57 protein-coding genes and 1 other annotated feature (1 of these 58 running past the window's edge) are annotated in these 55,961 nt (G+C 58.0%); of the genes, 36 read left to right on the top strand and 21 right to left on the bottom strand.

Going from position 1 to position 55,961, the window contains the following annotated elements; all coding sequences use genetic code 11:
• From dnaA to gyrB, 4 genes are read left to right on the top strand one after another with little or no spacing between them, the layout of a single operon-like run.
• Window positions 1-1,395: a chromosomal replication initiator protein DnaA gene (gene dnaA, locus KGP24_RS00005; RefSeq protein ID WP_010426558.1), complete on the top strand. Its 1,395-nt coding sequence runs from the start codon at window positions 1-3 to the stop codon at window positions 1,393-1,395.
• 4 nt (window positions 1,396-1,399) lie between these two features.
• Window positions 1,400-2,500, top strand: coding sequence for a DNA polymerase III subunit beta (dnaN, locus tag KGP24_RS00010; protein ID WP_008500170.1), 1,101 nt, complete (start codon window positions 1,400-1,402; stop codon window positions 2,498-2,500).
• Window positions 2,500-3,573, top strand: a complete 1,074-nt coding sequence (recF, locus tag KGP24_RS00015; protein ID WP_223561933.1) for a DNA replication/repair protein RecF — start codon at window positions 2,500-2,502, stop codon at window positions 3,571-3,573. Before dnaN ends, recF begins: the two co-directional genes overlap by 1 nt.
• Window positions 3,574-3,601: 28 nt before the next feature.
• The gene (gyrB, locus tag KGP24_RS00020; RefSeq protein WP_223561934.1) at window positions 3,602-6,013 is read left to right on the top strand and encodes a DNA topoisomerase (ATP-hydrolyzing) subunit B; all 2,412 of its coding nucleotides are present in this window, start codon (window positions 3,602-3,604) and stop codon (window positions 6,011-6,013) included.
• A 34-nt stretch (window positions 6,014-6,047) separates the two neighbouring features.
• On the opposite strand, the gene KGP24_RS00025 is transcribed toward gyrB, so the two are convergent.
• A complete protein-coding gene (locus KGP24_RS00025; RefSeq protein ID WP_223561935.1) occupies window positions 6,048-6,983 on the bottom strand; it encodes a LysR family transcriptional regulator in 936 nt (311 codons plus the stop codon).
• Between the two features lie 110 nt (window positions 6,984-7,093).
• On the opposite strand from KGP24_RS00025, the gene KGP24_RS00030 reads away from it, so the two are divergent.
• From KGP24_RS00030 to KGP24_RS00065, 8 genes are all read left to right on the top strand, one after another.
• Window positions 7,094-8,119 (top strand): NAD(P)-dependent alcohol dehydrogenase, encoded by a 1,026-nt coding sequence (locus KGP24_RS00030; protein ID WP_223561936.1) that lies wholly within the window; start codon window positions 7,094-7,096, stop codon window positions 8,117-8,119.
• A 115-nt stretch (window positions 8,120-8,234) separates the two neighbouring features.
• On the top strand, window positions 8,235-9,047 hold the full coding sequence (yidA, locus tag KGP24_RS00035; RefSeq protein WP_223561937.1) for a sugar-phosphatase: 813 nt from the start codon (window positions 8,235-8,237) through the stop codon (window positions 9,045-9,047).
• Window positions 9,048-9,273: 226 nt separating this feature from the next.
• Window positions 9,274-9,963 carry a D-galactonate utilization transcriptional regulator DgoR gene (gene dgoR / locus KGP24_RS00040; protein WP_003861109.1) on the top strand — a complete coding sequence of 230 codons (690 nt, stop codon included), beginning with the start codon at window positions 9,274-9,276 and terminating at the stop codon, window positions 9,961-9,963.
• Window positions 9,960-10,838: a 2-dehydro-3-deoxygalactonokinase gene (locus tag KGP24_RS00045; protein ID WP_223561938.1), complete on the top strand. Its 879-nt coding sequence runs from the start codon at window positions 9,960-9,962 to the stop codon at window positions 10,836-10,838. Before dgoR ends, KGP24_RS00045 begins: the two co-directional genes overlap by 4 nt.
• On the top strand, window positions 10,822-11,439 hold the full coding sequence (locus tag KGP24_RS00050; protein WP_223561939.1) for a 2-dehydro-3-deoxy-6-phosphogalactonate aldolase: 618 nt from the start codon (window positions 10,822-10,824) through the stop codon (window positions 11,437-11,439). Before KGP24_RS00045 ends, KGP24_RS00050 begins: the two co-directional genes overlap by 17 nt.
• On the top strand, window positions 11,436-12,584 hold the full coding sequence (dgoD, locus tag KGP24_RS00055) for a galactonate dehydratase (RefSeq protein WP_047957400.1): 1,149 nt from the start codon (window positions 11,436-11,438) through the stop codon (window positions 12,582-12,584). The genes KGP24_RS00050 and dgoD overlap by 4 nt, the downstream gene beginning before the upstream one ends.
• A gap of 180 nt (window positions 12,585-12,764) precedes the next feature.
• On the top strand, window positions 12,765-14,102 hold the full coding sequence (locus KGP24_RS00060; protein WP_223561940.1) for an MFS transporter: 1,338 nt from the start codon (window positions 12,765-12,767) through the stop codon (window positions 14,100-14,102).
• Window positions 14,103-14,153: 51 nt separating this feature from the next.
• Window positions 14,154-15,383, top strand: coding sequence for a DUF3748 domain-containing protein (locus tag KGP24_RS00065; protein ID WP_223561941.1), 1,230 nt, complete (start codon window positions 14,154-14,156; stop codon window positions 15,381-15,383).
• On the opposite strand, the gene KGP24_RS00070 is transcribed toward KGP24_RS00065, so the two are convergent.
• Window positions 15,380-15,712, bottom strand: a complete 333-nt coding sequence (locus KGP24_RS00070) for a YceK/YidQ family lipoprotein (RefSeq protein ID WP_223561942.1) — start codon at window positions 15,710-15,712, stop codon at window positions 15,380-15,382. The genes KGP24_RS00065 and KGP24_RS00070 overlap by 4 nt on opposite strands.
• 248 nt (window positions 15,713-15,960) lie before the next feature.
• Window positions 15,961-16,032: a sequence feature (ROSE (Repression Of Heat Shock gene Expression) occurs in the 5'-region of heat shock genes and acts as an RNA thermometer to modulate expression.), on the top strand.
• Between KGP24_RS00070 and ibpA the strand changes: the two genes are divergently transcribed.
• The 3 genes from ibpA to KGP24_RS00085 all read left to right on the top strand — a co-directional run bounded on the left by ibpA (window position 16,026) and on the right by KGP24_RS00085 (window position 18,852).
• Window positions 16,026-16,436, top strand: coding sequence for a small heat shock chaperone IbpA (ibpA, locus tag KGP24_RS00075; RefSeq protein ID WP_223561943.1), 411 nt, complete (start codon window positions 16,026-16,028; stop codon window positions 16,434-16,436). It overlaps the preceding feature by 7 nt.
• A 136-nt stretch (window positions 16,437-16,572) precedes the next feature.
• A complete protein-coding gene (gene ibpB, locus KGP24_RS00080; RefSeq protein ID WP_032662053.1) occupies window positions 16,573-17,001 on the top strand; it encodes a small heat shock chaperone IbpB in 429 nt (142 codons plus the stop codon).
• A 189-nt stretch (window positions 17,002-17,190) separates the two neighbouring features.
• Window positions 17,191-18,852 (top strand): putative transporter, encoded by a 1,662-nt coding sequence (locus tag KGP24_RS00085; RefSeq protein ID WP_032662051.1) that lies wholly within the window; start codon window positions 17,191-17,193, stop codon window positions 18,850-18,852.
• On the opposite strand, the gene KGP24_RS00090 is transcribed toward KGP24_RS00085, so the two are convergent.
• The gene (locus KGP24_RS00090) at window positions 18,820-19,566 is read right to left on the bottom strand and encodes a GntR family transcriptional regulator (protein WP_223561944.1); all 747 of its coding nucleotides are present in this window, start codon (window positions 19,564-19,566) and stop codon (window positions 18,820-18,822) included. The two genes, KGP24_RS00085 and KGP24_RS00090, sit on opposite strands and share 33 nt — an antisense overlap.
• Window positions 19,567-19,787: 221 nt before the next feature.
• On the opposite strand from KGP24_RS00090, the gene KGP24_RS00095 reads away from it, so the two are divergent.
• From KGP24_RS00095 to KGP24_RS00110, 4 genes are all read left to right on the top strand, one after another.
• Window positions 19,788-21,410, top strand: coding sequence for an alpha-glucoside-specific PTS transporter subunit IIBC (locus tag KGP24_RS00095; RefSeq protein WP_223561945.1), 1,623 nt, complete (start codon window positions 19,788-19,790; stop codon window positions 21,408-21,410).
• Window positions 21,407-22,729, top strand: a complete 1,323-nt coding sequence (locus KGP24_RS00100; protein WP_223561946.1) for a 6-phospho-alpha-glucosidase — start codon at window positions 21,407-21,409, stop codon at window positions 22,727-22,729. Before KGP24_RS00095 ends, KGP24_RS00100 begins: the two co-directional genes overlap by 4 nt.
• Window positions 22,730-22,821: 92 nt before the next feature.
• Window positions 22,822-23,169, top strand: a complete 348-nt coding sequence (locus tag KGP24_RS00105) for a YidH family protein (RefSeq protein WP_014068263.1) — start codon at window positions 22,822-22,824, stop codon at window positions 23,167-23,169.
• Window positions 23,159-23,506 carry a DUF202 domain-containing protein gene (locus KGP24_RS00110; protein WP_223561947.1) on the top strand — a complete coding sequence of 116 codons (348 nt, stop codon included), beginning with the start codon at window positions 23,159-23,161 and terminating at the stop codon, window positions 23,504-23,506. Before KGP24_RS00105 ends, KGP24_RS00110 begins: the two co-directional genes overlap by 11 nt.
• Here the strand turns inward: KGP24_RS00110 and dsdA are convergent.
• Both dsdA and dsdX read right to left on the bottom strand, forming a co-directional pair.
• Window positions 23,490-24,779: a D-serine ammonia-lyase gene (gene dsdA, locus KGP24_RS00115; RefSeq protein ID WP_223561948.1), complete on the bottom strand. Its 1,290-nt coding sequence runs from the start codon at window positions 24,777-24,779 to the stop codon at window positions 23,490-23,492. The genes KGP24_RS00110 and dsdA overlap by 17 nt on opposite strands.
• A gap of 17 nt (window positions 24,780-24,796) precedes the next feature.
• The gene (dsdX, locus tag KGP24_RS00120) at window positions 24,797-26,134 is read right to left on the bottom strand and encodes a D-serine transporter DsdX (RefSeq protein WP_223561949.1); all 1,338 of its coding nucleotides are present in this window, start codon (window positions 26,132-26,134) and stop codon (window positions 24,797-24,799) included.
• 204 nt (window positions 26,135-26,338) lie between these two features.
• Between dsdX and dsdC the strand changes: the two genes are divergently transcribed.
• Together dsdC and KGP24_RS00130 are read left to right on the top strand one after the other, a co-directional pair.
• The gene (gene dsdC / locus KGP24_RS00125; RefSeq protein ID WP_223561950.1) at window positions 26,339-27,265 is read left to right on the top strand and encodes a DNA-binding transcriptional regulator DsdC; all 927 of its coding nucleotides are present in this window, start codon (window positions 26,339-26,341) and stop codon (window positions 27,263-27,265) included.
• Window positions 27,266-27,349: 84 nt separating this feature from the next.
• Window positions 27,350-28,438 carry a cellulase family glycosylhydrolase gene (locus KGP24_RS00130; RefSeq protein ID WP_223561951.1) on the top strand — a complete coding sequence of 363 codons (1,089 nt, stop codon included), beginning with the start codon at window positions 27,350-27,352 and terminating at the stop codon, window positions 28,436-28,438.
• Here KGP24_RS00130 and emrD read toward each other — a convergent pair.
• The 4 genes from emrD to tisB all read right to left on the bottom strand — a co-directional run bounded on the left by emrD (window position 28,341) and on the right by tisB (window position 31,197).
• On the bottom strand, window positions 28,341-29,525 hold the full coding sequence (gene emrD / locus KGP24_RS00135; RefSeq protein WP_223561952.1) for a multidrug efflux MFS transporter EmrD: 1,185 nt from the start codon (window positions 29,523-29,525) through the stop codon (window positions 28,341-28,343). The two genes, KGP24_RS00130 and emrD, sit on opposite strands and share 98 nt — an antisense overlap.
• Before the next feature lie 175 nt (window positions 29,526-29,700).
• Window positions 29,701-30,534: an EamA family transporter gene (locus tag KGP24_RS00140; RefSeq protein ID WP_223561953.1), complete on the bottom strand. Its 834-nt coding sequence runs from the start codon at window positions 30,532-30,534 to the stop codon at window positions 29,701-29,703.
• 62 nt (window positions 30,535-30,596) lie between these two features.
• Window positions 30,597-31,043, bottom strand: a complete 447-nt coding sequence (locus KGP24_RS00145) for a GNAT family N-acetyltransferase (protein ID WP_223561954.1) — start codon at window positions 31,041-31,043, stop codon at window positions 30,597-30,599.
• Window positions 31,044-31,107: 64 nt separating this feature from the next.
• On the bottom strand, window positions 31,108-31,197 hold the full coding sequence (gene tisB, locus KGP24_RS00150; protein WP_223535377.1) for a type I toxin-antitoxin system toxin TisB: 90 nt from the start codon (window positions 31,195-31,197) through the stop codon (window positions 31,108-31,110).
• Window positions 31,198-31,718: 521 nt separating this feature from the next.
• Here tisB and ivbL point away from each other — a divergent pair.
• The 9 genes from ivbL to nepI all read left to right on the top strand — a co-directional run bounded on the left by ivbL (window position 31,719) and on the right by nepI (window position 40,803).
• On the top strand, window positions 31,719-31,817 hold the full coding sequence (ivbL, locus tag KGP24_RS00155) for an ilvB operon leader peptide IvbL (protein WP_057979964.1): 99 nt from the start codon (window positions 31,719-31,721) through the stop codon (window positions 31,815-31,817).
• 106 nt (window positions 31,818-31,923) lie between these two features.
• Window positions 31,924-33,612 (top strand): acetolactate synthase large subunit, encoded by a 1,689-nt coding sequence (ilvB, locus tag KGP24_RS00160; protein WP_223561955.1) that lies wholly within the window; start codon window positions 31,924-31,926, stop codon window positions 33,610-33,612.
• Window positions 33,613-33,615: 3 nt separating this feature from the next.
• The gene (gene ilvN / locus KGP24_RS00165; RefSeq protein ID WP_010426528.1) at window positions 33,616-33,903 is read left to right on the top strand and encodes an acetolactate synthase small subunit; all 288 of its coding nucleotides are present in this window, start codon (window positions 33,616-33,618) and stop codon (window positions 33,901-33,903) included.
• 98 nt (window positions 33,904-34,001) lie between these two features.
• The gene (gene uhpA / locus KGP24_RS00170; protein ID WP_119936437.1) at window positions 34,002-34,595 is read left to right on the top strand and encodes a transcriptional regulator UhpA; all 594 of its coding nucleotides are present in this window, start codon (window positions 34,002-34,004) and stop codon (window positions 34,593-34,595) included.
• Window positions 34,592-36,097, top strand: a complete 1,506-nt coding sequence (gene uhpB, locus KGP24_RS00175; RefSeq protein WP_223561956.1) for a signal transduction histidine-protein kinase/phosphatase UhpB — start codon at window positions 34,592-34,594, stop codon at window positions 36,095-36,097. Before uhpA ends, uhpB begins: the two co-directional genes overlap by 4 nt.
• Complete coding sequence (locus tag KGP24_RS00180) at window positions 36,090-37,409, top strand: MFS transporter (protein WP_223561957.1); 1,320 nt, start codon at window positions 36,090-36,092, stop codon at window positions 37,407-37,409. The genes uhpB and KGP24_RS00180 overlap by 8 nt, the downstream gene beginning before the upstream one ends.
• A 140-nt stretch (window positions 37,410-37,549) precedes the next feature.
• A complete protein-coding gene (uhpT, locus tag KGP24_RS00185) occupies window positions 37,550-38,947 on the top strand; it encodes a hexose-6-phosphate:phosphate antiporter (protein WP_069303449.1) in 1,398 nt (465 codons plus the stop codon).
• A 110-nt stretch (window positions 38,948-39,057) separates the two neighbouring features.
• On the top strand, window positions 39,058-39,510 hold the full coding sequence (locus KGP24_RS00190; RefSeq protein WP_223561958.1) for a DUF1198 domain-containing protein: 453 nt from the start codon (window positions 39,058-39,060) through the stop codon (window positions 39,508-39,510).
• A 102-nt stretch (window positions 39,511-39,612) separates the two neighbouring features.
• Entirely contained in the window at window positions 39,613-40,803 is a 1,191-nt protein-coding gene (gene nepI, locus KGP24_RS00195) for a purine ribonucleoside efflux pump NepI (protein WP_223561959.1), read from the top strand.
• Window positions 40,804-40,850: 47 nt separating this feature from the next.
• Here the strand turns inward: nepI and KGP24_RS00200 are convergent, their stop codons facing one another.
• From KGP24_RS00200 to KGP24_RS00225, 6 genes are all read right to left on the bottom strand, one after another.
• Window positions 40,851-41,756, bottom strand: a complete 906-nt coding sequence (locus KGP24_RS00200; RefSeq protein WP_223561960.1) for a DMT family transporter — start codon at window positions 41,754-41,756, stop codon at window positions 40,851-40,853.
• A 144-nt stretch (window positions 41,757-41,900) separates the two neighbouring features.
• A complete protein-coding gene (locus KGP24_RS00205) occupies window positions 41,901-43,280 on the bottom strand; it encodes a carbohydrate porin (RefSeq protein WP_194401499.1) in 1,380 nt (459 codons plus the stop codon).
• A gap of 136 nt (window positions 43,281-43,416) precedes the next feature.
• On the bottom strand, window positions 43,417-43,719 hold the full coding sequence (locus KGP24_RS00210) for a PTS lactose/cellobiose transporter subunit IIA (protein ID WP_029741865.1): 303 nt from the start codon (window positions 43,717-43,719) through the stop codon (window positions 43,417-43,419).
• 5 nt (window positions 43,720-43,724) lie between these two features.
• Window positions 43,725-45,101 carry a glycoside hydrolase family 1 protein gene (locus KGP24_RS00215; RefSeq protein WP_223561961.1) on the bottom strand — a complete coding sequence of 459 codons (1,377 nt, stop codon included), beginning with the start codon at window positions 45,099-45,101 and terminating at the stop codon, window positions 43,725-43,727.
• 17 nt (window positions 45,102-45,118) lie between these two features.
• Window positions 45,119-46,444, bottom strand: coding sequence for a PTS sugar transporter subunit IIC (locus KGP24_RS00220; protein WP_223561962.1), 1,326 nt, complete (start codon window positions 46,442-46,444; stop codon window positions 45,119-45,121).
• An 11-nt stretch (window positions 46,445-46,455) separates the two neighbouring features.
• A complete protein-coding gene (locus KGP24_RS00225; protein WP_010426508.1) occupies window positions 46,456-46,770 on the bottom strand; it encodes a PTS sugar transporter subunit IIB in 315 nt (104 codons plus the stop codon).
• Window positions 46,771-47,063: 293 nt separating this feature from the next.
• Here KGP24_RS00225 and KGP24_RS00230 point away from each other — a divergent pair, with 293 nt between their 5' ends.
• Window positions 47,064-48,014 (top strand): LacI family DNA-binding transcriptional regulator, encoded by a 951-nt coding sequence (locus KGP24_RS00230; protein WP_223561963.1) that lies wholly within the window; start codon window positions 47,064-47,066, stop codon window positions 48,012-48,014.
• Window positions 48,015-48,059: 45 nt separating this feature from the next.
• Here the strand turns inward: KGP24_RS00230 and KGP24_RS00235 are convergent, their stop codons facing one another.
• The gene (locus tag KGP24_RS00235) at window positions 48,060-48,356 is read right to left on the bottom strand and encodes a YicS family protein (protein ID WP_223561964.1); all 297 of its coding nucleotides are present in this window, start codon (window positions 48,354-48,356) and stop codon (window positions 48,060-48,062) included.
• A 140-nt stretch (window positions 48,357-48,496) separates the two neighbouring features.
• On the opposite strand from KGP24_RS00235, the gene KGP24_RS00240 reads away from it, so the two are divergent.
• From KGP24_RS00240 to KGP24_RS00255, 4 genes are all read left to right on the top strand, one after another.
• Window positions 48,497-48,916 (top strand): GNAT family N-acetyltransferase, encoded by a 420-nt coding sequence (locus KGP24_RS00240; protein ID WP_223561965.1) that lies wholly within the window; start codon window positions 48,497-48,499, stop codon window positions 48,914-48,916.
• 147 nt (window positions 48,917-49,063) lie between these two features.
• Window positions 49,064-49,864: a lipoprotein NlpA gene (nlpA, locus tag KGP24_RS00245; RefSeq protein WP_023309849.1), complete on the top strand. Its 801-nt coding sequence runs from the start codon at window positions 49,064-49,066 to the stop codon at window positions 49,862-49,864.
• A 123-nt stretch (window positions 49,865-49,987) separates the two neighbouring features.
• Entirely contained in the window at window positions 49,988-50,767 is a 780-nt protein-coding gene (locus tag KGP24_RS00250; protein ID WP_223561966.1) for an MBL fold metallo-hydrolase, read from the top strand.
• A gap of 26 nt (window positions 50,768-50,793) precedes the next feature.
• Window positions 50,794-51,747: a helix-turn-helix domain-containing protein gene (locus tag KGP24_RS00255; RefSeq protein WP_223561967.1), complete on the top strand. Its 954-nt coding sequence runs from the start codon at window positions 50,794-50,796 to the stop codon at window positions 51,745-51,747.
• Between the two features lie 28 nt (window positions 51,748-51,775).
• Here the strand turns inward: KGP24_RS00255 and KGP24_RS00260 are convergent, their stop codons facing one another.
• The 4 genes from KGP24_RS00260 to KGP24_RS00275 form a co-directional block, all read right to left on the bottom strand.
• Complete coding sequence (locus tag KGP24_RS00260) at window positions 51,776-52,864, bottom strand: AAA family ATPase (RefSeq protein ID WP_223561968.1); 1,089 nt, start codon at window positions 52,862-52,864, stop codon at window positions 51,776-51,778.
• A 145-nt stretch (window positions 52,865-53,009) separates the two neighbouring features.
• Window positions 53,010-53,969 (bottom strand): DUF523 and DUF1722 domain-containing protein, encoded by a 960-nt coding sequence (locus tag KGP24_RS00265; RefSeq protein ID WP_223561969.1) that lies wholly within the window; start codon window positions 53,967-53,969, stop codon window positions 53,010-53,012.
• A gap of 102 nt (window positions 53,970-54,071) precedes the next feature.
• The gene (gene uraH / locus KGP24_RS00270) at window positions 54,072-54,485 is read right to left on the bottom strand and encodes a hydroxyisourate hydrolase (RefSeq protein WP_223561970.1); all 414 of its coding nucleotides are present in this window, start codon (window positions 54,483-54,485) and stop codon (window positions 54,072-54,074) included.
• A gap of 99 nt (window positions 54,486-54,584) precedes the next feature.
• Window positions 54,585-55,310, bottom strand: coding sequence for a MerR family transcriptional regulator (locus KGP24_RS00275; RefSeq protein ID WP_223561971.1), 726 nt, complete (start codon window positions 55,308-55,310; stop codon window positions 54,585-54,587).
• A 117-nt stretch (window positions 55,311-55,427) separates the two neighbouring features.
• Here KGP24_RS00275 and KGP24_RS00280 point away from each other — a divergent pair, with 117 nt between their 5' ends.
• The gene (locus tag KGP24_RS00280; protein WP_223561972.1) at window positions 55,428-55,952 is read left to right on the top strand and encodes a lipocalin family protein; all 525 of its coding nucleotides are present in this window, start codon (window positions 55,428-55,430) and stop codon (window positions 55,950-55,952) included.
• A 3-nt stretch (window positions 55,953-55,955) separates the two neighbouring features.
• Here KGP24_RS00280 and KGP24_RS00285 read toward each other — a convergent pair whose 3' ends face one another.
• Window positions 55,956-55,961, bottom strand: partial view of a fimbrial protein gene (locus KGP24_RS00285; protein WP_223563562.1) — the 3' end only. The gene runs 1,005 nt beyond the window's last position; 6 of the gene's 1,011 nt are visible here — the last part of the coding sequence; its start codon lies off the right edge, out of view — the gene reads right to left on this strand; it ends in the stop codon at window positions 55,956-55,958.

A 55,961-nucleotide genomic window follows, 5' to 3' on the forward strand; every position in this document is an offset into this window, starting at 1 on the left:
GTGTCACTTTCGCTTTGGCAGCAGTGTCTTGCCCGATTGCAGGATGAGTTACCAGCCACAGAATTCAGTATGTGGATCCGCCCGTTGCAGGCGGAGCTGAGCGATAACACGCTGGCTTTGTATGCGCCAAACCGTTTTGTGCTCGATTGGGTAAGGGATAAGTACCTTAATAACATCAATGGACTGCTGAACGATTTCTGCGGGTCAGATGCCCCGCAGCTGCGCTTTGAAGTGGGCACAAAGCCGGTCACCCAAACCGTTCGTGAAACCGTGAACGTAGCAGCGCCTGCTCAGGCCGCTCCTGCTCCGGCCCCTCGCGTCGCACCCGCTCGTCAGGGCTGGGATAATGTCCCTGCACCGGCTGAGCCAACCTACCGCTCTAATGTTAACGTGAAACACACGTTCGATAACTTCGTTGAAGGTAAGTCGAACCAGCTGGCGCGCGCGGCTGCTCGTCAGGTTGCTGATAATCCCGGTGGGGCCTACAACCCGCTGTTCCTTTATGGCGGCACGGGCCTGGGTAAAACGCACCTGCTGCATGCGGTGGGCAACGGCATTATGGCGCGCAAGCCTAATGCCAAAGTGGTGTATATGCACTCCGAACGCTTCGTTCAGGACATGGTAAAAGCCCTGCAAAACAATGCGATCGAAGAGTTTAAACGCTACTATCGTTCTGTTGACGCGCTGCTCATCGATGACATCCAGTTCTTTGCCAATAAAGAACGATCGCAGGAAGAGTTTTTCCACACCTTTAATGCCCTGCTGGAAGGCAATCAGCAGATCATTTTGACCTCGGATCGTTACCCAAAAGAGATCAACGGCGTTGAAGATCGTCTGAAATCCCGCTTCGGCTGGGGCCTGACCGTGGCGATCGAGCCACCGGAGCTGGAAACCCGCGTCGCGATCCTGATGAAGAAAGCCGATGAAAACGACATTCGCCTGCCGGGCGAAGTGGCGTTCTTCATTGCCAAGCGTCTGCGCTCCAACGTGCGTGAGCTGGAAGGGGCACTGAACCGCGTTATCGCCAATGCCAACTTCACCGGTCGTGCGATCACCATCGATTTTGTGCGTGAAGCGCTGCGTGATTTGCTGGCATTGCAGGAAAAACTGGTCACTATCGACAATATTCAAAAGACGGTGGCTGAGTACTACAAGATCAAAGTGGCAGATTTACTGTCTAAACGTCGTTCCCGCTCGGTGGCGCGTCCGCGTCAGATGGCGATGGCGCTGGCAAAGGAGTTAACCAACCACAGTCTGCCGGAAATCGGGGATGCGTTTGGTGGCCGTGACCATACGACCGTGCTGCACGCCTGTCGCAAGATTGAGCAGTTACGCGAAGAAAGCCACGACATAAAAGAAGATTTTTCCAATCTAATCAGAACATTATCATCGTGACGCTATGAAATTTACCGTTGAACGTGAACATTTATTAAAACCGCTGCAACAGGTGAGTGGCCCATTAGGTGGCCGCCCAACGCTGCCTATTCTCGGAAACCTGCTGCTTCAGGTCGCGGACGGTACGCTGTCGCTGACCGGTACAGATCTGGAAATGGAAATGATCGCGCGCGTTACGCTGACGCAGCCGCATGACGCGGGCGCGACCACGGTTCCGGCACGTAAATTCTTTGATATCTGCCGTGGGCTGCCGGAAGGCGCTGAAATCGCCGTGCAGCTGGAAGGCGATCGTATGCTGGTGCGATCTGGCCGCAGCCGTTTCTCGCTCTCCACGCTGCCTGCTGCGGACTTCCCTAACCTGGACGACTGGCAGAGCGAAGTTGAATTTACTTTGCCGCAGGCGACGATGAAGCGTCTGATAGAAGCCACGCAGTTCTCCATGGCGCATCAGGACGTTCGTTACTACTTAAACGGCATGCTGTTCGAAACCGAAGGTGAAGAGCTGCGTACCGTAGCCACCGACGGCCACCGTCTGGCGGTCTGTTCTATGCCGATTGGCGATTCACTGCCAAACCACTCGGTGATCGTGCCGCGTAAAGGTGTGATTGAGCTGATGCGTATGCTCGACGGTGGCGACACGCCGCTGCGCGTGCAGATCGGCAGCAACAACATCCGCGCACACGTGGGCGATTTTGTCTTCACGTCTAAGCTGGTTGACGGTCGTTTCCCGGATTATCGCCGCGTATTGCCGAAGAACCCGGATAAAACGCTGGAAGCAGGCTGCGATAGCCTCAAGCAGGCGTTTGCTCGTGCGGCCATTCTCTCTAACGAGAAATTCCGCGGCGTGCGCCTGTACGTGAGTGAAAACCAGATCAAAATCACCGCTAACAACCCGGAGCAGGAAGAGGCAGAAGAGATTCTGGACGTCACCTACGCCGGGGCTGAGATGGAAATCGGCTTCAACGTCAGCTACGTGCTGGATGTGCTCAATGCGCTGAAATGCGAGAACGTGCGCATCCTGCTGACCGACTCCGTTTCGAGCGTACAGATTGAAGATGCCGCATCACAGTCGGCTGCCTATGTTGTCATGCCAATGAGACTGTAATGTCGCTCACCCGTCTGTTGATCCGCGACTTTCGCAACATCGAGAGCGCGGATCTCGCTTTATCCCCTGGCTTTAATTTCCTGGTTGGCGCCAACGGCAGCGGCAAAACCAGCGTGCTGGAAGCCATCTATACGCTCGGCCACGGTCGGGCGTTTCGCAGTTTGCAGATTGGTCGCGTCATTCGCCACGAGCAGGAATCCTTTGTCCTGCACGGGCGTTTGCAGGGGGCTGAGCGGGAAACCGCCATCGGCCTGACAAAAGACAAGCAGGGCGACAGCAAGGTGCGCATCGACGGCACCGACGGCCATAAAGTGGCGGAGCTGGCGCTGCTGATGCCGATGCAGCTGATTACGCCGGAGGGGTTTACTTTACTCAACGGCGGCCCCAAATACAGAAGAGCGTTCCTCGACTGGGGATGCTTTCACAATGAAGCCGGTTTCTTTAACGCCTGGAGCAACCTGAAGCGTCTGCTCAAGCAGCGTAACGCCGCGTTGCGCCAGGTTACCCGTTACGCCCAGCTGCGTCCGTGGGACATGGAGTTAATCCCTCTTGCGGAACAAATCAGCCGCTGGCGTGCCGAATACAGCGTAGGTATCGCCGAAGACATGGCCGACACCTGCAAACAGTTTTTACCTGAATTCTCTCTGACCTTCTCCTTCCAGCGCGGCTGGGAGAAAGAGACGGACTATGCCGAGGTGTTAGAGAGAAGCTTCGAGCGCGACCGCATGTTGACCTACACCGCGCACGGCCCGCACAAGGCGGATTTCCGCATTCGTGCCGACGGTGCTCCGGTGGAAGACACGCTGTCGCGCGGGCAGCTCAAGCTCCTGATGTGTGCGCTGCGCCTGGCGCAGGGAGAGTTCCTCACCCGCGAGAGCGGAAGACGCTGCCTGTACCTGATAGATGATTTTGCCTCGGAACTTGACGACGCGCGGCGCGGGCTGCTTGCCAGCCGCTTAAAAGCCACGCAGTCGCAGGTTTTCGTCAGCGCTATTAGCGCTGAACACGTTATAGACATGTCGGACGAAAATTCGAAGATGTTTACCGTGGAAAAGGGTAAAATAACGGATTAACCCAAGTTGAAATGAGCGAGAAACGTTGATGTCGAATTCTTATGACTCCTCCAGTATCAAAGTCCTGAAAGGGCTGGATGCGGTGCGTAAGCGCCCGGGTATGTATATCGGCGACACGGATGACGGCACCGGTCTGCACCACATGGTATTCGAGGTGGTAGATAACGCTATCGACGAAGCGCTCGCGGGTCACTGTAAAGACATCGTGGTCACCATCCATGCGGACAACTCCGTCTCCGTCACCGATGATGGTCGTGGCATCCCAACCGGTATTCACCCGGAAGAGGGCGTCTCTGCCGCGGAAGTGATCATGACCGTGCTGCACGCAGGCGGTAAGTTTGACGATAACTCCTATAAAGTTTCCGGCGGCCTGCACGGCGTAGGCGTTTCCGTAGTTAACGCCCTGTCGCAGAAGCTGGAGCTGGTTATCCAGCGTGAAGGCAAAATTCACCGTCAGCTCTATACGCACGGCGTGCCGCAGGCACCGCTGGCCGTTACCGGCGACACCGACAAAACCGGTACCATGGTGCGTTTCTGGCCAAGCCATGAAACCTTCACCAACGTCACCGAATTCGAGTACGACATCCTGGCGAAACGCCTGCGTGAACTGTCGTTCCTGAACTCCGGCGTCTCTATTCGCCTGAAAGACAAGCGTGACGGTAAAGAAGACCACTTCCACTACGAAGGCGGTATCAAGGCGTTCGTTGAATATCTGAACAAGAACAAAACGCCAATTCACCCGAATATCTTCTATTTCTCCACCGAAAAAGACGGTATCGGCGTGGAAGTGGCGCTGCAGTGGAACGACGGTTTCCAGGAAAACATCTATTGCTTTACCAACAACATTCCACAGCGTGACGGCGGTACGCACCTTGCAGGCTTCCGTGCGGCGATGACCCGTACCCTGAACGCCTACATGGACAAAGAAGGCTACAGCAAGAAAGCAAAAGTCAGCGCCACCGGTGATGACGCCCGTGAAGGCCTGATTGCCGTTGTCTCCGTGAAGGTGCCGGATCCGAAGTTCTCCTCGCAGACCAAAGACAAGCTGGTCTCTTCCGAGGTGAAATCGGCGGTTGAACAGCAGATGAACGAACTGCTGAGCGAATACCTGCTGGAAAACCCGTCCGACGCGAAAATCGTTGTGGGCAAAATTATTGATGCGGCGCGTGCCCGTGAAGCGGCGCGTAAAGCCCGTGAAATGACCCGTCGTAAAGGCGCGCTGGACTTAGCTGGCCTGCCGGGCAAACTGGCTGACTGCCAGGAACGCGACCCGGCGCTGTCCGAACTGTACCTTGTGGAAGGGGACTCCGCGGGCGGTTCTGCGAAGCAAGGCCGTAACCGTAAGAACCAGGCTATCCTGCCGCTGAAGGGTAAAATCCTCAACGTTGAGAAGGCGCGCTTCGACAAGATGCTCTCTTCTCAGGAAGTGGCGACGCTCATCACCGCGCTGGGCTGCGGCATCGGCCGCGATGAGTACAACCCGGACAAACTGCGCTACCACAGCATCATTATCATGACCGATGCTGACGTCGACGGCTCGCACATCCGTACGCTGCTGTTGACCTTCTTCTATCGTCAGATGCCTGAAATCGTTGAGCGTGGGCACGTCTACATTGCCCAGCCGCCGCTGTACAAAGTGAAGAAAGGCAAGCAGGAACAGTACATTAAAGACGACGAAGCGATGGATCAGTACCAAATCGCGATCGCCCTTGATGGCGCGACCCTGCACGCGAACTCGCACGCCCCTGCACTGGCCGGTGAGCCGCTGGAGCGTCTGGTGTCCGAGTTCAACGCCACGCAGAAAATGATTACGCGTATGGAACGCCGTTATCCAAAAACGCTGCTGAAGGAGCTGGTTTATCAGCCAACCCTGACCGAAGCCGATCTGAGCGACGAGCAGACCGTAACCCGCTGGGTGAACGCCCTGGTGACCGATCTGAACGAGAAAGAGCAGCACGGCAGCATGTGGAAATGCGATATCCAGCAGAACGCCGATAAGCAGTTCGAGCCTATTATTCGCGTGCGTACCCACGGCGTTGACACCGACTACCCGCTGGAGCACGAGTTTGTGACCGGTCCGGAATACCGTCGTATCTGCACGCTCGGCGAGAAGCTGCGCGGTCTGATCGAAGACGATGCGTTCATCGAACGTGGCGAACGTCGTCAGCCGGTAGCCAGCTTCGAGCAGGCGCTGGACTGGCTGGTGAAAGAGTCCCGTCGTGGACTCGCGATCCAGCGCTATAAAGGTCTGGGCGAAATGAACCCGGAGCAGCTGTGGGAAACCACCATGGATCCGGAAAGCCGCCGCATGCTGCGCGTCACCGTTAAGGACGCGATTGCTGCGGACCAGCTGTTCACGACCCTGATGGGCGATGCGGTTGAACCACGTCGTGCCTTCATCGAAGAGAACGCCCTGAAAGCGGCAAATATCGATATTTAATCGTCGTTATACCGCACGATAACTGGCCGCGCTTTTAGCGCGGCTTTTTTATGGGCGCAGGCATATCCAGCGACATCACGGACGGCAAACGGCTCGCCAGCGTATCTATAGCGATTCTTACCCTCAGCGGCAGATGCGGCGTCTGCCGCCAGACCGCATGAACATCGAAATGTACATCCGGTGCCTGCTTTAATAGCGGGACGAGTTTACCCTGGTGAATATCTTTGACGACCATCCAGCAGGGCAGCCATGCAATGCCGTGTCCGGCCAGCGCGGCGTCGCAGATTGCCTGCAAATCATCCATATTGAGCGACGATCGGGGTGTAAAGGTGCGAGATGTTCCTTCGCTATCCATCAGCTGCCATGGTAATACTCTGCCTGCGCGCAGATAGTTAATGGCCGTATGCTGGGGTAAATCATCAACGCTTTGCGGCTGGCCTTTCTTCAGCAGATAATCGGGCGCGGCGCACAGCACCATGCGGTGTTCCCCCAGCCTTTTGGCGACCAGAACGCCGCTGTCCTGAAGCGTGCCGTTACGCACCGCCATATCAAACCCTTCTTCGACGAGATCCACCACGCGGTCGCTGAATAACATTTCCAGCTCAAGCCCGGGGTGTTCCTGCGCCAGCGCTATCAGCAGCGGGGCGACACACTGGCGACCAAACAGCACCGGCATGGCAACGCGCAGGCGGCCGCTGACCTGCTGTTTCCCCGTTTCAAGCAGCGATTCCGCACCCCGAATCTCCTCCAGAGCGCGCAGGCAGCGTTCATAAAAAAGGGCGCCGTTATCGGTCAGACTCTGGCTGCGGGTGGTGCGCTGAAAAAGACGCACCCCAAGCCGCTCCTCGAGGCGAGCGATGCTTTTTCCTACCGCCGAACGTGACAAATGCAGGCGAATCGCGGCTTGCGCGAAACTTCCCGCCTCAACGGCGGCCACAAAAACAGGAATATCCTTCAGCGTATCGGTCATGGATTGTATCTATTCTGGCATCAATAAAGAGAAAACTTATCGCCACTGGCGACGGTTAGTCAACGGTAGACTGTCAGGACTAAAGCTCATCTGATGGCAGGAGAAATAAAATGACAGAGACAATGCAGCGCTGGTCCATGGATGCCCTCGGGCGCGAGAACCTCAAGCTGACTCAGGCACCCGTTCCACAGCCAGGCCCGGGTGAAGTGCGCGTAAGGGTAAATGCCGTTGCGCTTAACTATCGCGATAAAATGGTTGTTGAAGGCACAATGCCGATCCCGCTCTCCTTCCCGTTTACCCCGGCGTCTGACATGGCGGGCGTGGTGGACAGCATTGGTGAAGGCGTTACGCGCTTCAAACCCGGCGCGCGCGTCATCTCAACTTTCTTCCCTGAGTGGATCGACGGTAAGCCGCAGGCGGACGCGCGCAATCTGCCCTATAAAACGTCCGGTGGATACTTCCAGGGCATGCTGGCCGAGTACGTGATTGTGAAGGAAGACGCGCTGGCGGCCTCCCCGGAGACCCTGGATGACGCTGAGGCCAGCACCTTACCCTGCGCAGGGCTTACCGCCTGGTTTGCGCTGGTGGAACGCGGCCAGCTGCGCGCCGGGCAATCGGTGCTGGTACAGGGCACGGGCGGCGTGGCGATATTCGCCCTGCAAATTGCAAAAGCCCACGGCGCGGAGGTATTTGTCATCTCGGGGAGCGATGAGAAGCTGGCGCTCGCCAAAACTCTGGGGGCCAGCCACGGAATCAACCGGCTGAAAGGCGACTGGGCGGAAAATACGCTGGCGCTCACGCAGGATCGCGGCATCGACCATATTATCGAAACCGTCGGTGGAGAGAACCTGAAGCATTCCCTGCGCGCCGTTGCCGTTCACGGACGTATCTCCGTCATTGGCGTGCTGGCCGGGACGGAGATTATGCTCTCTGCTGGCGAACTATTGCTGAAATCACCCGTCATTCAGGGGATTGGCGTGGGGCACCGCCGGGCGCTGGAAGATTTTGTCCGCGCCGTGGATGTGACCGAACTGAAACCTGTGATCGAACATCGCTACCGTTTTAACGAGCTTGAAAAAGCGTTTGAACACCTCGATCGCGGGGCGTTCGGTAAAATCGTTCTCACCCGCGAGTAAGCCTTCGTTCCCCGGAATAAGCGTAAAAGGGGGGATTCTGTTGCGCAATCTAGCTCTATTTTTGTGGGCTTAATCGCGTTAGCATGAGGCAGCACTCATTTATCCCGGGGAACTCATGGCTATCAAACTCATTGCAATCGACATGGACGGCACGCTGCTGCTGCCAGACCACACCATCTCTCCAGCCGTTAAAAACGCGATCGCCGCGGCGCGCGCAAAGGGCGTGAATGTGGTCCTGACCACGGGGCGTCCGTATGCGGGCGTACACAGCTACCTGAAAGAGCTGCACATGGATCAGCCTGGCGACTACTGCATCACCTATAACGGCGCGCTGGTGCAAAAAGCCGCAGATGGCAGTACGGTTGCGCAAACCGCGCTGAGCTACGATGACTACCTGTTCCTGGAAAAACTGTCCCGCGACGTGGGGTCCCACTTCCACGCGCTCGATCGCAATACGCTCTATACCGCCAACCGCGATATCAGCTACTACACGGTACATGAATCCTACGTTGCGACCATTCCGCTGGTGTTCTGTGAAGCGGAGAAAATGGACCCGGCGACCCAGTTCCTGAAAGTGATGATGATCGACGAGCCGGAGATCCTGGATAAAGCGATTGCGCGCATTCCGGCGGAGGTAAAAGAGAAGTACACCGTGCTGAAAAGTGCGCCGTACTTCCTCGAAATCCTCGATAAACGCGTCAATAAAGGCACAGGTGTCAAATCACTGGCCGATGCGCTGGGCATTAAACAGGAAGAGATCATGGCGCTGGGCGACCAGGAAAATGACATCGCGATGATCGAATTCGCCGGTATGGGCGTGGCGATGGATAACGCGATCCCGTCGGTTAAAGAAGTGGCTAATTTTGTTACCAAATCCAACCTCGAAGACGGCGTGGCCTATGCGATCGAGAAGTTTGTGCTGCAGTAACGCCTGTTTGCATTCATCGGCCTCGGTTATCAACCGGGGCTTTTTTTTGCGCTTAATTTATTGAATTGTTCTTTTTGTGATCTGTATTGTAGTACAACATTAATTGATTGTACTACATTAAGGCCACGGCAAAGACGAACGCCCTCACGTTTGTACTGCAAAAGTGAGGTGAAATTCAGCGGTCGCGGTAAAGTAGTGATGGACATTCAGAGCACAAGGACTCTCCATGACTCTCAATAAAACCGATCGCATTGTCATTACGCTGGGCACCCAGATTGTGGGTGGCAAATATGTTCCCGGTTCGCCGCTGCCGGCAGAGGCCGAACTGTGTGAGGAGTTTGAAACCTCGCGCAACATCATCCGGGAAGTATTCCGCTCGCTGATGGCGAAGCGGCTGATTGAAATGAAGCGCTATCGCGGCGCGTTTGTTGCCCCGCGCAACCAGTGGAACTACCTCGATACCGACGTGCTGCAGTGGGTTCTGGAAAACGACTACGACCCGCGGCTTATCGGCGCGATGAGTGAAGTACGAAACCTGGTTGAACCGGCCATCGCCCGCTGGGCGGCGGAACGCGCAACTTCCGGCGATTTGGCCCAGATTGAGTCGGCTTTAAACGACATGATCGCCAATAACCAGAACCGGGAGGCGTTTAACGAGGCAGACATTCGCTATCACGAAGCGGTGCTGCAGTCGGTGCATAACCCAGTATTACAGCAGCTTAGCGTAGCGATCAGCTCGCTACAGCGAGCAGTATTTGAACGTACCTGGATGGGTGATGAGGCCAACATGCCGAAAACGCTCCAGGAACATAAAGCGCTGTTCGATGCGATACGGCATCAGGACGGCGATGCGGCAGAGCAGGCGGCACTTACCATGATTGCCAGCTCGACACGAAGGCTGAAGGAAATCACATGACATCTCGCTACATCGCAATTGACTGGGGATCGACCAATCTGCGCGCCTGGCTGTATCAGGGCGAGCAGTGCCTGGAGAGCAGGCAATCAGAAGCAGGCGTGACGCGCCTGAACGGTAAATCCCCCGAGGCGGTGTTAGCAGAGGTCACACAACGCTGGCGCGACAGCGCCACGCCGGTGGTAATGGCGGGCATGATAGGCAGTAACGTAGGCTGGAAAATCGCCCCTTATCTGCCGGTTCCCGCCCATTTCTCCGCGATTGGCGAGCAGTTAACGTCCGCTGGCGACAATATCTGGATTATTCCTGGCTTGTGCGTTTCTCGCGATGATAACCACAACGTGATGCGCGGCGAAGAGACGCAGCTGCTTGGCGCGCGCGCGCTTTCTCCTTCTTCTGTCTACGTCATGCCCGGAACGCACTGCAAGTGGGTCAAGGCTGACGCTGAGCAAATCCACGATTTTCGCACCGTGATGACCGGCGAGTTGCACCATTTGCTGCTCAACCATTCGCTGGTCGGGGCCGGTTTACCTGAGCAGGAAGCCTCGGCAGAGGCGTTTGCTGCCGGTCTGGCGCGAGGGATCGCTTCTCCTGCCGTTTTGCCGCACCTTTTTGAGGTTCGCGCCTCGCACGTGCTGGGAAATCTCCCGCGCGAGCAGGTCAGCGAGTTTCTCTCTGGCCTGCTGATTGGCGCAGAGGTCGCCAGCATGCGTGACTTCATCGCGCACGAGCAGGCCATCACGATTGTCGCAGGCGCATCGCTAACGTCGCGCTACGAGCAGGCGTTCCGCGCCGTTGGGCGCGATGTTGCAACGCTATCCGGCGACACGGCATTTCAGGCAGGAATAAGGAGCATCGCTCATGCAGTGGCAAACTGATCTTCCCCTTATCGCGATTTTGCGCGGCATCACGCCCGATGAGGCGTTAGCCCACGTCGGCGCGGTTATCGACGCCGGGTTCGACGCGGTGGAAATCCCGCTTAACTCGCCCGAGTGGGAAAAAAGCATTCCGGCCGTGGTGGAGGCCTTCGGCGATAAGGCGCTGATAGGCGCAGGCACCGTGTTACAGCCTGAGCAGGTGGATCGGCTGGCGAAGATGGGCTGCAGGCTTATCGTCACGCCCAATATTCATCCTGAGGTGATCCGCCGCGCCGTGGGTTACGGCATGACCGTCTGCCCGGGCTGCGCCACCGCCACGGAAGCCTTTACTGCTCTTGATGCGGGCGCACAGTCGCTCAAAATCTTCCCGTCATCGGCTTTTGGTCCGGACTACATCAAAGCGCTGAAAGCGGTATTGCCCGCCAGCGTGCCGGTCTTTGCCGTGGGCGGCGTAACGCCAGAAAACCTGGCGCAGTGGATGAGCGCTGGCTGTGTGGGCGCGGGGCTGGGTAGCGATCTTTATCGTGCCGGACAGTCCGTGGAGCGTACCGCACAGCAGGCGGCAGCATTTGTGAAAGCGTATCGAGAGGCAGTGAAATGAAAATAACCAAACTCACCACGTATCGTTTACCCCCGCGCTGGATGTTCCTCAAAATCGAAACCGATGAAGGGGTTGTGGGCTGGGGCGAACCGGTGATTGAAGGGCGTGCGCGCACCGTAGAAGCGGCGGTGCACGAGCTGGGTGAATACCTGATTGGTCAGGATCCAGCGCGCATTAACGACCTTTGGCAGGTGATGTACCGCGCGGGCTTCTACCGCGGGGGGCCGATCCTGATGAGTGCCATCGCCGGTATCGACCAGGCGCTGTGGGATATCAAAGGCAAAGTGCTGAACGCGCCGGTCTGGCAATTGATGGGCGGCCTGGTGCGCGACAAAATCAAAGCCTACAGCTGGGTCGGCGGCGACCGGCCTGCGGAAGTGATTGACGGCATCACGCAGCTGCGCAACATCGGCTTTGACACCTTCAAGCTCAACGGCTGCGAAGAGATGGGGGTGATCGACAACTCGCGCGCGGTAGACCGGGCGGTCAACACCGTGGCGCAAATCCGTGAAGCCTTCGGAAACGAGATCGAATTTGGCCTGGATTTCCACGGCCGCGTCAGCGCGCCGATGGCCAAAGTGTTGATTAAAGAGCTGGAGCCTTATCGTCCGCTGTTTATTGAAGAGCCTGTGCTGGCCGAGCAGGCGGAGTACTACCCGAAACTGGCTGAACAGACCCACATTCCTATCGCGGCAGGTGAACGTATGTTCTCGCGCTTCGAGTTTAAACGCGTGCTCGAAGCGGGCGGCATTGCCATTCTGCAGCCGGACCTTTCTCACGCGGGCGGCATCACCGAATGCTACAAAATTGCCGGGATGGCCGAAGCTTACGATGTGGCGCTGGCGCCGCACTGCCCGCTCGGCCCGATCGCGCTGGCTGCCTGTCTGCACGTCGACTTTGTCTCCCGCAATGCGGTGTTCCAGGAGCAGAGCATGGGGATTCACTATAACAAGGGCGCGGAACTGCTCGATTTTGTGAAAAATAAAGAAGACTTCAGCATGGAAGGCGGTTTCTTTAAACCGTTAACGAAGCCGGGCCTTGGCGTGGAAATTGACGAAGCCAAAGTTATTGAGCTGAGTAAAAATGCGCCGGACTGGCGTAACCCGCTGTGGCGTCATGAGGACGGCAGCGTAGCCGAATGGTAAATGCGCGTCATACTTCGCGCTGGTGATGCGTTGGCTGCGTTTTCTTACCCCGGTCACATACTTTTGTATGCTCCCGGGGATGCGAAAACTTGCCGCCTTCCCCCAGCACGAATTATTTAGCGCATTCCGTTTACGTTTTTAATTAAAAAAACCAAATACACCCTCTGTAAATTACAGGGCATGGTGAGCGGCTTCGCTATGCCCAAAATCTGGAGACAGATTGCGATGGATATTCCAGTTACCGCTACAAAAACCGGGCGTCGCCGCTACCTGACGCTGATTATGATCTTTGTTACCGTGGTCATTTGCTATGTCGACCGCGCCAACCTTGCCGTGGCATCGGCCCATATTCAGGAAGAGTTTGGCATCACCAAAGCGGAAATGGGCTACGTCTTCTCGGCGTTTGCCTGGCTGTATACGCTCTGCCAGATCCCGGGCGGCTGGTTCCTTGACCGCGTGGGTTCTCGTCTGACCTACTTTATCGCCATTTTCGGCTGGTCCGTGGCGACGCTGTTCCAGGGCTTCGCGACCGGGCTGATGTCGCTGATTGGCCTGCGCGCCATCACCGGGGTTTTCGAAGCCCCCGCGTTTCCGACCAACAACCGCATGGTGACCAGCTGGTTCCCGGAACACGAGCGCGCTTCCGCCGTGGGCTTTTACACCTCCGGGCAGTTTGTCGGCCTGGCGTTCCTGACGCCGCTGCTGATCTGGATCCAGGAGCTGCTGAGCTGGCACTGGGTATTCATCGTCACGGGTGGGATTGGCATTATCTGGTCGCTGATCTGGTTCAAGGTTTACCAGCCGCCGCGTCTGACCAAAAGCATCACCAAAGCCGAGCTGGACTACATCCGCGACGGCGGTGGCCTGGTGGACGGTGATGCGCCGGTGAAAAAAGAGGCGCGCCAGCCGCTGACCAAAGCGGACTGGAGGCTGGTCTTCCATCGTAAGCTGGTGGGCGTTTATCTGGGCCAGTTCGCGGTGACCTCCACGCTGTGGTTCTTCCTTACCTGGTTCCCGAACTACCTGACCCAGGAGAAGGGGATCACGGCGTTGAAGGCGGGCTTTATGACCACCGTGCCGTTTCTCGCGGCGTTCTTCGGTGTGCTGCTCTCCGGCTGGCTGGCCGACAGGCTGGTGAAAAAAGGGTACTCGCTGGGCGTGGCGCGTAAAACGCCGATCATCTGCGGCTTGCTGATCTCAACCTGCATCATGGGTGCCAACTACACCAACGATCCGGTGTGGATTATGACCCTGATGGCGGTGGCGTTCTTCGGCAACGGTTTCGCCTCTATCACCTGGTCGCTGGTGTCGTCCCTTGCGCCGATGCGGCTGATTGGCCTGACCGGCGGCGTGTTCAACTTTGTCGGCGGGCTGGGCGGGATCACCGTACCGCTGGTCATCGGCTACCTGGCGCAGGACTACGGCTTCGGCCCGGCGCTGGTCTATATTTCTGCCGTGGCGCTGATCGGGGCACTCTCCTACATCCTGCTGGTGGGGGATGTGAAACGAGTAGGCTAATCCTTGCGGATGTTTTACCCTGATGCACTCACCGTGCATCAGGGTATCCTCATGAAACAAATCACCTTCGCTTCCCGCAACCACCAGCTGACCAACATCAATACCTGGACGCCGGACAGCCAGTGGCTGGTCTACGACGTGCGCCCGTCCGGTGCATCGTTCACCGGTGAAACCATCGAGCGGGTCAATGTCGGCACGGGTAAGGTTGAAGTGGTTTATCGCGCTACTGACGGCGCGCACGTCGGCGTGGTGACCGTTCATCCTGCAGAAGAGAAATATGTCTTTATCCATGGCCCGAAAAACCCGGATGCAGACTGGCACTACGATTTTCATCATCGTCAGGGTGTGATTGCGCAAAACGGTCAGGTGAGCAACCTGGACGCGATGGATATCACCGCGCCTTACACCGCAGGCGCGCTGCGCGGCGGCAGCCACGTCCATGTCTTCAGCCCGAATGGGCAATTCGTCAGCTTTACCTATAACGACCATGTTCTGCACGAGCGCGATCCTAAACTTGATTTACGCAACGTCGGCGTGGCTGCGCCTTACGGCCCGGTGAGCCCGCAGGGGAACCATCCCCGTGAATATTCGGGAACCTTCTGGAGCGTGCTGGTTAGCCGCACCACGCCCAACCCACGGCCGGGCAGCGATGAAATCAACCGCGCTTACGAAGAGGGGTGGGTGGGCAACGGCAGGCTGGCGTTTATCGGTGACACGCTTTCTTCGCAGGGCGAAAAAGTACCCGAACTGTTTATTGTCGACCTGCCGGAAGACGAGCAGGGCTGGAAGCGTGCGGGCGACGCGCCGCTACAGGGCACGGCAGAGACCCTGCCGGCTCCGCCTGCGGGGGTGATGCAGCGTCGATTGACCTTCACTCACCAGAACCGTTATCCGGGGCTGGTGAACGTGCCGCGCCACTGGGTTCGCAGCAACCCGCAGGGGACGCAGATCGCGTTTCTGATGCGGGATGATAACGGCATTGTGCAGCTGTGGCTGATCTCTCCTGAGGGCGGCGAGCCGCGCCAGTTGACGCGTACCGGGAGCGATATTCAGTCTGCATTTAACTGGCATCCTTCCGGCGATCGTCTGGGGTTTGTGCTTGAAAATCGGATCGCCTGCTGCGACGCGCAGACCGGAGAGGTGACGTTTTTGACGTCCGATCGCGGAAACCCGCCGTCTGCTGATGCGGTCGTGTTTTCCCCGGACGGGCGCGTTATTGCGTGGATGGAAGAGACAGCCGGTTTCCGCCAGCTTTGGATAACGGAAACCGCGCAGCACTAGCGTGGAGGCATGTCAGCGGGCGGGATGACGGCGTTTGTCGCCAGATTCTCCTGCTCGCTTTTCTCTACCCGTGAGCGTACGGAGCTGTCCTTACGAAACATATCCCACGGCAGCAGAAGCGTATCCGCCACGGCCGTAAACGGCATATCCAGGATAACCAGGGATTTGGTGCCCCAGTTTGTATCGTCATCGGAGACCATCGCCGCGCTGGCGCGCGTCCCCGGATATGTTCCTTCTTTACCGCCGGTATGAGACATCACGCTCGAACACCCGCAAAGTAAAACTACCCCGCTGAACGTCGTCAGCTTTATCAGAACATTTTTCATCATCACTCAGTCATCGTTAATGGCACTGCATAGACCTGCAACTCAGGGTTATAGCGAGCCTTATCCAAAATGGATAGCCCGATAACCCCGCACTGTGGCAACCATCGCAATTTAACCCTTTGTGCTGTTGTCCCAGTCTAAGCGAGATGCAGGAAAGTGCAAAAAAAAGTGCAGCCGTCGTTCTTGAAAAGCCCGATTGCAGACCCATTTTAAGAATGTGGCCCGATAACGAACTCGCCTGATGGGTGTTCGGGGGCGCAAAGGCCTGTCCATGGTGGAAGGCTACAATTTCTCGCTGATTTCAGGAGTTTTATTTATGCGTAACTTCGATCTTTCTCCGCTATACCGTTCTGCAATTGGTTTTGACCGCCTGTTTAACCATTTAGAAAATAACCAAAGCCAGAGCAACGGCTACCCTCCATACAATGTTGAGCTGGTTGACGAAAACCACTACCGCATCGCTATTGCCGTCGCCGGTTTTGCAGAAAACGAACTGGAGATCACCGCGCAGGACAACCTGCTGGTGGTGAAAGGTTCCCATACGGCCGAGCAGAAAGAGCGTACCTATCTTTATCAGGGCATCGCCGAGCGCAACTTTGAACGCAAGTTCCAGTTAGCCGAGAACATTCACGTTAATGGCGCGAACCTGGTTAACGGCCTGCTGTTTATCGAACTGGAACGTGTGATTCCGGAAGAGAAAAAACCGCGTCGTATCGAAATTAATTAATTACGCGGGTCGCGTGAGCGGCCCACCCGGACTTGCTTGCCGTAACGGGAGCATATGCGAATCCATCAGGATTTGCAGGAACAACTGCGCACAAAATTACACTGTGCCGAACTCGCTTCTCAGAAGGAGATTTAGTATGCGTAACTATGATTTATCCCCCCTGCTGCGTCAGTGGATTGGTTTTGACAAACTGGCTAATGCCCTGCAAAGCACCACCGAGCAACAGACGTTTCCGCCGTACAACATCGAAAAAAGCGACGATAACCACTATCGCATTACCCTGGCGCTGGCCGGTTTCCGCCAGGACGATCTGGATATCCAGCTCGAAGGCACGCGTCTGACCGTGAAAGGTACGCCGGAGAAACAAGAGACCGAGACCAAATGGCTGCATCAGGGGCTGGTTAATCAGCCGTTTAGCCTGAGCTTTACCCTGGCAGACCATATGGAAGTGTCGGGCGCAACGTTTACCAACGGGCTGCTGCATATCGACCTGATCCGTAACGTGCCGGAAGCCATCGCGCCGCAGCGTATTGCCATTAGCGAGCGGCCTGCGTTGAATAGCTAATAGTGTGCGGGCTGGTGCCCTAACCCCGACCCTCTCCCACGTGGAGAGGGCGCAAACACAAAAAACGGTCACCTTTGGGTGACCGTTTTGCTTTTACCTTCGGCTTTTTTGTGCGCCATCACCCATACAACCGCCCCCGGCTCTGAGAGAATCCTTAGCATAACTAAGGTTATGCTAAGGAAGTGGGTCATGAGTGATATCGCGTTAACCGTCAGCGTGTTGGCCCTGGTCGCTGTTGTTGGCCTGTGGATAGGGAATATCAAAATCCGTGGCGTCGGGTTTGGGATAGGCGGGGTACTGTTTGGCGGCATTTTTGTCGGGCACTTTGCCGACAAGCTCGGGCTGGTCCTCAGTGCCGAAATGCTCCATTTTACTCAGGAGTTCGGCCTGATCCTCTTCGTTTATACCATCGGTATTCAGGTGGGACCGGGCTTTTTCGCCTCACTTCGGGTCTCCGGATTACGGCTCAACCTGTTTGCCCTCGGCATTGTGGTAATGGGCGGGCTGGTCACCGCAATTCTGCACAAAATCTTTGATATCCCGCTCCCCGTGGTGCTGGGCATTTTCTCCGGGGCGGTCACCAACACGCCCGCGCTTGGTGCCGGACAGCAGATCCTGCGCGATTTGGGTATCGAACCCGGCATCGTTGACCAGATGGGGATGAGCTACGCCATGGCCTATCCGTTTGGGATTTGCGGCATCCTGCTCTCCATGTGGCTGGTCCGCGTCCTGTTTCGCATTAACGTCGACAAAGAGGCGAAGGACCACGAAACCACGCTCACTAACGGCCATATGCCAATTAAAACCATCAACATTCGGGTCGATAACCCCAACCTGAACAATATGGCGATTCAGGACGTACCGATCCTGAACAGCGCCAACATCATCTGCTCTCGCCTCAAGCGTGACGATATGCTGATGGTGCCCGCGCCCGGCACCGTCATTCAGCAGGGCGATCTGCTGCACCTGGTCGGCCAGCCCGGGGATTTAAACAACGCGCGGCTGGTGATTGGCCAGGAGGTGGATACTTCGCTCTCAACCCGCGGCACCGATATGCGCGTGGAACGCGTCGTGGTGACTAACGAGCACGTTCTGGGCAAGAAAATACGCGATCTGCAGGTAAAAGAGCGCTATGACGTGGTGATCTCCCGGCTCAACCGTGCGGGTGTTGAACTGGTCGCCAGCCCGGAAGCCAGCCTGCAGTTCGGGGATATCCTCAACCTGGTTGGGCGCCCGTCGTCCATCGACGCCGTGGCGGATATGGTGGGTAACGCCCAGCAAAAACTGCAGCAGGTGCAGATGCTGCCGGTGTTTATCGGTATCGGGCTCGGCGTGCTGCTCGGTTCTATTCCTGTGTACGTGCCGGGCTTCCCGGTGGCGCTCAAGCTGGGCCTGGCGGGCGGGCCGCTGATTATGGCGCTGATCCTCGGGCGTATCGGCTGCATCGGTAAGCTCTACTGGTTTATGCCGCCGAGCGCCAACCTGGCGCTGCGCGAGCTGGGCATCGTGCTGTTCCTGGCGGTGGTTGGCCTGAAATCCGGCGGAGATTTTGTTGATACCCTGGTCAAAGGCGAAGGGATGAGCTGGGTCGGCTACGGCATCTTTATCACGGCGATCCCGCTGTTGACGGTAGGAATACTGGCGCGGATGTTCGCCAAAATGAACTACCTGACGCTGTGCGGGATGCTGGCGGGCTCCATGACCGATCCGCCAGCGCTGGCTTTTGCCAACAACCTGCACGCCACCAGCGGCGCGGCCGCGCTCTCCTATGCCACCGTCTATCCGCTGGTGATGTTCCTGCGCATCATTACCCCGCAGCTACTGGCGGTGCTGTTCTGGGGGATGAGCTAGCACGTCGTCCGGGTGGATGCGCCGCAGATGGTAGTCCACCTGGTAATCGCTGGTATTTCGGAACATCACGGAATAATTGAGGAACTCGCCGCTGTCGCTGTAGGAGAGAGAGGTAATGCGCAGCAGCGGCGTCTGTTCCGGCAGGTTCATATAACCGGCCAGCGTTTTATCTGCCAGCACCGGCGTCAGGCTTTCGTAGTTGCCGCTGATGTTGATCCCGCACTCCTTCTCGATGTATTCAAACTTAGACCCCTCAAGATGCGCCAGCGACAGGTTGCGGAACAGCTTCACCGGCATAAAGCTGTCCTCCAGCATCAGCGGCTTCCCGTCCACGTAGCGCACCCGTCGGGAAAAGTAGATCCGCTCGTCCACCTGAATCCGCAGCTGGCTGGCGATGGCGGGCGGGGCGGGCATCACTTCGAACTGCAACACCTTGCTCTTCACCTCTTTTCCCTGCTGGCGCAGCACCTCCACCAGCCCGGTCAGGTTGGTGGTTTCGTGGTGAACGTCTTTGCGTGAGACAAAGGTTCCGCTGCCGTGCCGTCGCTCAACCAGCCCCCAGCTCACCAGCAGATCCAGCGCCTTGCGGATGGTCATTCGCGCCACGCCGAACTCCTGCGCCAGCGCCTTTTCGCCCGGCAGAGGGCTGCCGATGTTGTAGTCCGACGAATTCAGCCGCAGCCGCAACCTGTCGGCGATTGATTTGTAGATCACCAGTAGACCTCTCTGCCCTTATCAGGGCGTGGAATGCGTCCTGACATGTCCATATTTACTGCAAAAAGTAGACCTGATTGGTCAAAATAAAACCATGAATGCGATCACGAATCGCAGCGGCACGCCATGTTCGCGCATCAGTAAGTTCTTATGCTCACCTCAGGCCAGCAAAAAACCATAAAGGCCTCTACCCCTACAGGTTGTTTCATGAGGATTTAAAAATGCTCAGTCAAATACAACGTTTTGGCGGTGCCATGTTTACTCCGGTGTTGCTGTTTCCCTTCGCCGGTATCGTGGTGGGAATCGCCATCATGCTTCGCAACCCGCTGTTTGTCGGCGAAGCCTTAACGGCCCCCGATCATCTTTTCGCGCAGATTATTCACATCATTGAAGAGGGCGGCTGGGCGGTGTTTCGCAATATGCCGCTGATTTTTGCCGTGGGCCTGCCGATTGGCCTGGCGAAGCAGGCGCAGGGCCGCGCCTGTCTGGCGGTGCTGATTAGCTTCCTGACCTGGAACTACTTTATCAATGCGATGGGAATGACCTGGGGCCACTTCTTTGGCGTCGACTTCTCCGCCGAACCGACGGCGGGTAGCGGGCTGGCGATGATTGCCGGCATCAAAACGCTCGATACCAGCATCATCGGTGCCATTGTGATCTCAGGTATCGTTACCGCCATCCACAACCGCTACTTCGACAAGCCGCTGCCGGTCTTTCTGGGAATTTTCCAGGGCAGCTCGTTTGTCGTTATCCTCGCGTTCTTCGTCATGATCCCCTGCGCCTGGCTGACGCTGCTGGGCTGGCCGAAAGTGCAGATGGGCATTGAGTCCCTGCAGGCGTTCCTGCGCTCCGCCGGTGCGCTGGGCGTGTGGGTGTATACCTTCCTGGAACGCATTCTGATCCCAACCGGGTTGCACCACTTCGTCTACGGTCCGTTTATCTTCGGCCCGGCTGCGGTGGAAGGAGGGATTCAGGTCTACTGGGCGCAGCACCTGCAGGAATTCAGCCAGAGCACCCTGCCGCTGAAAACCCTCTTCCCGGAAGGCGGGTTCGCGCTGCACGGCAACTCTAAAGTGTTTGGCTCGGTCGGGATTGCGCTGGCGATCTGGTACACCGCGTCGCCGGAAAACCGCGTCAAGGTGGCGGGCCTGCTGGTCCCGGCCACGCTCACCGCCGTGCTGGTGGGCATTACTGAACCCCTCGAATTCACCTTCCTGTTTATCTCGCCGCTGCTGTTTGCCGTTCACGCGGTGCTGGCGGCGACCATGGCAACGGTGATGTACGCCTTCGGCGTGGTCGGGAACATGGGCGGCGGTCTGCTGGACCAGTTCCTGCCGCAAAACTGGATCCCGATGTTCCATAACCACGCCTCAACGGTATTTACCCAGATCGGCATCGGCGTCTGCTTCACCGGGATTTACTTCGTAGTCTTCAAAACGCTGATCGCGCGTCTGAACCTGAAAACGCCGGGCCGGGAAGAGAGCGAAATCAAACTCTACAGCAAGGCCGACTATAAGGCGGCGCGCGGGCAAACCACTGCCCCGGCGGCGGCCAGCCAGCAGGTCGGACAGGCCGCCGGATTCCTGCAGGCGCTCGGCGGCGCGGCCAACATCGAAAGCATCAACAACTGCGCCACCCGCTTGCGCATTGCGCTGGTGGATATGGCGAAAACCCAAAGCGATGACGTCTTCAAAGCCCTCGGCGCCCACGGCGTGGTGCGACGCGGCAACGGCATTCAGGTGATTGTCGGTCTGCACGTTCCTCAGGTGCGCGACCAGCTGGAATCGCTGATGAAAACCCCTTTATCGAATGAACAAACCACCCTGACAGAGGCTATATCATGAAAAAATTCTCAGTTGTCATTGCAGGCGGCGGCAGCACCTTTACGCCTGGTATCGTCCTGATGCTGTTAGCCAACCGCGACCGTTTCCCGCTGCGCGCCCTGAAGTTCTATGACAACGACGGCGCACGTCAGGAGACCATCGCCGAAGCGTGCAAAATCATCCTGAAGGAGCAGGCGCCGGAGATTGAATTCAGCTACACCACCGATCCTAAAGCGGCGTTTACCGATGTGGATTTCGTGATGGCGCATATCCGCGTGGGCAAATACCCGATGCGCGAAAAAGATGAAAAAATCCCGCTGCGCCACGGCGTGCTGGGCCAGGAAACCTGCGGACCGGGTGGCATCTCCTACGGCATGCGCTCTATCGGCGGCGTGCTGGAGCTGGTGGATTACATGGAGCAGTACTCCCCGAACGCGTGGATGCTGAACTACTCCAACCCGGCGGCGATTGTCGCGGAAGCCACGCGCCGCCTGCGTCCGAACGCCAAAATCCTCAATATCTGCGATATGCCGATCGGCATCGAAGGGCGCATGGCACAGATTGTTGGCCTGAAAGACCGCAAAGAGATGCGCGTGCGCTACTACGGTCTGAACCACTTCGGCTGGTGGACGTCAATTGAAGACCTGAACGGCAACGATCTGATGCCGAAGCTGCGCGAATACGTGGCGAAAAACGGCTATGTTCCGCCTTCTGACAACGCTCACACCGAGGCGAGCTGGAACGATACGTTCGCCAAAGCAAAAGACGTGCAGGCGCTGGATCCGGACACCATGCCGAACACCTACCTGAAGTATTACCTGTTCCCGGACTACGTGGTCGCGCACTCCAACCCGGAGCGCACCCGCGCCAATGAAGTTATGGATCACCGCGAGAAGCACGTGTTCAGTTCCTGCCGGGCGATTATCGAAGCCGGTCACTCCGCCGCCGGTGAGCTGGAAATCGACGAACATGCGTCGTACATCGTCGATCTGGCGACGGCAATTGCCTTCAATACCCAGGAGCGGATGCTGCTGATTGTGCCAAACAACGGGGCCATCCATAACTTTGATGCCGACGCGATGGTCGAGATCCCATGCCTGGTGGGCCATAACGGACCGGAGCCGCTCACGGTGGGCGATATTCCACACTTCCAGAAAGGGCTGATGAGCCAGCAGGTGGCGGTGGAAAAACTGGTGGTGGATGCCTGGGAGCAGCGCTCGTACCAGAAACTCTGGCAGGCGATCACCCTGTCTAAAACCGTGCCGAGCGCGTCCGTCGCGAAAGCGATTCTGGATGACCTGATCGAGGCCAATAAGGACTACTGGCCAGAGCTGCACTAATCTTCCTGACCGGCATCGCCCGATGCCGGTCTCCTTGTCCTTGTCGATTTACGCTATGCTGAAGCCTGCCCGTAGCACGACAAGGAACCTTCATGAAAATTTCCCGCCTCGGCGAAGCGCCGGACTACCGCTTCTCGCTGGCTAATGAACGCACGTTTTTAGCGTGGATCCGCACCGCGCTGGGCTTTCTTGCCGCAGGAGTGGGGCTCGACCAGCTCGCGCCTGATTTCGCCACGCCGTTGATTCGTGAAGTGCTGGCGCTGCTGCTGTGCCTGTTCGCGGGCGTGCTGGCGATTTACGGCTACCTGCGCTGGCTGCGCAATGAGAAGGCGATGCGTCTGAAGCAGGATTTGCCCTATACGCGCGGGTTACTCATCATCAGCGCGATTCTGCTGACGGTGGCGGGCGTGGTAATGGTGCTGGTGTTCTATGGCGGATAGCCGCAAAGTGCGGCGCGAAGCGGACCCCGGCCTGCAGCCGGAGCGGACGTCGCTGGCCTGGCTGCGCACGCTGCTGGGGTATGGCGCGCTGATTGCCCTGGCGATTAAGCACAACTGGCACCGTACAGGGGTGCCGTTCTGGATCTCGATTGTTGTGCTGGCGCTGGTGGCGATCGTTTTATGGCGCTATACCCGCAGCCGTAACCTGATGGACGTGGCGCAGAACGACTTTGTGCAGCCGAAGGCGGTGCGGGATAAGTTCCTGATCGCCCTCGCTGTTCTCTCTCTGTCGCTGCTGTTTGCGGTAACCCATCTACAGGTTATTTTTTCCCTTTAGCCAGATACTTCGCCATCTCGTCTTCCGGCACCATTCCGCCGCCGGTTGCCCACACCAGGTGGGTAACGTTCGCATCGGCATTGACTCGCACCGGCCCGGCCATGCCCGCCAGCGCCGACGGTTCCAGCCGAATGCCTTCCTCCTGCGCCAGCCAGCCGAGCATGTCGTACATGCTCCGATCGGAAAGCGTATAGAATCCGTCGAGCAGGCGCTCCATCGCGCGGCCCACGAAGCCGGATGCACGTCCTACCGCCAGACCGTCCGCCGCCGTCACGTTATCAATGCCCAGGTCCTGCACGGCAATTTTATCGTGCAGGCCGGTGTAGACCCCCAGCAGCATGCACGGGGAGTGCGTTGGCTCCGCGAAGAAGCAGTGGACGTTATCGCCAAAGGCCAGCTTCAGGCCAAACGCCACGCCGCCAGGGCCGCCGCCAACGCCGCACGGCAGGTAGACGTACAGGGGATGATCGGCATCCACCACGCGGCCCTGTTCGGCAAACTGTGCCTTCAGCCGCTCGCCTGCAACGGCGTAGCCCAGGAACAGGGTGCGGGAATTTTCATCGTCAATGAAGAAACAGTTCGGATCGCTTTCCGCCGCTTTTCGTCCCTGCTCCACCGCCACGCCGTAATCCTGCTCGTATTCCACGACGATGACGCCGTGGCTGCGCAGTTTGGCTTTCTTCCACTCGCGGGCGTCGGCAGACATATGCACCGTCACCTTAAAGCCGATGCGGGCGCTCATAATGCCGATGGACATCCCAAGGTTGCCGGTTGAGCCTACCGCAATGCTGTACTGGCTGAAGAAGTCCTTAAAGCGCGGCTCCAGCAGAATGCTGTAGTCGTCTTCAACGCTCAGCAACCCGGCTTCCAGCGCCAGTTTTTCCGCGTGGGTCAGCACCTCATAGATGCCGCCGCGCGCTTTAATCGAGCCGGAAATCGGCAGATGGCTGTCTTTTTTCAGCAGCAGCGTGCCGGGAATGCGTGTTGAAAATTCCTGCTCCAGCCGCGCCTGCATCGCCGGGATCGCGACCAGTTCGGATTCGATAATCCCGCCCGTTGCCGCCGTTTCCGGGAAGGCTTTCGCCAGATACGGCGCGAAGCGGTTGAGGCGCGCGTGCGCGTCGTCCACGTCGGCTTTGGTCAGCCCGACATACGGTAACCCTTCTGCAAGCGTCGTGGTGCGCGGGTTAAGCCAGGTGGTTTCTTTCAGGGCGATCAGGTCCTCTACCAGAGGAAACTGTGCGGTTAAAGTGGTGATAGTTGCGTTTTCCATAATACGTCTCTTCGCGCTCAGATAATGAAAGAAAGCAGGAATGTGCCGCCAAGTGCAAGCACCGAGGCGATAAACGTCGCCGTCGTATAGTATTTGAAGGTCTCATTCAGGGTCGCGCCGCAGTATTGCTTCACTAGCCAGAAGAGGGAATCGGTCACGATCGTGCAGCCAATGGCGCCGGAACCGATGGCAATGGTGATGATCTCCGGGCTCACGTTCGGGTAGAGCGGCAGCATCGGGGCGACTATCGCCGTCGCGCCCATCATCGCCACCGTCGCGGAGCCTACGGCGGCATGCAACACCAGCGCCACCAGCCAGGCGAGCAGGATAGGGTGCATGTGCAAGTTCGAGAGAATATGCGCCAGCGAGTCCGCCAGCCCGCTGGTTTTCAGGATGGCGTTAAACGCGCCGCCCGCGCCGATAATCAGCAAAATGTTGGCGATAGAGCCGAAGCCGTGCTCGGTGTGCGTCAGCATCGTGCCCATGCCCATATGCTGGCGGATCCCCAGCAGGTAGTAGGCGACAAACACGGCGATAAACATCGCGGTGATCGGGTTGCCGATAAACTCCAGCAGGGTGTAGAGCGTGCCCTCTTTTGCCATATTCAGCTCGGCGATGGTTTTCACCAGCATCAGGGCAATCGGCAGCAGCACCGTGAACAGCGTGGCGCCCAGCGACGGCAGGGTGTGCTCCTCCCGCACCTTCAGGTCTGAAAATTCCGCCGGAACCGGTTTAAACGGCAGACGATTGCCGAGCAGTTTCAGGAACAGCGGGCCGCCGACCAGAGAGGCCATCAGGCCTACCATCAAACCGTAGACAATGACCGTTCCGACGTCCGCGCCTAATTTATTGGTCACAAACAGGGCAGCAGGATGCGGCGGCACCACGCAGTGCACCGCCATCAGCGCGGTACAGAGCGGAATGGCCAGCTTGAGCAGCGACGTGTTGGTCTTTTTGGCGATGGAAAACGCCAGCGGGATCAGCAGTACTACGCCCACTTCCACGAACAGCGTAATGCCGCAGATAAGGCCCACCAGCACCATAATCACGTCTGCGGATAGCCAGCGGCAGCGCTGCAACGTAATCCCGATGCGCTCGGCCGCGCCGGAGACTTCCATCATCTTGCCGAGAATGGTGCCCAGACCAATCACCGCCGCCAGGAAGCCCAGCGTACCGCCAATTCCGCTCTCAATGGCGTTCACCATATCCAGCGGGCTCATCCCCATCATCGTGCCGACGAAAAAGCTCGCCAGCAGCAGCGCGAGGAACGGGTGAAACTTCAGTTTTACGATGGTTAAAACAATCAACACAATGCTGACCAGCAGCGTTGCCACAACCCAGACCTGAGATCCCATATCTCACCTCACCCTTATATCATCTGGGGGTATTGGACGAAAAAACGGCGTGGGCTGACAAACGATATAAATTGGCGTTCAGGTGAGCCAAATTGAATCAACTGAGTGACTACGCTCTAAAAAACGCACTTAATTCGTATTAGGTTCACATAAATTCACCCTTGAGCGGTATGCTGAGCGCAGAAACCCCGCGCGAGAATTGTGATGACCGATGCGAATGAAGCCAAAAACCGGCTGTTAAACGGCTGGCAGCTGTCGAAAATGTACACCTTTGAAGTGGCCGCCCGGCATGAGTCCTTCGCTCTGGCCGCGGAGGAGCTGTCGCTCAGCCCCAGCGCGGTGAGCCACCGCATCAACCTGCTGGAAGAGGAGCTGGGTATTCAGCTGTTTGTTCGCTCGCACCGTAAAGTCGAGCTGACGCAGGAGGGAAAGCGCGTTTACTGGACGCTAAAATCGTCCCTCGACACCCTGAATCAGGAGATCCTGGACATCAAAAACCAGGCGCTCTCCGGTACGCTGACGGTATACTCCCGGCCGTCGATCGCCCAGTGCTGGCTGGTGCCCATGCTGGGGGACTTTACCCGCCGCTATCCGTCGATTTCACTCACCATCCTGACCGGCAATGATTACGTCAATATGCAGCGAACCGGCGTCGATCTGGCGCTCTATTTCGACGATACGCCGCCAAACCACCTTTCTCATCACTTCCTGATGGACGAGGAGATTTTACCCGTCTGCTCGCCGCAGTACGCCCGCGAGCATGAACTGCTGAAAAACCCCGATAACCTCAGCCACTGCACGCTGCTGCACGATCGTCAGGCCTGGAGTAATGATTCCGGTACGGATGAGTGGCTGAGCTGGGCGCAGCACTTTGAGGTGAATATGCCGCCATCGTCGGGCATTGGTTTCGATCGTTCCGATTTGGCGATTATTGCGGCCATCAACCACGTCGGCGTCGCGATGGGCAGAAAGCGGCTGGTGCAGAAACGGCTCGAACGGGGCGACCTTATCGCCCCGTTTGGTGAAAAGACCCTGAAATGCCATCAGCACTACTATATCTCGACGCTTTCTGGCCGGCAGTGGCCGAAAATAGACGCCTTTATCGGCTGGCTGAGAGAACTGGCAGGTTGAAGAATTATTACGCTTTCGCTCTACACCAAATGTGAAAAAGCGTGCTAAATACAGGTAATGCTTTCGATTTATCCAGGGTAAACCGTGTTAAAGCCTTTTATTGCCTCTGCATTACTGATCTCTTCCGGCTGGGCGATTGCCGCTGAGCCGCCGCTGACGGCTGCCCATTATGCGCAGCAGCTTGGCGTCGGGATGGATGTGGACTGGGCGCGAACCGAGCGCGGCATACGCGAATTCGACCCGCTGGTGGTCCGCGATTTTCGTGCAAAAGGCATTACCCACGTGCGCATCCGCGTGGCCGATGAGCCGACGGAAGCGCGGCTGATCCACCTGCGCAAGCTGGTGGAAGCCTGTGAGCAGTATGGCGTGATCCCGATAGTCGCTTATCAGGCTGATGAATATAAAAACGACCCGAAAGCTGATAACGAGAAAGAGACGATCAACTGGTGGATTGCCGTGGCGCACTATTTCGGTCAAAGCTACCCGCTGCTGGGTTTTGACCTCATCTATGAGCCAGCCGACAAGCTCAACCACAACCTGGCATCGTTAAACCGCGTCTATGAAAAAACCATTAAAGCGATCCACGACATCGACCCGCAGCGCATGATCTTCATTGCGCCGCGCCTGCGTGCCGCGCCGGAGGATTTATCCAGCCTGAAGCTGCCCGCGCACAGCCAAAACTACCTGCTGGCAGAGTGGCACATTTTCCCGTGGGGGCCGCTGAAAAATGGCGGTAAATACCCGTGGACGTCCGGCACGGCGGCGGAGAAAGCGGCTATCCATAATCGCATCACTACCGCGCTGCGCTGGCAGCAAAAAACCGGGCACGTTAGCTGGGTCGGGGGCTGGGGCGTGGGGGAGTCAAACCACCTCACGCCAACCGCTTCGCAAATGGCCTTCGCCACCTTTATGGCCTGTGAGCTGCAAAAGGCGAAAATTCCGTATGCGCTTAACGCGGATTTTCAGTTTTACGACGGGGAAGAGGGAGCCTGGCGGCCTGCGCCAGAGCCGTTATTGCAGGCGATGATTACGCCCGTCTGTGAAAAGCCCGGCGAGAAGCCGGGCCATCATGCGGTTAAACCGGCTGCTCGTGATGCGGTACACGCGACGCCAGCGGCAGCCAGCACAGTAAAATCAGCAGCCCCATCAGCGTCATCAGCAGGCCCAAACTAGCCTGCCCGGTCTGCGGCATCATGGCGGAGAGCCAGGCCAGCGCGCCGGAACCGATATTCTGCAAACCGCCTACCAGCGCGCCAGCCGTGCCTGCAAGGAACGGGAACGGCTCCATCGCGCCGCTGGTCGCCAGCGGGAACAGCATCCCCGCGCCGAAGAAGAACAGCGCAGCCGGGATGAGCAGCGTCCAGACCGTCATCACGCCAAACAGCCCCGGGATCCACATCATCAGACCCGCCAGCAGACAGCCGATCACCGACTGCCACATCAGGGTTGAGAAGCGTTTGTTTGGGCGTCCGGCAAACCACGCGCCGAAGAACGCCGCCGGGATCGGCAGAATAAACAGAATACTCACGACCATGCTGCTCAGGCCCAGACCCGCGCCCAGCAGCACGCCGGAACAGGCTTCAAACACCGCAATGCCCGCCAGGCCGCCGATCAGCATCAGCAGGTAGCAGGTAAACGATCCGTTACCGAACAGCGTTTTATAGCTGGCGATGAGCTTCGTGCGCGGCGCGTCCTGCGGGCGTGTTTCCGGCATCCAGCGCGCCATGCTGAAGGTGACAATGATGCACAGCACCAGCAGGAAGGCGTAGCAGGCGCGCCAGGACCACATCGTGTCCAGCAGGCCGCCGATCAGCGGGGCCAGCAGAGGGCTGACCAGAATACCCATATTCAACAAGCTGTTGGCATGACGGAGCTGGGTGCCCTGATACATATCGCGCGGTAAGGTACGCGCCATCACCCCGCCGACGCCGGTTCCAACGCCCTGCAGGGCGCTGGCGGCAATCAGTACGGTCAGGCTGTGGGTGGTTATGGCTATTACCGTCGCCACCATGAAAATGCTCATGCCCACCAGGATCACCGGGCGACGCCCGACGCGATCGGACAGCGGGCCGTAGAAGAGCTGCGAAACCCCATAGGTCAGCAGATAGGCTGCCATCACGCTCTGTACTGCGCCCTCGCGGACGTTTAATTCCTTTGCCATGTCGGCGATCGCTGGAATGTAGATGGTTTGCGCCATCTGACCGACGGCCACCAGTAACACCAGCATCAACAATAAGTTAACGTTCCTTTGTTTTTTCATGTCGCTGAATACTTTTGCCAAAAGAGAAAAATGAAGAATAAGTGACTACGCATTCCCATAAATGCGCGAGGAATCTACCACAGAGAGATGACAATTTAAGCATTGTCGTGGTGAATGAAAAAACCGGGAAAGGCAGGATTTGTAAACAAGAACGGCAACTAATGTTGCCAGTGATTTACGCCAGGCGCAGCAGAATGGCGCCGCCGGCAATACCCAGCGCCGCCGCGATGCGAAGGCCCGGAACCTTCTCTTTTAAAAGGACAAATGCGATCAGTGCCCCAAAGAGTATGGAGGTTTCACGCAGCGCCGCGACCACCGCCAGCGGTGCCTGCGTCATTGCCCACAGCGCCAGACCGTAAGAGCCCATCGTGCCAACGCCACCGAGCAACCCCTTTTTCCAGTGCAGCCGCAGGTAGCCGGATGCCTCGCGCCGACGCGCTATCATCGCCCAGCTCAACAGGCAGAAGCCGTTCATAAAGAAGGTCCACAGCGTGTAGCCCAGCGCGGTGTCCGAAAGACGCACGCCGGTGCCGTCCACCAGCGTATACCCGGCAATAAAGCAGGCGTTCAGCAGCGCCAGCCAGATCCCTTTGTGCGACTGTATGCGGCCATGCATCGCCATCCCAAGAATCGACAGACAGATCACCCCGATACCGGACCAGGCGAGCCAGGAGAGACGATCGCCGAGCGCCAGCACGCCGATCAGCGCCACCAGCAGCGGGGCGGTGCCGCGCATCAGCGGATAGGTCTGGCTCATATCGGAGACCTGGTAGGTCTTCGCTACCAGCACGGTGTACACCACCTGTAAGGCGCAGGAGACGATCAAAAACGGCCAGCTTGCAGCAGATGGCTGTGGGGAAAACGGCAGTAAGACAAGAGCGATCGCCGTGGCGGATCCGCTGACGCTAATCGCGGAATAGAGCTTGTCCGTTCCGGCTTTGACGATGGCATTCCAGCTGGCATGCAGCAGTGCGGCAAACAGCAAAATGCAGAATACGGTGATGGTCATGGCGTATCGGGTGATGAATTGTCACTCAACTGTAACATTCACACCCTGATGCTGCCAGCCGGTTACACCGCGCAAAAAAGGCGGTGCGTTACCCGCAGTTCGTCCGAGACCAGCGTAAAACCCGCTTGATGATAAAATCCGTACGCGCTGTCAGGCGCATGGGTATTCAGGAAATCAAACCAGATGCTGGCATCGGCCATCACCACGGTCAAAAGCTGTTTGCCAATGCCCTGCCCGCGACACTTCTCGCTGACGTAGAGATGGCGAATACGTCCGGCGCGCGGCTGCTGGCTGAACGGATCGCGGTTGAGGCCGCATACGCCGACCAGCTTGCCGTTGAGAAACGCACCCAGCAGCTTTTCACCCGGCGCGTTAAAGCGGTTCTCACCGCGCTGCCAGTTCTCTTCCAGCCTGCGAAGCATGTTGAAATTCAGTGCGATACTTTCAGCCTTCAGGGCGATATACCCCGGCTCATCCGGTGTGACAGGCTCAATTAACAGACGCGACATAGCATTCCCTCGTTATTAAAGAGGGGCGGCTGCCCGCCCCTCTCAGGTGCGACTTGAACCTGAATTACCAAAGGAATTTCAGGACAGCATCAAGCAGTTGCAGTACTGCAACAATGAGTTTGAGGATAAGTATCACCATATCCACTACGCTCATACGCGTCTCCTTTTGGTTAAAAGGAGCACGATGCTGGCGTACCTTTCCGCCGCCTGTTGCCAGCACCTGGATTGACGTAACACAGTGTGCTCACTTCAGGGGTTAAGGCACTGACGGCACCACCCGTTTCAGCCAGGACTTCGTTGCGCCGGTAGAACTGCGGCCCCCTCGCTCACTGCGAACACCCTCAGTATAGATAAATACTGTATGCATGAACAGTATTTCATGGACAAAATTTGGAAGGCGATCCATACTCAAAAACGTCAAAATCCGTGCCGGAATTGCGCGTTCGTCTTCGATCGCGTATACTTTTTGCGTTGACGTAACACAGTGTGTTCTGCGGCAACCAACCGCAAAACCCTGATAAAAACCTCGCTTAGGCGGGGTTTTTTGTTTTCATCACCCAACAAACGAAACGTGATCCCTGACGCATTTTTGCGCAGATGAAAATATTTCCATTGTCACGCCCGGAAACCTGTGTTTGTATAAATTCAATCAATGATTTTAAACACAGGTCCCCAATGACTTCATCCATCTTCACTTCGACCCTACTAAAAACTGCGCAACCAGCCGCAGTGGTCGTCGTGCGTGTGGTGGTGGTCGTCGGCAATGCGCCGTAGGGACTGGATCAACACACGAATCCAAAACCCCGCCGGCGCAAACCGGGCGGGGTTTTTCGTTTAGGACCCTCCCCGGAACGTCGGCCCAGAAGAAAAGGACTGGAGCATGGCAAGTTCGGGCACAACATCTACCATGACGCGTTTTACTGGCGCGCAGCTGATCGTTCATCTGCTGGAACGGCAGGGCATCACCACGGTTGCAGGTATCCCAGGCGGCACGGTGCTGCCGCTGTACGATGCGTTAAGCCAAAGCACGCAGATCCGCCACGTGCTGGCGCGCCACGAGCAGGGGGCAGGCTTTATTGCGCAGGGCATGGCACGCACGCAGGGCAAACCGGCGGTCTGTATGGCCTGCAGCGGCCCGGGCGCAACCAACCTGGTGACCGCCATCGCCGACGCGCGCCTCGACTCGATTCCGCTGATCTGCATTACCGGTCAGGTACCGTCCTCGATGATCGGCACCGATGCGTTCCAGGAAGTGGACACCTACGGCATCTCTATCCCCATCACCAAACATAACTATTTAGTTCGCGATATCAGCGAGCTTCCTCAGGTTATCAGCGATGCGTTCCGCATTGCCCAGTCCGGCCGTCCAGGCCCGGTGTGGATAGACATTCCTAAGGATGTCCAGACCGCAGAGATCGAGATCGACGTTCTGCCGGAGCCGGGCGAGCGCGCCCCCGCGCCAGAATTCAGCGCTGAGAGCGTGCGCGACGCCGCCGCCATGATTAATGCCGCCAAACGCCCGGTGCTCTATCTGGGTGGCGGAGCAATTAACGCTGCGGATGAAATCCGCCAGTTTGCAGAAAAAGCCAACCTGCCCACCACTATGACCCTGATGGCGCTGGGTATGCTGCCTAAAGCGCACCCTCTCTCTCTCGGTATGTTGGGCATGCACGGCGCACGCAGCACCAACTACATCCTGCAAGAGGCGGATTTGCTGATTGTTATGGGCGCGCGTTTTGATGACCGGGCGATTGGCAAAACCGAGCAGTTCTGCCCGAATGCCAAAATCATTCACGTGGATATCGACCGCGCCGAGCTGGGTAAAATCAAGCAGCCGCACGTGGCGATTCAGGGCGACGTGGCCGAGGTGCTGGCGCAGCTGATCCCGCAAACTGACGCAACCGAGCGCGCCGACTGGCGTCAGCTGGTGGCCGATCTGCAGCGCGAGTTCCCGGGCGCCATCCCAACCGAAGGCGACCCGCTGAGCCACTACGGGCTGATTAACGCCGTTGCCGCCTGCGTGGACGACAGCGCGATTATCACCACCGACGTCGGCCAGCATCAGATGTGGACAGCGCAGGCCTACCCGCTGAACCGCCCGCGCCAGTGGCTGACCTCAGGCGGCCTCGGTACCATGGGCTTCGGCCTGCCTGCAGCCGTTGGGGCGGCGCTGGCGAATCCGGACCGCAAGGTTATCTGCTTCTCCGGCGACGGCAGCCTGATGATGAACATTCAGGAGATGGCGACCGCGGCCGAAAACCAGTTAGACGTGAAAATCATCCTGATGAACAACGAGGCGCTGGGGCTGGTGCACCAGCAGCAGAGCCTGTTCTACAAGCAGGGGGTATTTGCGGCAACCTATCCGGGGATGATTAACTTTATGCAGATTGCCGCCGGCTTTGGCCTGCACACCTGCGATCTGAACGCGGAAGAGGATGCCCACGCGGCGCTGCAGGCGGCGATTTCTCGCCCCGGCCCGGCGCTGATCCACGTCCGTATCGACCCTGAACAAAAAGTGTATCCGATGGTGCCGCCGGGTGCGGCAAATACTGAGATGGTGGGAGAATAAGCCATGCAGAAACAACATGATAACGTCATTCTGGAACTCACCGTCCGCAACCACCCTGGCGTCATGACCCACGTCTGCGGGCTTTTTGCCCGCCGGGCGTTTAACGTGGAAGGCATTCTCTGTCTGCCGATTCAGGGCAGCGAGCACAGCCGCATCTGGCTACTGGTTAATGATGACCAGCGTCTGGAGCAGATGATGGCGCAGATCGACAAGCTGGAAGATGTCACCAAAGTGGCGCGCAACCAGTCCGATCCCACCATGTTTAACAAAATTGCGGTGTTCTTCGAATAAATCGCTTAAGGTAAGCGCCCTGGTCGGCCTGCAGGCGTCGTGCTTGTAGGCCGGATAAGCGCAGCGCCATCCGGCGCTTTCAGACCGCAGGAACAAACATGACCACCATCGCTCTCATTGACGACCACCTTATCGTCCGCTCCGGCTTTGCCCAGCTTCTCAACCTCGAACCGGATTTTCAGGTCGTGGCCGAGTTTGGCTCCGGTCGCGAGGCGCTGGCGGGCCTGCCGGGGCGCGGGGTGCAGGTCTGTATCTGCGATATCTCAATGCCGGATCTCTCCGGGCTGGAGCTGCTAAGCCAGCTGCCGAAAGGGATGTCGACGATCATGCTGTCGGTCCACGACAGCCCGGCGCTGGTCGAGCAGGCGCTCAACGCGGGCGCGCGCGGCTTCCTCTCTAAACGCTGTAGCCCCGACGAGCTGATCGCCGCCGTGCGCACCGTCTCCACCGGCGGCTGCTATCTGACGCCGGATATCGCCATCAAGCTGGCGGCCGGAAGGCAGGACCCGCTCACCAGACGCGAGCGTCAGGTTGCGGAAAAACTCGCGCAGGGGATGTCGGTAAAAGAGATTGCCGCCGAGCTGGATCTGTCCCCGAAAACCGTACACGTTCATCGCGCCAACCTGATGGAAAAACTTAACGTCAGCAACGACGTCGAGCTGGCGCGCCGCATGTTCGACAGCTGGCAATGAGTTCCGCTTTTTCACGGCTGATCGCCGTCGTCGCCAGCTTTTTTATCTTCTCCGCCGCCTGGTTTTGCCTGTGGAGCATCAGCCTGCATCTGGTTGAACGCCCCGAGCTGGCGGTGCTGCTGTTCCCCTTCGGCCTGCGTCTGGGGTTAATGCTCCAGTGCCCGCGAGGCTACTGGCCGGTTTTGCTCGGTGCCGAGTGGCTGATGCTGGTCTGGCTGGCGCAGGAAGTTGCCCTCGCGCATCTGCCCTTATTGATGACCGGAAGCCTGCTGACGCTTCTCCCGGTTGCCCTCATTTCGCGCTACCGCCACCAGCGCGACTGGCGCACGCTGCTGCGGCAGGGGGCGGTGCTGATTGCCGCAGCGTTGTTACAATCCCTGCCGTGGATTGGCGAGAAGGAGATGCTCAACGCCCTGCTGCTGACCCTCACCGGTGGCCTGACGCTGGCGCCAACCTGCCTCGTTTTCTGGCACTACCTCACCAGCACCGTCTGGCAGCCGCTCGGTCCGGGGCTGGTTTCCCAGCCGGTGAACTGGCGCGCCCGGCACCTCATCTGGTATCTGCTGCTGTTCGTGGTGAGCCTGTGGCTGCAGCTTGGCCTGCCCGCCGAGCTTTCACGCTTCACGCCGTTCTGTCTGGCGCTGCCGATTATCGCCCTGGCCTGGCACTACGGCTGGCAGGGGGCGCTGATCGCCACGCTGATGAACGCCATCGCGCTGATCGCCAGCCAGACCTGGCACGACCATCCTGTGGATTTACTGCTTTCCCTGCTGGCCCAGAGCCTGACCGGGCTGCTGCTCGGTGCGGGCATCCAGCGCCTGCGCGAGCTGAACCAGTCCCTGCAAACCGAGCTGGCGCGCAACCGCCGTCTGGCTGAGCGTCTGCTGGAGACGGAAGAGAGCGTGCGGCAGGAGGTCGCTCGCGAGCTGCACGACGATATCGGCCAGACCATCACCGCTATCCGCACCCAGGCGGGCATTGTCCAGCGCCTGGCGGCAGAAAACGCAGGCGTAAAGCAGGGCGGGGCGCATATCGAACAGCTTTCGCTGGGCGTCTATGATTCCGTTCGACGCCTGTTAGGACGGCTGCGCCCGCGCCAGCTTGACGACCTGTCGCTGGAGCAGGCGGTGCGTTCCCTGATGCGCGAGATGGAGCTGGAAAGCCGCGGAATAGTCAGCCATCTCGACTGGCGCATCAATGAAGCCACCCTGAGCGAAGGCCAGCGCGTGACCCTTTTCCGCGTCTGTCAGGAAGGGCTGAATAATATCGTCAAGCACGCCAGCGCCAGCGCGGTCACGATTCAGGGCTGGCAGCAGGACGACAGCCTGAAGCTGGTAATTGAAGATGACGGCTGCGGCCTTCCTCCGGGATCCGGCCAGCAGGGCTTTGGCCTGGCGGGCATGCGCGAGCGCGTGAAGGCGCTCGGCGGCACGCTGAACCTCTCCTGTACCCACGGAACGCGCGTCAGCGTCAGCCTGCCGCTACGGAGTTACCATGTTTAAAACCCCTGCCAGCGCCGCGCCGATTGGCGATAAAGCGGAAATCGACGCCCGCTACCGCTACTGGCGTCGCCACATCCTCATCGCTATCTGGCTTGGCTACGCGCTGTTCTACTTTACCCGCAAAAGCTTTAACGCCGCCGCGCCGGAAATCCTCGCCAGCGGCGTGATGACGCGCACCGATATCGGCCTGCTGGCGACGCTGTTTTACATCACCTACGGCCTGTCGAAGTTCTTCTCCGGCATCGTCAGCGACCGCTCCAACGCGCGCTATTTTATGGGCGCAGGGCTTATCGCCACCGGGGTGGTGAACATCCTGTTTGGTTTCTCCACCTCGCTTTGGGCCTTCGCCCTGCTGTGGGCGCTGAACGCCTTTTTCCAGGGCTGGGGCGCACCGGTCTGCGCCCGACTGCTCACCGCCTGGTACTCGCGCAACGAGCGCGGCGGCTGGTGGGCAATCTGGAACACCGCGCATAACGTCGGCGGGGCGCTGATTCCGATGGTGGTGGGGGCGGCAGCGCTGCACTACGGCTGGCGCGCGGGGATGATGATTGCCGGTGGCATGGCGATTGTCGCCGGGCTGTTCCTCTGCTGGCGCCTGCGCGACAGGCCGCAAACCGTCGGCCTGCCTGCGGTGGGCGACTGGCGGCACGACGAGATGGAGATCGCCCAGCAGCAGGAGGGGGCGGGGCTGACCCGCAGGGAGATCCTCACCAAATACGTGCTGAAAAACCCGTACATCTGGCTGCTGTCGCTCTGTTACGTGCTGGTCTACGTGGTGCGCGCGGCGATCAACGACTGGGGCAATCTGTACATGTCCGAGACGCTCGGCGTGGACCTGGTGACCGCTAATTCGGCGGTGACGATGTTTGAGCTGGGCGGGTTTATCGGCGCGCTGGTGGCGGGCTGGGGCTCGGACAAGCTGTTCAACGGCAACCGTGGTCCGATGAACCTGATTTTCGCCGCCGGGATTTTGCTCTCCGTCGGCTCGCTGTGGCTGATGCCGTTCGCCAGCTACGTGATGCAGGCGGCGTGCTTCTTCACCACCGGCTTCTTCGTGTTTGGCCCGCAGATGCTGATCGGCATGGCGGCGGCGGAGTGTTCCCACAAAGAGGCGGCAGGCGCGGCGACGGGCTTTGTCGGGCTGTTTGCCTATCTCGGCGCATCGCTCTCCGGCTGGCCGCTGGCGCGGGTGATCGACGTCTGGCACTGGAGCGGGTTCTTCGCGGTGATCGCCATCGCGGCGGGGATCTCCGCTCTGCTGCTGCTGCCCTTCCTGCACGCGCAGGCCCCGCGCGAGGCGAGCGAAGCGTGATGCGCCTCACCTTTTCGCCCCTAATGGCGCAAAACTAAGAAATTTTCCCGGTTTTACCTGGACGCTGTCTCAGGCATCTCTCCCGGCTGATTTTTACAATGCCTGCCATTCGCAGGTAAAAATCAGCTCAGGAGCAAACCATGCTGGCCTTCCTCAACCAGGTGCGCAAGCCGACCCTGGATCTGCCGCTCGACGTGCGGCGCAAGATGTGGTTCAAACCGTTCATGCAGTCCTACCTGGTGGTCTTTATCGGCTACCTGACCATGTACCTGATCCGCAAAAACTTTAACATTGCGCAGAACGACATGATCTCGACCTACGGGCTGAGCATGACGCAGCTGGGGATGATTGGCCTGGGCTTCTCCATCACCTACGGCGTGGGTAAAACCGTCGTTTCCTACTACGCGGACGGCAAAAACACCAAGCAGTTCCTGCCGTTTATGCTGATCCTCTCCGCCATCTGTATGCTCGGCTTCAGCGCCAGCATGGGCGCGGGCTCCGTCAGCCTGTTCATGATGATCGCCTTCTACGCCCTGAGCGGTTTCTTCCAGAGTACCGGCGGATCGTGCAGCTACTCCACCATCACCAAATGGACCCCGCGCCGCAAGCGTGGTTCCTACCTCGGCATGTGGAACATCTCCCACAACCTCGGCGGGGCGGGTGCGGCAGGCGTGGCGCTGTTTGGCGCAAATTACCTGTTCGACGGCCACGTGATCGGCATGTTTATCTTCCCGTCGATTATCGCCCTGATTGTCGGCTTTATCGGCCTGCGCTACGGCAGCGACTCCCCGGAATCTTACGGCCTCGGCAAAGCCGAAGAGCTGTTCGGCGAGGAGATCAGCGAAGAGGACAAAGAGACCGAAGAAAACGAGATGTCCAAATGGCAGATCTTTGTTGAGTACGTGCTGAAAAACAAGGTGATCTGGCTGCTGTGCTTCTCAAACATCTTCCTGTACGTGGTGCGTATCGGCATCGACCAGTGGTCGACCGTGTATGCCTTCCAGGAGCTGAAGCTCTCTAAAGAAGTGGCGATTCAGGGCTTCACCCTGTTCGAAGTGGGCGCGCTGGTCGGCACGCTGCTGTGGGGCTGGCTCTCCGACCTCGCCAACGGCCGTCGTGCGCTGGTGGCCTGCGTCGCGCTGGCGCTGATTATCGCCACGCTCGGCGTCTACCAGCACGCCAGCAACCAGTACGTTTACCTGGCGTCCCTGTTCGCGCTCGGCTTCCTGGTATTTGGCCCGCAGCTGCTGATCGGCGTGGCGGCAGTGGGCTTCGTCCCGAAAAAAGCGATCGGCGCCGCCGATGGGATTAAAGGCACCTTCGCCTACCTGATCGGCGACAGCTTCGCCAAACTGGGTCTGGGGATGATCGCCGACGGTACGCCGATTTTTGGCCTCACCGGCTGGGCGGGCACCTTCGCGGCGCTGGATGCAGCAGCGATCGGCTGTATCGTCCTGATGGCGATGGTAGCGGTGCTGGAAGAACGTAAAATTCGCCGGGAAAATCGCGCGCAGAAGCAGAAATTGAAAGCGGCCTGAGTGTGCAGGTAACTTCTTTGCCCGGTGTGTGATGCCGGGCTTTTTTATGCCGGTCGCTGTCGACGCCATGCGTTTCCCGCTATGATGAGCGGCTATTCTAAGGAGAACGCATGGTCTGGATAATGCTGGCAACGCTTGCCGTGGTGTTTGTGGTGGGATTTCGCGTCCTGACCTCAGATTCCCGCCGCGCCATCAAACGCTTGAGCGAACGGCTGGGTATTACCCCAATGCCGGTCGAGTCGATGATCGACCAGTTCGGTAAAACGCCCGGCAATGAGTTTATCCGTTATCTTGAACGTCCCGACGAGGCGCATCTGCAAAACGCCTCGCAGGTGCTGCTTATCTGGCAGGTCTGCATCGTTGACGGTAGCGAGGAGAACCTGCACGCCTGGCACCGCATGCTGCGTAAAGCCCGCCTGGCGGCACCCATTACCGATGCGCAAATTCGTCTGGCGCTTGGCTTCATGCGCGAGATGGAGCCCGATCCGCAGGAGCTGAATGCCTTCCAGCTGCGCTATAACCAGCTCTTCCTGCCGGAAGAAGGCGTGTTTTACCTGCACTAATCCCCGGTAAAAACGGCAAAAGTTGTCAAATCGTTAAATCCGTCACACTTTTGATGATAAACTGCGCGACTTTTCCGCACGTTTTTATCTTCAGGTGACGCCATGACAGAACATATCCAGCCCACGACCAGACCGCAGACCAAAGAGGTTTCACGCCCCAACTGGTCGGGGGTTTTCGCCGTGGCGTTCTGCGTCGCCTGCCTGATTACCGTTGAGTTTCTGCCGGTGAGCCTCCTGACGCCGATGGCGCAGGATCTGGGCATTTCCGAGGGCGTGGCGGGGCAGTCCGTCACCGTCACCGCCTTCGTGGCGATGTTCGCCAGCCTGTTCATCACCCAGGTGATTGGCACTATCGACCGCCGTAAAGTGGTCATTCTGTTCAGCGTGCTGCTGACGCTCTCCTGCCTGCTGGTCTCCTTCGCGGAAAGCTTCACCCTGCTGCTGCTCGGGCGCGCCTGTCTGGGGCTGGGGCTCGGCGGCTTCTGGGCGATGTCGGCCTCGCTGACCATGCGCCTGGTGCCCGCGCGCACTGTGCCAAAAGCGCTTTCCGTTATCTTCGGTGCGGTCTCTATCGCGCTGGTGATTGCCGCGCCGCTCGGCAGCTTCCTCGGTGGGATTATCGGCTGGCGTAACGTCTTCAACGCTGCGGCGGTGATGGGCCTGCTCTGCATCATTTGGGTGTGGAAGGCGCTGCCGTCGCTACCGGGCGAAGCGGCGCACCACAAACAGAACATGTTCGCGCTGCTGAAGCGCCCCGGCGTGCTGGCGGGGATGACCGCTATCTTCATGGCCTTTGCCGGGCAGTTTGCCTTCTTTACCTACATCCGCCCGGTGTTCATGACCATGGCGGGCTTTGACGTGGACGGCCTGACGCTGGTGCTGCTGAGCTTCGGTATCGCCAGCTTTGTCGGCACGTCGCTGTCGTCGCAGTTCCTGAAACGCTCCCTGAAGGTCGCGCTGGCGGGCGCGCCGCTGGTGCTGGCGGCGAGCGCGGCGGTGCTGGTGCTGTGGGGCAGCGATAAGTGGGTTGCATCGGCGATTGCGATTATCTGGGGCTTTGCCTTTGCGCTGGTGCCGGTGGGCTGGTCGACGTGGATCACCCGCTCGCTTGCCGATCAGGCGGAAAAAGCCGGGTCGATTCAGGTGGCGGTGATCCAGCTGGCGAACACCTGCGGCGCGGCCATCGGCGGCGTGGCGCTCGACCATCTGGGGCTGACGTCACCGCTGGTGATTTCCGGTACGCTGATGCTGCTGACGGCGCTGCTGGTGGCAGGGAAGGTTAAGGCGAAGTAGTGTTTTCTCCCTCTCCCGTGGGAGAGGGCTGGGGTGAGGGCATCAGGCTACGCCGATGCCTTAACCCTTCTACGCGAATCCATCGAAATCAGCACCACCGATGACACAATCAGCATCGTTCCCAGCCAGTCCGGCAGGGTGAACGCCACGCCAAGCAAAATCACCGACAGTAACGCGCTGCTCAGCGGCTCGGCACAGCTCAGAATGCTCGCCTTCGGTCCGCCGATCATCTGTGCGCCTTTCAGGTACAGGCTGAAGGTCAGGGCGGTGCCAATCACCACCAGATAGAAAAACGCCAGCAGCAGGCTGCCGTCAATCACGAACGTAGTCCCGCGCCCGGCGTAGAACGGCGTTAACATCAATCCCGCAATCAACATACTCCAGCCGACAATCGGCAGCGTGCCGTAGCGGGCGATCAGCGTTGACGGATAGGTGGTGTAAAACGCGGCGGCAAACGCCGAGGCGATGCCGAAGAACAGCGCGGCAGGTGAAATGGAGAGCGAGGTTGGGTCGCCGTGGGTCACCAGCAGGAAGGTTCCGACAAGCGACGTCATGATGGCCGACAGCACAAACACGCCGGGACGCTTTTTCCGCGCCAGGGCAAACCAGGCAACGATAATGGTCGGTGAGAGGAACTGCAGCACGGTTGCGGTGGCGGCGTTGGATTTTTCAATCGTCAGCAGGAAGGTGAGCTGCACGGTGAGCGCGCCGACCAGCGAGAAAATCAGCAGGCTGAGGGCGTCTTTGCGATGTTTGATCACCGAGAAAATCTTGTCGCCGTGAACGAAGGAGAGCGTCAGCAGGATCACGCCGGTAAAAAGCAGGCGAACCATGGTCAGGTAAGGCGAAGAAATGTGGCTTTTCTCCATGATGTACTGCGCGCAAACGCCGGAACTGCCCCATAAAACGGCGGCGATCAGGACGTTCAGCATCCCTTTACGTGTGGAACCCATGTTCTCCCCTGCTATGTTGTCGTTAAGTCGGTCAACAGCATAGCATGATAGGGTTCGGCCTGATGCCCTCACCCCGGCCCTCTCCCGCGGGGAAGAGGGAGCAAACACTAAAAACGGCAACTCTCGTTGCCGTTTTGCGTTTACTTAGAACCACGCCTCCCACATCGCGCCGACGTTGAAGTCGTCGAGCGTTTCGTCTTTGGTGTTGTTCACGCGCGCGGTGCGTTCGTTATCCACCTTGCCGCCGGTCACGTAGAAGCGCAGCATCGGGCGGAACTCCGGTCCCATGGCGATAGACATGTTCTGCGACAGGGTCAGCTTCCAGCCCTTGTTGTCGCCGCCGTTGTCGTAATCCACGTGCTGCCAGCCCGCTTCCAGCCAGGTGGAGTGAACGTCGTTCCACCAGTGCATTGGGCGCACGATGGCGTTGTAGTTCTTGCGGTTGTCGGTCTTATCGCGGCTGTTGTCGTAGTCGTGGAAGGCGAGGATGTACTCCACCTGCGTCGCCTGGGTGAATTTGTACAGCCCTTCGAAGCTGGCGTAGACCGTGGTCAGGTCCTCGGTTTTGTTGAACACGCTGTTGTCCGCGTTATCGGAGTAGCGGGCAATCACCTTGTTCACGCCGCTGTCGTTGGTGTGGCTCAGCACCACGCCGCCCTGCCAGGCGTTCAGACGTTCGTCGCTTTCAACCGCTTTCGAATCAAAGCCGTAGTTGGCGTACAGCTCCATGTCGATCGGGCCGAGCTTCATGCCGTGGATTTTCGAGGTTGCGGCATAGTTGCCTTTGTCACCCGTGCCGGAACCGCCGGTACAGGTGATACGCGACGGGTTGGCTTCATCTTCCATCACTTCCGGGCTACAGGATTCCACCGCCGCCACGGCGGCGACGTCAAACTGCACGCCGCCGATGTCGAAGTTCTTCACCCCGGCGCCCTGGCCGTCGTGGTTCATCCAGAAGTAATCGTTGATGCCCTGCTGCGGACGCTGGTGGAAGTCGCGCCCTGCCCAGAAATAGGCGTTCGGGTTAGACGCCATAATGTTGGTCACCCCCGCGTAGGCTTTTTTCAGGTTAACTTCGTCGCCCCAGTGGTCGATCATCACGTTGATGTCCCAGATAGCGCCGTTTTCACCCTTGAAGGCCTTGGAGAGCTGGAATTCCCCGCCGTTGCCTTCGTTGCCCAGACGACCAATCGCGGACGCGCCGTTGTATGAACCGTCCACCGCCACGTATTTCTGATCGGCAGCCTGGAAGTGCGCGCCGTAGCGGGCATAGCCGGTAAATTTCACCCCGAACGGGATCGCCATATCGGGAGATTGCGCCGCGCTTTGCGGCTCGGTCACCACGTCCGCTTTCTTCGCGACCGCCGCATCCATTTTAGCCTGACGTTCGGCCAGGGCTTTATCCACCGCTTTCGCCACAATGGCGTCGATTTGCTCCTGGGTGAATTCCTGTGCGAGCACGGAAATTGGGCAAAGCGCGGCGATAACCGCCATGGTTAATGGAAGTTTTTTAATCGTATTCATGGTTATCTCAATATAGTTTAATTTTATTCAGACAATAACCATCCCGCTCCGATCTGACAGAGTATGTCGCTATCATCAGAACAAGTGGATCTCTATTTAGGGTACAGAGGTATTACAGTAATTATTTCGCCATAGACTATCTCTGATATAAATGAATAATTTCTTCAGATAATTCACGCGCTAATAAGGAATTCATTAAATGATCCTGCGCGTGCACCATAATTAAGGTCATCGGCTGGCGGCCTTCGCCCGCATCCTGCTCGATCAGTTTGGTCTGCATCTTGTGCGCCTGTCGCGCGTAGCCGTCGGCTTCGCGCAGCAGGCTTTTGGCTTCGTCGATGTTGCCCTGACGTGCCGCGTGCAGGGCTTCAAAACACAAGCTGCGGGACTGTCCGGCATTGACGATAATTTCCATTACGGCTTCTTCTAATGCGATCATCATCATTACTCTTTTTCAAAACTATTATTTAACGCGGTGGCGGCAAACCACTCTCCGCTTTTCTTAATGGTGCGTTTCTGCGTCTCTAAATCGAGCTGGATAAAACCGTAGCGGTTTTTATACGCGTTGCACCACGACCAGTTATCTATAAACGTCCACATATGGTAGCCAAGACAATTGCACCCTTCGCTAATACCCTTATGCAGCCAGGCTAAATGTTCGGAAATAAACTCGATGCGGTATTGATCGTTTATCTGGCCATTTTCAATAAAGCGCTGCTCGTTTTCGACGCCCATGCCGTTTTCAGAAATAAAGCAGCGTGGGTTGCCGTAATTGTCGCGCAGGTTAACCAGAATATCGTAAATACCCGGCTCGTAGATTTCCCAGCCGCGGTACGGGTTCATCTTGCGGCCCGGCATCTCGTAGTTATCAAAGAACCACTCCGGCATAAACGGCGCCTGCGGGTTCACCGCGCTGTCGCGACACTTCACGCGACGCGGCTGATAGTAGTTCACGCCGAGCAGGTCGATTTTCCCTTCCGCAATCAGGAAACCGTCTTCCGGTTTGCAGGCGGGTAATTGATCGCAGGATTTCAGCAGCGCTACGAGGTCTGCCGGGTATTCGCCGCGCAGGACCGGGTCAAGGAAGCTGCGGTTAAACATCAGGTCCGCGATGTGCGCCGCCTTCACGTCCGCCGGGTTCTGCGAGCGCGGGTACGACGGCGTCAGGTTTAGCACGATGCCAATCTCCCCCGCGTAATGCCCGGCGCGGTAAGCCTGAACCGCCTTCGCGTGGGCCAGTACGGTGTGGTACGCCGCCGTGGCTGCCCGACGAAAATCCACCACGTTCGGGTAGTGGAAGTCGTACAGATAACCGCCTTCCACCGGCACGATAGGCTCGTTGAAGGTAAACCAGTGCAGCACGCGATCGCCAAACAGCTCAAAGCAAATCTGCGCATAGCGGGCGTAGGCATCCACCACGTCGCGGTTTTCCCAGCCGCCGATTTCCTGCATCGCCATCGGCATGTCGAAATGGAACAGGGTGATGAACGGCGTGATGCCCTGCTCATTCAGCTCATCAATGACCTGATTGTAAAAATCGACCGCTTCCGGGTTCACTTCACCGATACCGTCGGGGATCAGGCGCGCCCAGCTAATCGAGGTGCGAAAGCTGTTGTGGTTCAGCTGCTTTAACAGCTGAATGTCCGTCTTCCAGTGCTGATAGAACGTGGAGGTCTGCTGCGGCCCCACGCCGTTGTGAAAACGGTTCGGCTCGCGGGCAAACCAGTAATCCCACGTGGTTTCCCCCTCTCTTGCCCCTTCCGTCTGGAGAGCGGAGCTTGCGCTGCCCCACCAGAAGTTATCGGGAAATGCGTATTTCATGACTCTTCCTCTTTGACTTAATTGCTGGCGGCTTCAGCGTTACCGACGGTCGCCTGAGCTTTCTGCTCTTCGTTTTTGATGAGCGTACGCTCATAGGCGCGCAGGAACGGCAGGTACATCAGCGCGGACATCACCATACAGACCAGGCACATCACCACCGGGCTCAGCGCCCAGTTCGCCGCCCACGAGGCGCCAATCGGTGCAGGGGTGGTCCACGGGGTTAACGAGACGACCTGCGCCAGCCAGCCGAGTTTGGTTGCCGCGTACGCCAGGCAGGCATTAACCAGCGGAACGAACACGAACGGGATAAACAGCATCGGGTTCATGATGATCGGCGCGCCGAACAGAATCGGTTCGTTGATGTTGAAGAAGCTTGGCACAACGCCCATTTTACCGATGGTGCGCAGGTGGGTAACGCGGCTGCGCAGCAGCAGGAACGCCAGCGGCAGCGTGGAGCCTACGCCGCCAATCAGCAGGTAGTGATCCCAGAAGCCCTGCAGGTAAACGTGCGGCAGCGCCGCGCCTGCGGCGAGTGCCGCCTGGTTTGCCGAGAGGTTCGCCATCCAGAACGGGTTCATGATGCCGGTGACAATCAGCGAGCCGTGAATACCGGCGAACCAGAATATCTGGCACAGCAGCACGGAGAGCAGAATGGCGGGCAGGGAGTCAGACGCGGATACCAGCGGCTCCAGCAGGTGCATGATTGCCTGCGGAATAATCATCCCCGTTTGCGCTTCGATGAACAGGTTCAGCGGGTGCAGCGTGCCGATCACCACCATCACCGGGATCAGGATCTCGAACGAACGCGCCACGCCGGTCGGCACTTCCTTCGGCAGGCGAATGGTCACGTTGTTCTGCTTCAGCCACGCATACACGCGGGTGGCGTAAATGGCGGTGATCAGCGCGGTAAAAATGCCCTGGCCGGAGAGATACTGGGTCGAGATCTTGCCGTCGGCATACGGTGCGGCGACCAGCAGGAAGGCCATAAAGGCCAGCAGGCCGGACATCACCGGGTCGAGGTTAAACTGACGCCCGAGGCTCGCCCCAATCCCCACCGAGATGAAGAAGGTCATCACGCCCATGCTGAGGTTAAACGGCAGCATCAGCTGTTCGCGGTAGGTCTGGGAGAAATCCAGCCAGCCGCGGGCGAAGCTGTTGGTGGTATCCGCTGAGAACGGCGGGAAGATGAACACCAGCATAAACGAGCCGATGATCATAAACGGCAGCGCGGCGGTAAAGCCGTCGCGGATGGCAATCACATACTTTTGCTGCCCCAGCTTTGCGGCCAGCGGGGTAATTGACTGCTCAATCACCGCGACCATGGATTGATATAACGAACTCATGTGAACACCTTTTAGTGTGCCGCTTCGATGAGCGACAGAGCATAGTCCAGTACCTTATCGCCACGCTGCATGCCGTAGTCCATCATGTCGATGGGCTGTACCGGAATGCCTTGCGTCGCCGCCTTGTCTGAGAGTGTCTTTAACATGTATTTCACTTGCGGTCCGAGAAGGACAACCTGGTATTGCGGAAACTGCGTATCAAATTCGGAAACACCGTACGCATCAATCTTCACCGGCAAACCACGTTCTTTCGCGACATCGACCATTTTGCTGACCAGCAGGCTGGTGGACATCCCGGCAGAGCAGCACAGCATAATCTTGAACATCGACAACCATCCTCTAAATGTAAAAAGTTATTGCGAGGATGATTGGACATGATACGGAAACCGGTTTCCATTTATAAAAGACAGAAGTGTGACAACCATCAAGATCCCTTACTTATGAGGCTAATTAACCGGATGCTGGTCACATAATTTGGCTGTTTTGACATCATTTTGAGTGGAAACGGAAAATCGGTTTCCATGGAAAACGGAAACGGATATACTCCGTTCTGGCTATATTGTGAGCCGAAGCGGTGATGGAATTTGCAGGCGCGAGGTAAGCCTGCCAGGGGAAAGAGATGTCGACAATCAATGATGTATCACGTCTTGCCGGGGTGTCTAAAGCCACGGTATCGCGAGTGTTGAGTGGGTCGCGTGGCGTTAAGGAAGCCAGCCGGCAGGCCGTTCTGAAAGCCGTGGATGAGCTGAACTATCGTCCCAACGTGATTGCCCAGTCGCTGCTGAGCCAGTCGACGGGATGTATTGGCGTGATTTGCGCGCAGGAAAATATTAACCAGACCACCGGTTATCTGTACGCGCTGGAAAAACAGCTCAGCCAGCATCAAAAACACCTGCTGCTGCGCTTCGCGCATAGCAAAGCGGAAGTGATGCACGCCCTTGAAGAACTCTCCTGCGGGCTTTGCGATGACATCCTGGTGATTGGCGCCCGTTTCCCGCTGGACGTCGATATGGAAAACGTCATTCTGGTGGACTGCATGGAATCTGATAATTCCAACAGCATCCAGTTCGATCACGCCTTTGCCGCCGAAACCGCCTGTAACTACCTCACCAGCCAGGGGCGTCGCCAGATTGCGCTGATCCACCCCCACGGCAGCGGGTTTGCCGACCAGGTGCTGCTCGGCTACAAGCACGCGCTGGAGAAAAATTTCCTGCCCTTTAATCGCAACCTGGTCTTTATGGACGCGACCTCCTCCTCCGTTGCGCTGCAGGAGCTGCTTAACAACGCCAGCACGCTGAACTTCAACGCGCTGCTGGTGGCCGACGAGCAGGAAGCCCAGCGGGTGATCCCGCAGCTGCAGGCATTTAATAAATCGGTGCCGGACGACATCATGGTCTTTAGCCTGGCCGGATCGCTGCACCTGCCGGGTATTCCGGTGATCCCGGCGATTGAATATTCCATGGACGCGATGGCGGCGCGCATTGTGAGCTGGCTGACGGAGAAAACGCAGATGCTCGGGTCCTATGTTCTGCGTGGGGATTTAATTATTCCGGATATGCGAAAGCGTTAAATCAGTTTTCCAGGCCGGGTAAGCGCAGCGCCACCCGGCGAGAACTTAATAATCTTCCATACAATCCACCTGACCAATCGCCGCCCAGTAGGCATCCAGGTTGTCGCGCTTCACGGCGGTAACGGCATTTTTGATCAGCAGCTGATTGGCCTCGGACGACAAAATCATCTCCTGCCAGGCTTTATCGCTCTGCTTTTTCTGTGGCGTACAGGTTTTCTTAATATCTTTAAGGACCTGCTGCTTTATTTGCGCCTCTTTCGCGGGGTCATCCTTTTCCTGAGCATGGACAAACGCGGCGAAGAGCAGACAAACCAGCAGGCAGACCAGGTGCGCAGCTTTCATCAACAACCCCCTTTAGAAGCCACATGCTTCCCATGAAATATATCGTTACATTCAGTGTAGCGACGCCAGCCGAAAGTATGAATTTTCTCTACGATGCGTGTGTGAGATAGTGAAACGGCACAGATAACAAGGAGAAAAATATGCACCTGAGCATTACTCATGCGGTTACGGCGCAGGAAAAAGACGAGTTACTCACGGGCCTGAGAGCCTACAATGCGCAGTTTCTGGACCTATCCACATTCAGCGGAGATATTGGCGTTTACGTGCGGGACGAAAACGGCGTCATGCTCGGCGGGCTCATTGGGGTGCGTAAAGGCGACTGGCTGAATATCGACTTTCTCTGGGTGAGCGATGCCGTGCGCGGATCCGGCGTCGGCAGCCAGCTTATCAAAACCGCAGAAGACGAAGCCCGACGCAAAGGCTGCAAGCACGCGCTGGTCGATACCGCCAGCTTCCAGGCGCGCCCGTTCTATGAAAAACAGGGCTACCGGCTGCAAATGTCTTTACAGGATTATCCTTATCCGGGCATGCAGCGGCATTATCTGGCGAAAGCGCTTTAAGCCCTGAATCTGTAGGCCGGGTAAGCGAAGCGCCACCCGGCAATACCCGCATATAACCGATCCTTCTTATTGATTCTTTTTCGTTTTTTATTTCACCGCCTCGTTGTCGATATAGTCACTACAACATTCAGCAAAAGGAACTGTCTTGTGAAACGTCGATTGGGTGCTCTGGTACTGGCTGGCCTGCTGCTTGCAGGGTGCGATCAAAGTGGCAGCGATGCCAAACACATTAAAGTGGGCGTCATCAACGGCGCTGAGCAGGACGTGGCGGAAGTCGCCAAAAAGGTGGCAAAAGAGAAATATGGCCTGGACGTGGAGCTGGTCGGCTTCAGCGGCTCGCTGTTGCCCAACGATGCCACCAACCAGGGAGAACTGGATGCCAACGTCTTCCAGCATCGTCCGTTCCTCGCTGAGGATAACAAGGCGCATAACTACAAGCTGGTGGCCGTGGCGAACACCTTTGTTTTCCCGATGGCCGGCTATTCCCGCAAAATCAAATCCGTGTCTGACCTGAAGGACGGAGCAACCATTGCCATTCCAAACGACCCGACCAATCTTGGCCGCGCGCTGTTGCTGCTGCAAAAAGAGAAGCTCATTACCCTGAAGCCGGACACCGGGCTGCTGCCGACGGCGCTGGATATCACCGCCAACCCTAAACAGCTGAAAATTATGGAGCTGGAAGGGGCACAGCTGCCGCGCGTGCTGGACGATCCGAAAGTGGATGTCGCCATCATCAGCACTACCTATATTCAGCAAACCGGGCTGTCGCCGGTGCATGACAGCGTCTTTATCGAAGACAAAAATTCGCCGTACGTGAACATCGTGGTGACGCGCGAAGACAACAAGGACGCGGAGAACGTGAAGGAATTTATCCAGTCGTATCAGTCGCCTGAGGTAGCGAAAGCGGCGGAGACGATCTTTAACGGTGGGGCGGTGCCGGGCTGGTAAAAAAAATCTGACGGAAAAGGGTGGCTTAAATTGGCCCGATTTCATCGGTAATCGCCCTTTAACCCACTGCGGCAAGTGCGATGGCTGGCTATCCTCCTTATCACACCAACCGGAGGATAGCCCATGAACATTACCCACATTCGCAACGCCACCCAGCTGATTACCTACGCCGGAAAACGTCTTTTAATCGACCCGATGCTGGCCCCGAAGGGGGCTTATCCGGGCTTTCCCGGCACGGCGTATGCTGAACGCCGTAACCCGATGGTCGAACTCCCCGTTGACGTCAACACGCTGCTGAACGCCGACGCGGTGATCGTCACCCATACCCATGACGATCACTGGGATCGCGCCGCGGCGGAGCTGATCGCCAAAGACAAACCGATCTACGTGCAAAACGACGCGGACGCCGCGCTGCTGCGCAGCCAGGGGTTTAGCAACCTGACGGTCATGACCGACGCGACCTTCTTCGGCGATATTCAGATTACGAAAACCCACGGCGGCCAGCACGGTACCGATCGCGCATACGCCGTGCCCGAACTGGCGGAGCGGCTGGGCGAGGCCTGTGGCGTGGTGCTGCGTCATCCCGATGAGAAGACGCTTTATCTTGCCGGGGATACCGTCTGGCGTGACGAGGTGGCGGCCGATCTGCAAAAGCACCGGCCGGACGTGGTGGTGCTGAACGCTGGCTTTGCCCACGTCATTGGTTTTGGACCCATTATTATGGGGCAGGAAGATGTGCTTAACGTCCATTTCCTGCTGCCGCAGGCCAACATTGTGGCGAGCCATATGGAGGCCATTAACCACTGCCTGTTGACCCGCAGCGCGCTGCGTGAATACGTAGAAGCCAACCAGGTGGGTGACGCGGTGAGTATTCCTGAGGATGGCGAAACCGTTATATTCTGAGTGTATGAAAGGGAAAGGAGAGACAGATGTCGCTAATCAACGTCGCGATAGTCGCGGTAGACGGGTTCAGCCCGTTCCACTACTCCGTTCCCTGCATTCTTTTTGGCGATTCGGTCTCCGGAGAAAAACGCTTTAACGTGACGATCTGCGCCGAAACGCCGGGGTTCATCAGCTCAAAAGACGGATTTGCCCTCAACGCCACGCAGGATTTTACCGCCATTGGGCAGGCCGATATAGTCGTCGTTCCCTACTGGCAGCACGTTCTTGAGCGTCCGCCGCAGACGCTGCTCGACAGCCTGGTGCAGGCGAGAGACAACGGCGCGGAAATCGTCGGGCTGTGTCTGGGGTCGTTTGTGCTGGCCTATGCGGGGCTCCTCGACGGCAAGCGTGCGGCCACCCACTGGGAGTTCGAACATCAGTTCCAGTCCCTTTTCCCGAACGTTCAGCTGGATATTAATGCCCTTTACGTGGATGACGGCAATATCATCACCTCTGCCGGTACCGCGGCCGCGCTGGACTGCTGCCTGTATCTCATTCGCCAGCGTTTTGGCAGCGTGGTCGCTAACCAGATTGCCCGTCGGATGATTGTCCCTCCCCACCGCGAGGGCGGGCAGGCGCAGTTCATCGCCCAGCCGGTACCCAAAGATACCCGCGACGGACGCATTAACTGCCTGATTGACTATCTTCAGCAGCACATCACCGAACCACATAGTCTGGACTCGCTGGCGGAGGTGGTTTCGATGAGCCGCCGCACCCTGACCCGTCACTTTATTAAAGCCACGGGGATGAGCGTCGCCGACTGGCTTACCGCCGAGCGCCTGCGGCGCAGCCAGATCCTGCTTGAAGCCGGAAATATGCCGATTGAACGCGTGGCCGAGCTGGTGGGATTTAATTCCGCCGTCACCTGGCGACAGCAGTTTAAGGCGCGTTTTGGGGTCAGTCCGGCGGAGTGGCGTAAGACCTTTCGGACTCATTTGTAGGCCGGGTAAGCGCAGCGCCACCCGGCGTTTACCCCAGCCTCTCCACCCTCGTCTCCCCCTCCACCATCGACAGCTGATACAGCGAAAAAGACCGCTGCTTCTCAATCAACTGCGCCAGCTCCGGCGAGTGGCTGGTGAGCCAGATTTGCGAGTAGCGGCTGGCCTCGGCGATTAAGCTCGCCAGGGCGGGCAGCATCTGCGGGTGCAGGCTATTTTCCGGTTCGTTCAACGCGATAAACGCCGGTGGGCGCGGGCTTAACAGCGCTACCGCAAGGCACAGAAAGCGCAGGGTGCCGTCAGAGAACTCCGCTGGTTCCAGCGGTCTGCTCAGCCCCTCGCGCTGCATCATCATCCGGAAACGTCCGCCGGTGTTGTCGCTGTAAAACACGCAGCCGGGGAAGGCCTGGTCGAGGATGCGCATCAGCAGCAGCTCGTCGCCAATTTCGACGATGGTCTGAAACGCTGCCGCCAGGTTGGCACCGTCGCTGGCCAGCACCGGGGAGCGGAAACCGACCTGCGGGGCGCGCATTGCCGAGCCGGATGAGACGGAAAACTCATGATAAAAGCGCCAGTTACGCAGAGACTCGCGCATCTGCGACACTTCCGGGTAAAGGTGCGGTTCGCCGAGTTGGCCGAATACCGATTCGTTCTCGTACAGCGTGCCGCTGTGGGTCACTTTCTCGTGATGCACGTTGTTCAGAAACACCGCCTGGTTCTTACGCTTCATCAGCTGTGACGAAGGCCGACGGTGCTGACTGCTCAGCCAGATGGACTCCTCTTTGATCACCGGATCGAGCTGAAACTGCGAGGGATAAGGCAGCTTCTCCACAAACCCGACCTGCAGCTCGTATTCGTAGGTCTCTGTTTCCACCGCCAGATTCATCCGCCGCAGCTGGTCGCTGCGGGTTTTGCCTGCCCAGAACACCTTCAGAATGCCGCCCTCGTTCGCCAGCGCCTGGGAAAACTGCCCCTGGGCGGCGCTGTGCATCAGGTGTATCGCCTTGTAAATATTGGATTTCCCGGTGCCGTTCGGCCCAAAGACGATGTTGAGCTGCTCCAGCTCCAGCGACATGTCGCGGATGGATCGGTAGTTTTGAATGTGCAGGGTGTTGATCACAGGCAGGCCCCTTTTGCAGAATAAGCCTGTATATAATCACAGTCTTTGAGATGAAATGCAAAAAAGAGACGACAGTGAGGATGTCGTCTAAACGGGGTACTGCTTTGGGCCTCTAAGGGTCAATGGGGCCTTCGCATTTTTATGATCACTTGACTGCCAGACGCAGACCCAAATCATCAGGATAGGGATCAAAGTAGTTTTGCGTCATCAGATACCGGTCGGGGTATTCGGCCAGGTAGTGCTTCAGCAGCGTAATCGGAGCGAGAATAGGCAACTGTCCGTTGCGATAGTGCAGGATCACGTCGCGCAGCTCGCCGCGCTGGCGGGTGTTCAGCTGGTTACGGAAATATCCCTGAATATGCATCAGCACGTTGGTGTGATTCTTCCGCGAGGCGGGTTTTTTCAGGATGGTCATCAGCTTTTCCCGGTACGCCACGAAAAAGGCGTCCAGGTCTTCCCACTCGTGCAGCGAGGCAACGAACGGGCCGATTTCACGGTAGCCCGCCTGATGGTGCGCCAGCAGTTGCAATTTATAGCGGCTGTGGAAATCCAGCAGCGCGCGGCGCGTCAGACCTTTAGCGCGCAGCGTGTTTAGCTCGTGCAGGGCAAATACCCGCTCGATAAAGTTTTCCCGCAGCACCGGGTCGTGCAGCCGACCGTCTTCCTCGACGGGCAGCCACGGGTAGGTTTCAAGAAGGGCGGCGGTGAACAGCCCGACGCCCTCCTTGCGGCCCCGGTTGCCGTTTTCATCGTACAGCCGCACGCGTTCCAGGCCGCAGCTTGGGGATTTTGCACAGACGATAAATCCCGACAGATCGCCGATTTTTGGCAGATAGTCCGCCGTAAAGTTGGCCATTTTCTGCGTGAGGTCATCATGAGGCGGCTTGCTGAAACGGAGCTGCGTTTCGCCGCTGTCCGTCAGCGTCAGGCGTATGGCCGGCCGAGGGGTCGGCAGGCCGATGGCCATTTCCGGGCAGACGGGCCTGAAATTCACCCACTGGGCCAGCTCATCCATGACGAAGCCCATACGCTTGTGTCCGCCGTCAAAGCGAACGGCGGATCCGGTCAAACATCCGCTAATACCGAGTACAGGTTTCGTTGTCATGGTGTAGTCCTCCCGTTCATATAATTAAAACTTACACAACATGACTAATTTGTCCAAGTATTAGCGGAACTATTTTTTTTATTCCTTTAGAATCAATGCGTCTTAGCTGCCCTTGTAGGTCGAGTAACCGTACTGGCTCAGCAGAAGCGGGATGTGCAGCTTCTCGTTGGTGCGTGTCACGGTAAACAGCACCGGGATCTCCGGGAAGAATGAGTCCAGCTTTTTGCCGTGGAAGTAATCTGCGGTTTTGAAGGTCACTTTATACACGCCAGGCTGCATGTCCTGATCCTGCGGATAGAGCGATTTGATGCGGCCGTCGTGGTCGGTTTTGCCGCTGGCAATCGGGGTCCATTTGTCCTGCTGCTGTTTCTCCAGCGTAACGGTCACGTCTGATGGCGGCATCCCGGTTTGCTGGTCGAGGATGTGTACACTCAGGGTGCCAGCAGGAGCGGCGCTAAAGGCAGCAGGGGCAAAGGCCATAGAGGCCAGGATGAGCAGAGGGGCAGTTTTTTTCATGGTGTTTTCCTGTTGAGTTATTTGTCACAGGAAAACGTTAGCATCTGCGGCGCGGGAAAATATTCAACTTTTCGTGAAGATTCCCACAGCAGAAAATGATCAGAGGATAATCACTTCAAGCGATACCTGCTGCTGCCACTGCTCCACCTGCTTTTTCCGCCCGGCGGTGAGTTTGCCGCTGGTGACCAGAAGCCATTTGCGCTCCGGGAAAATTTCCGGTGCCAGCGCGTCAGGCGGAACCGGCAGGATGTCGATTCGGTGGCCCTGCCCGGTGCGCGTGAGGGCTTCGAGCCAGATTTCGCACGGGTCGTTCAGGTGCCAGCCGCTAAGCAAAATGTTATCGCCCGGCGCTTTTTTATCGCCCTCGAGGCAAAACGAGGTGTAGGCCATGATGATGCCGTCGAGGATCGCGCGCAGGGTCATGGCGGCGGCGACGTTGGCCGAGACCTGGCTGCGCAGCGGGCGCAGCACGTTCGCGACCAGCTCCGGCCTTGGGTACTCGCGTCCGGCGTCATAAATCATCTGGCGCAGGGACTCGACCTTGCCGTCCTGCAGGCGTTGCAGCATGTTCTGCTGCAGGGTTTGCCAGTTGTTGGTCCGTCCCGGCGTCGGGCGTTCCAGCAGCGGTTTGACCTGGCCAATCGGGACGCCCTTTTTGACCCAGTCGAGGATTTTCAGCGCCTGCTGGACGTCCGCATCGCTGTACTGGCGGTGGCCGCCTTCCGTGCGCTGTGGCTTGAGTAAACCATAGCGACGCTGCCACGCCCGCAGGGTGGTGGCGGTAATGCCGCTGAGTCTGGCGAATTCGCCGATGGAGTAAGCCATGTCCGTGTCCAGAGTGGAGGAATACTCTCAATATACTACGAATTTTCCCGAACGGGATGAAGTGCCGAAACGGTGCACTACACTTAACATCCAACCGTGCAAATGAAAGGAATTCTCATGAAGCTATGGCCTGTTGTGACCGGTGTTGCTATTGCGCTGACGCTGGTCGCCTGTAAATCCCCTACGCCGCCGAAAGGCGTTCAGCCTATTACCAATTTTGACGCCAGCCGCTATCTCGGAAAATGGTACGAGGTCGCCCGTCTGGAAAACCGCTTTGAACGCGGGCTGGAGCAGGTGACCGCCACCTACGGCAAGCGCAGCGACGGCGGCATCAGCGTGCTCAACCGGGGTTACGATCCGGTGAAAAACAAGTGGAACGAGAGCGAGGGGAAAGCGTATTTCACCGGCGAGCCGACCACCGCCGCGCTGAAGGTGTCTTTCTTCGGCCCGTTCTACGGCGGCTATAACGTGATCAGGCTCGACGATAAGTACCAGTACGCGCTGGTCAGCGGCCCAAACCGCGACTACCTGTGGATCCTGTCGCGCACGCCGACGATCCCGGATGCGGTGAAGCAGGATTACCTGAACACCGCGCGCAGTCTGGGGTTCCGAACCGATCAGCTGGTGTGGGTGAAGCAGTAGCCCCTACTG

The sequence above is a fragment of the Enterobacter sp. JBIWA008 genome, assembly GCF_019968765.1.
Lineage (GTDB): Bacteria > Pseudomonadota > Gammaproteobacteria > Enterobacterales > Enterobacteriaceae > Enterobacter.

Coding starts and splice junctions, on each gene's coding strand:
- emrD (WP_223561952.1), bottom strand. CDS start 29,525: ATGAAAAAACAAAGGAACGTTAACTTATTGTTGATGCTGGTGTTACTG.
- KGP24_RS00180 (WP_223561957.1), top strand. CDS start 36,090: ATGTTTAAAACCCCTGCCAGCGCCGCGCCGATTGGCGATAAAGCGGAA.
- KGP24_RS00030 (WP_223561936.1), top strand. CDS start 7,094: ATGACAGAGACAATGCAGCGCTGGTCCATGGATGCCCTCGGGCGCGAG.
- KGP24_RS00225 (WP_010426508.1), bottom strand. CDS start 46,770: ATGTTCAAGATTATGCTGTGCTGCTCTGCCGGGATGTCCACCAGCCTG.
- dsdA (WP_223561948.1), bottom strand. CDS start 24,779: ATGGAAAACGCAACTATCACCACTTTAACCGCACAGTTTCCTCTGGTA.
- KGP24_RS00280 (WP_223561972.1), top strand. CDS start 55,428: ATGAAGCTATGGCCTGTTGTGACCGGTGTTGCTATTGCGCTGACGCTG.
- KGP24_RS00255 (WP_223561967.1), top strand. CDS start 50,794: ATGTCGCTAATCAACGTCGCGATAGTCGCGGTAGACGGGTTCAGCCCG.
- uhpB (WP_223561956.1), top strand. CDS start 34,592: ATGAGTTCCGCTTTTTCACGGCTGATCGCCGTCGTCGCCAGCTTTTTT.
- uraH (WP_223561970.1), bottom strand. CDS start 54,485: ATGAAAAAAACTGCCCCTCTGCTCATCCTGGCCTCTATGGCCTTTGCC.
- nepI (WP_223561959.1), top strand. CDS start 39,613: ATGACAGAACATATCCAGCCCACGACCAGACCGCAGACCAAAGAGGTT.
- KGP24_RS00140 (WP_223561953.1), bottom strand. CDS start 30,534: ATGACCATCACCGTATTCTGCATTTTGCTGTTTGCCGCACTGCTGCAT.
- KGP24_RS00235 (WP_223561964.1), bottom strand. CDS start 48,356: ATGAAAGCTGCGCACCTGGTCTGCCTGCTGGTTTGTCTGCTCTTCGCC.
- KGP24_RS00045 (WP_223561938.1), top strand. CDS start 9,960: ATGACATCTCGCTACATCGCAATTGACTGGGGATCGACCAATCTGCGC.
- KGP24_RS00070 (WP_223561942.1), bottom strand. CDS start 15,712: ATGATGAAAAATGTTCTGATAAAGCTGACGACGTTCAGCGGGGTAGTT.
- ivbL (WP_057979964.1), top strand. CDS start 31,719: ATGACTTCATCCATCTTCACTTCGACCCTACTAAAAACTGCGCAACCA.
- gyrB (WP_223561934.1), top strand. CDS start 3,602: ATGTCGAATTCTTATGACTCCTCCAGTATCAAAGTCCTGAAAGGGCTG.
- KGP24_RS00200 (WP_223561960.1), bottom strand. CDS start 41,756: ATGGGTTCCACACGTAAAGGGATGCTGAACGTCCTGATCGCCGCCGTT.
- recF (WP_223561933.1), top strand. CDS start 2,500: ATGTCGCTCACCCGTCTGTTGATCCGCGACTTTCGCAACATCGAGAGC.
- KGP24_RS00065 (WP_223561941.1), top strand. CDS start 14,154: ATGAAACAAATCACCTTCGCTTCCCGCAACCACCAGCTGACCAACATC.
- KGP24_RS00240 (WP_223561965.1), top strand. CDS start 48,497: ATGCACCTGAGCATTACTCATGCGGTTACGGCGCAGGAAAAAGACGAG.
- KGP24_RS00230 (WP_223561963.1), top strand. CDS start 47,064: ATGTCGACAATCAATGATGTATCACGTCTTGCCGGGGTGTCTAAAGCC.
- KGP24_RS00085 (WP_032662051.1), top strand. CDS start 17,191: ATGAGTGATATCGCGTTAACCGTCAGCGTGTTGGCCCTGGTCGCTGTT.
- KGP24_RS00145 (WP_223561954.1), bottom strand. CDS start 31,043: ATGTCGCGTCTGTTAATTGAGCCTGTCACACCGGATGAGCCGGGGTAT.
- KGP24_RS00215 (WP_223561961.1), bottom strand. CDS start 45,101: ATGAAATACGCATTTCCCGATAACTTCTGGTGGGGCAGCGCAAGCTCC.
- ibpB (WP_032662053.1), top strand. CDS start 16,573: ATGCGTAACTATGATTTATCCCCCCTGCTGCGTCAGTGGATTGGTTTT.
- uhpA (WP_119936437.1), top strand. CDS start 34,002: ATGACCACCATCGCTCTCATTGACGACCACCTTATCGTCCGCTCCGGC.
- ibpA (WP_223561943.1), top strand. CDS start 16,026: ATGCGTAACTTCGATCTTTCTCCGCTATACCGTTCTGCAATTGGTTTT.
- KGP24_RS00265 (WP_223561969.1), bottom strand. CDS start 53,969: ATGACAACGAAACCTGTACTCGGTATTAGCGGATGTTTGACCGGATCC.
- tisB (WP_223535377.1), bottom strand. CDS start 31,197: ATGAGCGTAGTGGATATGGTGATACTTATCCTCAAACTCATTGTTGCA.
- KGP24_RS00205 (WP_194401499.1), bottom strand. CDS start 43,280: ATGAATACGATTAAAAAACTTCCATTAACCATGGCGGTTATCGCCGCG.
- KGP24_RS00100 (WP_223561946.1), top strand. CDS start 21,407: ATGAAAAAATTCTCAGTTGTCATTGCAGGCGGCGGCAGCACCTTTACG.
- dgoD (WP_047957400.1), top strand. CDS start 11,436: ATGAAAATAACCAAACTCACCACGTATCGTTTACCCCCGCGCTGGATG.
- KGP24_RS00025 (WP_223561935.1), bottom strand. CDS start 6,983: ATGACCGATACGCTGAAGGATATTCCTGTTTTTGTGGCCGCCGTTGAG.
- KGP24_RS00060 (WP_223561940.1), top strand. CDS start 12,765: ATGGTGAGCGGCTTCGCTATGCCCAAAATCTGGAGACAGATTGCGATG.
- KGP24_RS00275 (WP_223561971.1), bottom strand. CDS start 55,310: ATGGCTTACTCCATCGGCGAATTCGCCAGACTCAGCGGCATTACCGCC.
- dgoR (WP_003861109.1), top strand. CDS start 9,274: ATGACTCTCAATAAAACCGATCGCATTGTCATTACGCTGGGCACCCAG.
- KGP24_RS00105 (WP_014068263.1), top strand. CDS start 22,822: ATGAAAATTTCCCGCCTCGGCGAAGCGCCGGACTACCGCTTCTCGCTG.
- yidA (WP_223561937.1), top strand. CDS start 8,235: ATGGCTATCAAACTCATTGCAATCGACATGGACGGCACGCTGCTGCTG.
- dsdC (WP_223561950.1), top strand. CDS start 26,339: ATGACCGATGCGAATGAAGCCAAAAACCGGCTGTTAAACGGCTGGCAG.
- KGP24_RS00190 (WP_223561958.1), top strand. CDS start 39,058: ATGGTCTGGATAATGCTGGCAACGCTTGCCGTGGTGTTTGTGGTGGGA.
- dnaN (WP_008500170.1), top strand. CDS start 1,400: ATGAAATTTACCGTTGAACGTGAACATTTATTAAAACCGCTGCAACAG.
- KGP24_RS00210 (WP_029741865.1), bottom strand. CDS start 43,719: ATGATCGCATTAGAAGAAGCCGTAATGGAAATTATCGTCAATGCCGGA.
- ilvB (WP_223561955.1), top strand. CDS start 31,924: ATGGCAAGTTCGGGCACAACATCTACCATGACGCGTTTTACTGGCGCG.
- KGP24_RS00110 (WP_223561947.1), top strand. CDS start 23,159: ATGGCGGATAGCCGCAAAGTGCGGCGCGAAGCGGACCCCGGCCTGCAG.
- KGP24_RS00250 (WP_223561966.1), top strand. CDS start 49,988: ATGAACATTACCCACATTCGCAACGCCACCCAGCTGATTACCTACGCC.
- dsdX (WP_223561949.1), bottom strand. CDS start 26,134: ATGGGATCTCAGGTCTGGGTTGTGGCAACGCTGCTGGTCAGCATTGTG.
- KGP24_RS00220 (WP_223561962.1), bottom strand. CDS start 46,444: ATGAGTTCGTTATATCAATCCATGGTCGCGGTGATTGAGCAGTCAATT.
- KGP24_RS00050 (WP_223561939.1), top strand. CDS start 10,822: ATGCAGTGGCAAACTGATCTTCCCCTTATCGCGATTTTGCGCGGCATC.
- ilvN (WP_010426528.1), top strand. CDS start 33,616: ATGCAGAAACAACATGATAACGTCATTCTGGAACTCACCGTCCGCAAC.
- uhpT (WP_069303449.1), top strand. CDS start 37,550: ATGCTGGCCTTCCTCAACCAGGTGCGCAAGCCGACCCTGGATCTGCCG.
- KGP24_RS00095 (WP_223561945.1), top strand. CDS start 19,788: ATGCTCAGTCAAATACAACGTTTTGGCGGTGCCATGTTTACTCCGGTG.